General features: G+C 71.9%; 40 protein-coding genes, 2 pseudogenes and 1 riboswitch. Of the genes and pseudogenes, 21 read left to right on the forward strand and 21 right to left on the reverse strand.

Annotated elements, in window-relative coordinates; all coding sequences use genetic code 11:
- Nucleotides 1-170: 170 nt before the first annotated feature.
- From fxsT to ACFWBB_RS33955, 8 genes are all read right to left on the reverse strand, one after another.
- Nucleotides 171-3212, reverse strand: a complete 3042-nt coding sequence (fxsT, locus tag ACFWBB_RS33920; protein WP_385280302.1) for an FxSxx-COOH system tetratricopeptide repeat protein — start codon at nt 3210-3212, stop codon at nt 171-173.
- A 130-nt stretch (nt 3213-3342) separates the two neighbouring features.
- On the reverse strand, nt 3343-5148 hold the full coding sequence (locus ACFWBB_RS33925; RefSeq protein ID WP_385280305.1) for an aKG-HExxH-type peptide beta-hydroxylase: 1806 nt from the start codon (nt 5146-5148) through the stop codon (nt 3343-3345).
- A complete protein-coding gene (locus tag ACFWBB_RS33930; RefSeq protein WP_385280389.1) occupies nt 5145-6401 on the reverse strand; it encodes an FxsB family cyclophane-forming radical SAM/SPASM peptide maturase in 1257 nt (418 codons plus the stop codon). The genes ACFWBB_RS33925 and ACFWBB_RS33930 overlap by 4 nt, the downstream gene beginning before the upstream one ends.
- A gap of 313 nt (nt 6402-6714) precedes the next feature.
- Nucleotides 6715-6918: an FXSXX-COOH protein gene (locus tag ACFWBB_RS33935; protein WP_385280308.1), complete on the reverse strand. Its 204-nt coding sequence runs from the start codon at nt 6916-6918 to the stop codon at nt 6715-6717.
- Nucleotides 6919-6944: 26 nt separating this feature from the next.
- A complete protein-coding gene (locus tag ACFWBB_RS33940) occupies nt 6945-10613 on the reverse strand; it encodes an SAV_2336 N-terminal domain-related protein (protein WP_385280311.1) in 3669 nt (1222 codons plus the stop codon).
- Nucleotides 10614-10620: 7 nt separating this feature from the next.
- Nucleotides 10621-11643: an AAA family ATPase gene (locus ACFWBB_RS33945; protein ID WP_385280314.1), complete on the reverse strand. Its 1023-nt coding sequence runs from the start codon at nt 11641-11643 to the stop codon at nt 10621-10623.
- Between the two features lie 115 nt (nt 11644-11758).
- A complete protein-coding gene (locus tag ACFWBB_RS33950) occupies nt 11759-14188 on the reverse strand; it encodes a trypsin-like peptidase domain-containing protein (protein ID WP_385280317.1) in 2430 nt (809 codons plus the stop codon).
- Nucleotides 14185-14829: a CU044_2847 family protein gene (locus tag ACFWBB_RS33955; protein WP_385280320.1), complete on the reverse strand. Its 645-nt coding sequence runs from the start codon at nt 14827-14829 to the stop codon at nt 14185-14187. Before ACFWBB_RS33955 ends, ACFWBB_RS33950 begins: the two co-directional genes overlap by 4 nt.
- Before the next feature lie 237 nt (nt 14830-15066).
- Here ACFWBB_RS33955 and ACFWBB_RS33960 point away from each other — a divergent pair, with 237 nt between their 5' ends.
- The 3 genes from ACFWBB_RS33960 to ACFWBB_RS33970 all read left to right on the forward strand — a co-directional run bounded on the left by ACFWBB_RS33960 (nt 15067) and on the right by ACFWBB_RS33970 (nt 17624).
- Nucleotides 15067-15246, forward strand: coding sequence for a DUF6104 family protein (locus ACFWBB_RS33960; RefSeq protein WP_385280322.1), 180 nt, complete (start codon nt 15067-15069; stop codon nt 15244-15246).
- Nucleotides 15247-15460: 214 nt separating this feature from the next.
- Nucleotides 15461-16453 carry a DUF4097 domain-containing protein gene (locus ACFWBB_RS33965; RefSeq protein WP_385280325.1) on the forward strand — a complete coding sequence of 331 codons (993 nt, stop codon included), beginning with the start codon at nt 15461-15463 and terminating at the stop codon, nt 16451-16453.
- 1 nt (nt 16454) lies between these two features.
- Nucleotides 16455-17624, forward strand: coding sequence for a helix-turn-helix transcriptional regulator (locus tag ACFWBB_RS33970; RefSeq protein ID WP_385280328.1), 1170 nt, complete (start codon nt 16455-16457; stop codon nt 17622-17624).
- A 28-nt stretch (nt 17625-17652) separates the two neighbouring features.
- Here ACFWBB_RS33970 and ACFWBB_RS33975 read toward each other — a convergent pair whose 3' ends face one another.
- From ACFWBB_RS33975 to ACFWBB_RS33990, 4 genes are all read right to left on the reverse strand, one after another.
- Nucleotides 17653-18255 carry a Clp protease N-terminal domain-containing protein gene (locus ACFWBB_RS33975; RefSeq protein ID WP_385280330.1) on the reverse strand — a complete coding sequence of 201 codons (603 nt, stop codon included), beginning with the start codon at nt 18253-18255 and terminating at the stop codon, nt 17653-17655.
- On the reverse strand, nt 18255-18464 hold the full coding sequence (locus ACFWBB_RS33980) for a helix-turn-helix domain-containing protein (RefSeq protein WP_016437953.1): 210 nt from the start codon (nt 18462-18464) through the stop codon (nt 18255-18257). Before ACFWBB_RS33980 ends, ACFWBB_RS33975 begins: the two co-directional genes overlap by 1 nt.
- A 188-nt stretch (nt 18465-18652) precedes the next feature.
- Nucleotides 18653-19618 (reverse strand): zinc-binding dehydrogenase, encoded by a 966-nt coding sequence (locus ACFWBB_RS33985; RefSeq protein WP_385280333.1) that lies wholly within the window; start codon nt 19616-19618, stop codon nt 18653-18655.
- A gap of 488 nt (nt 19619-20106) precedes the next feature.
- Nucleotides 20107-21336: an NADP-dependent malic enzyme gene (locus tag ACFWBB_RS33990; protein ID WP_385280335.1), complete on the reverse strand. Its 1230-nt coding sequence runs from the start codon at nt 21334-21336 to the stop codon at nt 20107-20109.
- A 639-nt stretch (nt 21337-21975) separates the two neighbouring features.
- Here ACFWBB_RS33990 and ACFWBB_RS33995 point away from each other — a divergent pair.
- From ACFWBB_RS33995 to ACFWBB_RS34005, 3 genes are read left to right on the forward strand one after another with little or no spacing between them, the layout of a single operon-like run.
- A complete protein-coding gene (locus ACFWBB_RS33995; RefSeq protein WP_385280336.1) occupies nt 21976-22938 on the forward strand; it encodes an ABC transporter substrate-binding protein in 963 nt (320 codons plus the stop codon).
- A gap of 39 nt (nt 22939-22977) precedes the next feature.
- Nucleotides 22978-23949: an amino acid ABC transporter permease gene (locus ACFWBB_RS34000; RefSeq protein WP_385280339.1), complete on the forward strand. Its 972-nt coding sequence runs from the start codon at nt 22978-22980 to the stop codon at nt 23947-23949.
- Entirely contained in the window at nt 23946-24707 is a 762-nt protein-coding gene (locus ACFWBB_RS34005; protein WP_385280341.1) for an amino acid ABC transporter ATP-binding protein, read from the forward strand. Before ACFWBB_RS34000 ends, ACFWBB_RS34005 begins: the two co-directional genes overlap by 4 nt.
- 175 nt (nt 24708-24882) lie before the next feature.
- Here ACFWBB_RS34005 and ACFWBB_RS34010 read toward each other — a convergent pair whose 3' ends face one another.
- Nucleotides 24883-25710, reverse strand: a complete 828-nt coding sequence (locus ACFWBB_RS34010) for a class I SAM-dependent methyltransferase (RefSeq protein WP_385280343.1) — start codon at nt 25708-25710, stop codon at nt 24883-24885.
- Between the two features lie 100 nt (nt 25711-25810).
- Here ACFWBB_RS34010 and ACFWBB_RS34015 point away from each other — a divergent pair, with 100 nt between their 5' ends.
- Entirely contained in the window at nt 25811-26440 is a 630-nt protein-coding gene (locus tag ACFWBB_RS34015; protein ID WP_385280346.1) for a CGNR zinc finger domain-containing protein, read from the forward strand.
- On the opposite strand, the gene sodX is transcribed toward ACFWBB_RS34015, so the two are convergent.
- Nucleotides 26344-26778: a nickel-type superoxide dismutase maturation protease gene (sodX, locus tag ACFWBB_RS34020; protein WP_385280392.1), complete on the reverse strand. Its 435-nt coding sequence runs from the start codon at nt 26776-26778 to the stop codon at nt 26344-26346. The two genes, ACFWBB_RS34015 and sodX, sit on opposite strands and share 97 nt — an antisense overlap.
- A gap of 145 nt (nt 26779-26923) precedes the next feature.
- On the opposite strand from sodX, the gene sodN reads away from it, so the two are divergent.
- The 4 genes from sodN to ACFWBB_RS34040 all read left to right on the forward strand — a co-directional run bounded on the left by sodN (nt 26924) and on the right by ACFWBB_RS34040 (nt 29115).
- A complete protein-coding gene (sodN, locus tag ACFWBB_RS34025; RefSeq protein ID WP_020130742.1) occupies nt 26924-27319 on the forward strand; it encodes a superoxide dismutase, Ni in 396 nt (131 codons plus the stop codon).
- A gap of 185 nt (nt 27320-27504) precedes the next feature.
- A complete protein-coding gene (locus ACFWBB_RS34030; protein WP_385280350.1) occupies nt 27505-27906 on the forward strand; it encodes a helix-turn-helix transcriptional regulator in 402 nt (133 codons plus the stop codon).
- A gap of 10 nt (nt 27907-27916) precedes the next feature.
- A complete protein-coding gene (locus tag ACFWBB_RS34035) occupies nt 27917-28327 on the forward strand; it encodes a VOC family protein (protein ID WP_385280352.1) in 411 nt (136 codons plus the stop codon).
- Nucleotides 28327-29115: a VOC family protein gene (locus ACFWBB_RS34040; protein ID WP_385280355.1), complete on the forward strand. Its 789-nt coding sequence runs from the start codon at nt 28327-28329 to the stop codon at nt 29113-29115. The genes ACFWBB_RS34035 and ACFWBB_RS34040 overlap by 1 nt, the downstream gene beginning before the upstream one ends.
- A 162-nt stretch (nt 29116-29277) precedes the next feature.
- On the opposite strand, the gene ACFWBB_RS34045 is transcribed toward ACFWBB_RS34040, so the two are convergent.
- A complete protein-coding gene (locus ACFWBB_RS34045) occupies nt 29278-29859 on the reverse strand; it encodes a histidine phosphatase family protein (RefSeq protein ID WP_385280358.1) in 582 nt (193 codons plus the stop codon).
- 153 nt (nt 29860-30012) lie between these two features.
- Nucleotides 30013-30102: riboswitch (cobalamin riboswitch) on the forward strand.
- A gap of 60 nt (nt 30103-30162) precedes the next feature.
- Between ACFWBB_RS34045 and ACFWBB_RS34050 the strand changes: the two genes are divergently transcribed.
- Together ACFWBB_RS34050 and ACFWBB_RS34055 are read left to right on the forward strand one after the other, a co-directional pair.
- The gene (locus ACFWBB_RS34050) at nt 30163-30384 is read left to right on the forward strand and encodes a CbtB-domain containing protein (protein WP_385280361.1); all 222 of its coding nucleotides are present in this window, start codon (nt 30163-30165) and stop codon (nt 30382-30384) included.
- Nucleotides 30385-30400: 16 nt separating this feature from the next.
- On the forward strand, nt 30401-31171 hold the full coding sequence (locus ACFWBB_RS34055) for a CbtA family protein (RefSeq protein WP_385280364.1): 771 nt from the start codon (nt 30401-30403) through the stop codon (nt 31169-31171).
- A 259-nt stretch (nt 31172-31430) separates the two neighbouring features.
- Here the strand turns inward: ACFWBB_RS34055 and ACFWBB_RS34060 are convergent.
- Nucleotides 31431-31632 (reverse strand): annotated as a pseudogene (locus tag ACFWBB_RS34060) (dihydrofolate reductase); the annotation flags it as partial.
- Between ACFWBB_RS34060 and ACFWBB_RS34065 the strand changes: the two are divergent.
- Nucleotides 31631-31774, forward strand: a pseudogene (locus tag ACFWBB_RS34065) (TetR/AcrR family transcriptional regulator); the annotation flags it as partial. The pseudogenes ACFWBB_RS34060 and ACFWBB_RS34065 overlap by 2 nt on opposite strands.
- Nucleotides 31775-31976: 202 nt before the next feature.
- On the opposite strand, the gene ACFWBB_RS34070 reads toward ACFWBB_RS34065, so the two are convergent.
- Together ACFWBB_RS34070 and ACFWBB_RS34075 are read right to left on the reverse strand one after the other, a co-directional pair.
- The gene (locus ACFWBB_RS34070) at nt 31977-33035 is read right to left on the reverse strand and encodes a family 2 encapsulin nanocompartment cargo protein polyprenyl transferase (protein ID WP_385280395.1); all 1059 of its coding nucleotides are present in this window, start codon (nt 33033-33035) and stop codon (nt 31977-31979) included.
- A gap of 50 nt (nt 33036-33085) precedes the next feature.
- Entirely contained in the window at nt 33086-34492 is a 1407-nt protein-coding gene (locus tag ACFWBB_RS34075) for a family 2B encapsulin nanocompartment shell protein (RefSeq protein ID WP_385280367.1), read from the reverse strand.
- Between the two features lie 174 nt (nt 34493-34666).
- Here ACFWBB_RS34075 and ACFWBB_RS34080 point away from each other — a divergent pair, with 174 nt between their 5' ends.
- The gene (locus tag ACFWBB_RS34080) at nt 34667-35551 is read left to right on the forward strand and encodes a 1-aminocyclopropane-1-carboxylate deaminase/D-cysteine desulfhydrase (protein WP_385280369.1); all 885 of its coding nucleotides are present in this window, start codon (nt 34667-34669) and stop codon (nt 35549-35551) included.
- A 69-nt stretch (nt 35552-35620) separates the two neighbouring features.
- On the opposite strand, the gene ACFWBB_RS34085 is transcribed toward ACFWBB_RS34080, so the two are convergent.
- Nucleotides 35621-37219: a Na+/H+ antiporter gene (locus ACFWBB_RS34085; protein ID WP_385280398.1), complete on the reverse strand. Its 1599-nt coding sequence runs from the start codon at nt 37217-37219 to the stop codon at nt 35621-35623.
- A 59-nt stretch (nt 37220-37278) separates the two neighbouring features.
- Here ACFWBB_RS34085 and ACFWBB_RS34090 point away from each other — a divergent pair, with 59 nt between their 5' ends.
- From ACFWBB_RS34090 to ACFWBB_RS34100, 3 genes are all read left to right on the forward strand, one after another.
- A complete protein-coding gene (locus ACFWBB_RS34090) occupies nt 37279-37539 on the forward strand; it encodes a UBP-type zinc finger domain-containing protein (RefSeq protein WP_385280373.1) in 261 nt (86 codons plus the stop codon).
- A gap of 341 nt (nt 37540-37880) precedes the next feature.
- Nucleotides 37881-38294, forward strand: a complete 414-nt coding sequence (locus tag ACFWBB_RS34095) for an anti-sigma regulatory factor (protein WP_020130755.1) — start codon at nt 37881-37883, stop codon at nt 38292-38294.
- Between the two features lie 17 nt (nt 38295-38311).
- On the forward strand, nt 38312-39403 hold the full coding sequence (locus ACFWBB_RS34100) for an RNA polymerase sigma factor SigF (protein WP_385280377.1): 1092 nt from the start codon (nt 38312-38314) through the stop codon (nt 39401-39403).
- Between the two features lie 27 nt (nt 39404-39430).
- Here ACFWBB_RS34100 and ACFWBB_RS34105 read toward each other — a convergent pair whose 3' ends face one another.
- Nucleotides 39431-39871, reverse strand: coding sequence for a hypothetical protein (locus tag ACFWBB_RS34105; RefSeq protein ID WP_385280380.1), 441 nt, complete (start codon nt 39869-39871; stop codon nt 39431-39433).
- A gap of 147 nt (nt 39872-40018) precedes the next feature.
- Here ACFWBB_RS34105 and ACFWBB_RS34110 point away from each other — a divergent pair, with 147 nt between their 5' ends.
- Nucleotides 40019-40987: a diacylglycerol/lipid kinase family protein gene (locus ACFWBB_RS34110; protein WP_385280383.1), complete on the forward strand. Its 969-nt coding sequence runs from the start codon at nt 40019-40021 to the stop codon at nt 40985-40987.
- A gap of 319 nt (nt 40988-41306) precedes the next feature.
- Nucleotides 41307-41564 (forward strand): WhiB family transcriptional regulator, encoded by a 258-nt coding sequence (locus ACFWBB_RS34115; RefSeq protein WP_006380970.1) that lies wholly within the window; start codon nt 41307-41309, stop codon nt 41562-41564.
- 183 nt (nt 41565-41747) lie between these two features.
- Here the strand turns inward: ACFWBB_RS34115 and ACFWBB_RS34120 are convergent, their stop codons facing one another.
- The gene (locus ACFWBB_RS34120; protein ID WP_385280401.1) at nt 41748-43214 is read right to left on the reverse strand and encodes a sensor histidine kinase; all 1467 of its coding nucleotides are present in this window, start codon (nt 43212-43214) and stop codon (nt 41748-41750) included.
- 568 nt (nt 43215-43782) lie between these two features.
- On the opposite strand from ACFWBB_RS34120, the gene nagB reads away from it, so the two are divergent.
- Complete coding sequence (nagB, locus tag ACFWBB_RS34125; RefSeq protein WP_385280386.1) at nt 43783-44568, forward strand: glucosamine-6-phosphate deaminase; 786 nt, start codon at nt 43783-43785, stop codon at nt 44566-44568.
- The last annotated feature ends 55 nt before the right edge of the window (nt 44569-44623 follow it).

The following is a 44623-nucleotide window of genomic DNA, read 5'->3' on the forward strand; positions in this document are numbered from 1 at the left end:
GCCCACCACCGAGACCGACACCCCCCTGCTCGTCGGCAGCGTGATATGCGTCTCAGAGAGCGGGTGCGGTCCGGGGCGGTGCGGTCCGGGGCCGGGCGGTCCGGGGCGGGGCGGTCCGGGGCGGGCGGGGCGGTCCGGGGCGGGCGTCGGCAGCCCGCCTCGGTGAGCGGTCAGATGACCTGGGGTTCGAAGTCCCAGTAGGGGCGGTTGCGGGAGCGGGCCGAGACGGTGTGCGGGTGCTTGCTGCCGAGCGTCGAGTCGAGGTCCGAGAGGGCCTCCTGCTCGACCTTCTCCGCCTGCCGCCGGTCCCGCAGCCCGCGCAGGTCCGCAGCGTGCGCGATCCGCGCGGACAGCGTCAGCGGGTGGGTCCGGCCGAGCGACTCGACGGCCCGGGTCACCGTGTCCCGGCTGAGGTCGGCGGCGCTCTCGGTGTCACCGACGATGTTGCGCAGGGCCGACGCGTTGAGGGCGCAGCCCAGCGTCCAGGGATGGTTCTCGCCCATCGCCTCGGTCATCGCCGCGAGCGCCTGCTCCAGAAGGACGTGGCCGGCCTCCCGCTCCCCGACGTTGCGCAGGATCAGTGCCTGGTTGGCGCGGGCGCCCGAGACGAAGGGGTGCCCGTCGCCGAGCATCACCTCGTAACGCGCGGCGACGGCCTCGCTGAGCTCGCGGGCCCGGTCGATGTCGCCGTGCTCGCGGGCGTAGCAGCTCTGGGCGGTGGCGAAGATCAGGGTCAGCGGGTGCGTCTCGCCCAGCACCCGCTCGCCGCGCTCCAGCACGCTGGTGAGCAGTTCCCCGGGCTCCTCCCAGTCGGCGCCGCGGTCGCGGCCCCGGTCCCGCTCGCCCAGGCGGTACCGGCACAGCGCGAGGTTGTGCTCGGCGCTGAGCGTCTGGGGGTTGTCGCGGCCCATCACGAGCCGGCTCTCCCGCACGTTCTTCGCCTGGATGGACTCCGCCTCCGCGTAGCGGCCGAGCAGCCGCAGGTCGATGGCGTAGTAGATCTCGGAGCCGAGCGTCCACGGATGGCGGGCCCGCAGCAGCACCCGCCGGGACTCCAGGGTCTGCCGGTCGATGTCCAGGGCTTCCTGGTAGCGCCCGAGCAGCCGCAGCGAGACAGCCAGGTTGTTCAGCGAGTTGATGCTGCGCGAGTCCTGCTCACCCAGCAGGTCGCGGTATCCGACCAGGACCCACTGGGAGAGTTCCAGTGCCTCGTCGTAGCGGCCGAGGCCGCGCAGGTCGGCGGCGAGACCGGCCGCGGCCCGCAGATGCTCCAGGTCCTGGGGCCCGCGCTCCGCCTTCAGGTGCTCGGAGGCGGCGCGGCTGAGGGCCTCGGTCCCGGCGTAGTCGCCGACGGCGCGCAGCAGGTTGGTGTAGTGGTAGCTCAGCTCCCAGATCCTGGGGTGGGTGGGGCCGAGCAGCTCGCGCCAGGCCTCCATCGCCCGCTCGCCGAGCTTGATGCCGGCGTTGTACTCGCCGGAGAAGTACATGTAGCGCAGGCAGTTGAAGACCAGCCGCTGGACGGCCGGGTCCTGGGTCTGGAGCACGTCCGCGTACTTCAGATGCGGCACGATCTGGGCGTATCCCGGCCACAGGTCGGGGTCGGTGGGCCGGCGCGGGTCGGCCGCGGCGAGGGCCTGGCGGACGACGTCGATGAACTCCTTGCGGTCCGCGTCCGGCATGTCCTTGTGCACGATCTGGTGGACCATGCGGTGCAGGTACAGCGACTCCCCGGAGGCGGCCGCCTCGTCGCCGAGCGCTTCGTGGGACTCCAGTCGGACCACCGAGTACTGGCGCAGCTGGTTGATCGCCTTGTTCCACAGCAGCGGATCGTTGAGCAGTCCGGCGAGCTGTTCGGGCAGTGCTTCGCTGGACATCTCGCGCAGCAGCCGGACGGGGATGAAACCCGGTGCGAAGAACGTGCACAGCCGCAGCAGGTCGACCGACTCGGGGACGGTGTCACGGAGTTTGTTCAGCAGTATCGACCACGCGGTCTGGAAGGCGAGCGGGAAGTCCGCCGACACCTTCACCACGTCACTGTCGATGCCGCCGTCGAGCAGGGCGATGTACTGGCGCACCGAGAGGTCGGAGTCGTTCAGCCAGCCCGCCGTCTGGTCCAGCAGCAGCGGCAGGTCCTCCAGCGCCTCCGCGAGCTGGTCGGCCTCCACCTCCGTCAGCCGCGGGGCGCGGCGCCGGATGAACGCCACCGACTCGTCGCGGGCGTAGACGGGCACCTCCAGCAGCTTGCTGTTGTGCTCGGTCCATTCCGGGTTGCGGGAGGTGATGATGACGTGGCCGGGGCCGGTGGGCACCAGGTCCCAGATCTGGTCGGGTTCGTCCGCGCCGTCGAGGATCAGCAGCCAGCGGCCGTAGGGTTCGCCGCGGCGCAGCGAGTCGCGGACGGCGCGCAGCCGTTCGCCGTACTCCTGACCGGTCTGGAGTCCCAGTTTCGGGGCGAGTTCGGCCAGCAGCCGGCGGTAGGTCACGCGTTTCTCGGCGTTGACCCACCAGACGACGTCGTACTCGGAGCCGAAGCGGTAGACGTACTCGGCGGACAGCTGGGTCTTGCCCACCCCGGACATGCCGTGGAAGGTGACCACGCCCGCGCCGGGCTCCGCGTTGCGCAGCACGTGATAGGCCTCGTTGAGCAGCGACTCGCGGCCGGTGAAGCGGGTGTTGCGGCGGGGCACCCGGCCCCAGACCTCGGGCATCGCCGCCGGGAACCGGGGCCCGCGGCGCGCGGTGTCGACGGGCTCGGGCAGCGGGTCGGTCGGCAGGTCCAGCCGGTCGAGCAGCCGGCGCTCGGCCTCCTCGGCGCCCATGTTGGTCAGGTTGACCGGGGCGAGGACCGCGGTCGCCGAGGGCACGGGCGCCGAGGTGACGGAGACGGCGGCGAACCGGGACGCGTCGGGGGCGACGACCTCGCGCAGCGCCGAGTTCCACTCCTCCTGCGTGCGCGGGCCGAGTTGGAAGTACCACTCGCTGACGACGATGAGGATGCGGCCCTCGGCGAGTTCCAGGTCGCGCAGCAGGTCGACCAGGGGAACGTCCGCCGGGGAGTCCCAGCGCAGGTACACCACCCGCAGGCCGCGTCGTTCGAGCCGGTCTCCGACCCAGGCCGCCCAGGCCCGGTTGAAACCCGCGAAATGGATCGTGACCGTCTGCCTCGCGGCCCCTCTCCCGGTCGCCCCCACCGGCGTACGAGCTCCAGACATGCAGCGGCCTCCAGCGCGTAGTACCAAAATCCTAGGACCTCGACGCGTCGTGCGTAAGCCCGCCGACTTCATCGACGCGCGCCTCGATTCGCTGATCTTCGCGCACCGGGGTGCCGGTTGCAGGCCATCCTCATTCTTTCGGGCGTGGCAAGGCGGGAGCGTGACGTTGGGTCCACAGATCGCGGGCGGCCCTCACGTACGCCTGTGCCCGGGCGGTGTGGTTCCGGGGCGCCGGACGGTCGGCCATGCGTTCGTAGGTGGCGGCCATCTCGTCGACGAACCGGCGTCCCCGGACGGTCAGGTCGGGCGAGCCGACGAGGGCCGGCAGGGCCGCTCCGACCTGGGCGCGGTAGCGGGCGTGCCGGGACCACGCGTACTCGCTGTCGGGCGGTGCGGTGCGCAGCGCGCGGCGCTGGTAGTAGTCCGCGAGGGCCAGGTGCGAGTAGACCCCCTGGAGGAGACCGTCGTACGGCCGGGGGTCCGTCTTCCAGGGGGCGAAATAGCGCGGTCGCGCGTCGGCGTGATGGAGCCTCACCAGGTCGCCGAGAGCCGCCAGTTTGGCGTGATGCAGTTCGTGGACGAGGGTCTCGGCCAGGGCGAGGGCGTCCTGCGGGGTGCTGGAGAGCAGGGCGCCGAACGCCTCGTGCCGGGTCGCGCTGCAACTGTCCCGCCCCTCCGCGCCGGGCGGCCGCTCCAGCGGGACCAGACAGCGCAGCAGCGCCACCGCCTCGCTCACCCGGTGCGCGCCGCCGGTACGCAGCGCGGCCTCGGTGCCCGCCCAGGCCTGGAGCCAGCGTTTGCAGTCCCCGTCGTCGAGGGTGGCGGGTCCGCCGAGCGTCCGGTGCCGGGGACCGGGCGCGGCCCGGTAGGGATCCACGTCGTCCAGGGACATGGGTCCGGTGGACGAGGTCAGACCGGGCAGGGCGTGCACGGGGGTCCAGGCCAGGGCGCCGGACCAGGCCCCGATCGCGCTCTCCAGATGTACGACGACGTCGGGCGCGTCGGGCTGTCGCACCGTCAGGCGGCCTTCCCGGTGGCTGACGTCGACGGGGACGTCTCCCGAGGCGGCCGTGCGCAGCGAGCCGAGGGAGGGCAGGGTGAGCACGCCGGCGTGGGCGGTCAGCCGGACGGTGAACGCGATACCGGCGCGGGCCGCCGCGACGGCGGCGATGGCGCTGAAGTGCGCGAGGTCCTGCCGGAGCCGACGGGTCCGGTGCTCGTCCGGCGGGCCGCCCCGGTCGTCGAGTCCGTGCAGACAGCTCAGGGCCCAGGGCCCGGTCAACGGGTGGAAGAGACGGGCGCGGGCGGGCGAGAGCACGGCACCGGACCCGCCGTGCGACGCGACCGACGACGGGTGGACGGCCTCCGGAGGTAAGTGCGCTGCGGCCGAGGACGGGTGGACGGCCCCCGGAGGTAAGTGCGCTGCGGCCGAGGACGGGTGAGGGGCATCGGGCGGGAAACGCGGTGCCTCCGACGACCGCTGGAAGGTATCCGGCGGAGGATATGACGCCGACGCAGACGGGTGAACCGTGCCCGGCGGGAACGGCGGTGCGGCCGACGACGGGTGGGCGGTGCCCGGCGGGAGGTACGTCGTCGGGGACCGCGGGTGGGCCGTGCCCGGTGCGGGGTGGGGTGCGCCGGGAGGGGAGTGCGGCGTTCCCCGGGGGTCGGGCGGGACGGCGGCCCGGCGGTGCGCGGTGCCGGGCGGCCGCGGGCGGTCGGCCTCGGCGAGCAGCGCCCAGTCCGCGCGCAGCCGGGCCTTCTGCGCCGGGGAGCACAGCGCGGGGTCCGCCGCCTCGGCCGCGTCGAGCACGGCGCGCAGCAGGAGCAGCCGCCGGGTGTCCTGGTCCCGCACCAGCAGGGCCAGTGTCTCGCGGGTTCCCTCGGTACGGCCGAGTTCCACGAGGGCCCGGTCGGAGACCCCCGGGCGGATCACGGCAGGCCTCCTTCCCGGACGGACGGGACGGAGGCCGGGACGGACGGGACGGAGGCCGGGACGGACGGGACGGAGGCCGGGACGGACGGGACGGAGGCCGGGTCCGCGGCGAGGCGGCCCGCGACGTGGCGGATGAAGCGCTGCAGGTCAGCGCAGTACACGGACGGGTTGCGGAAGCCGTGCCCCGCCCGGTAGCGATGGGCGTAGTGGCCGCCTCCGCAGACGGTCAGCAGAGGGCAGGCCCGGCACTGGTCCGCGAGGGCCCCGGCACCGGCCTGCCGGGCCGCCACCGCGGGATGCCGCAGCGCCTCGTCGAAGGCGTGCCGGAAGACGTCCAGGCCGGTCCGCGCGGCGCCGTCGTACGCGGACTTCAGGGAGTCGACCTGTTCGATCGAGCCGTCGGTTTCCACGACGACCGCGTCGAACGGCGCGAGGCCGAGGGCCTCGGTGGCCGAGGGCAGCCCCAGCAGCAGCGCTATGCACTCCTCGAAGAGGCGGACCCGGGTCTCCCGCCGCCCGGCCCGCCACCAGCGGTCGAAGACGGCGCACAGCCACTCCCCGTGGCGACCGCCCACCCAGTGGGCCGGCGGGGCGGACCAGTTGCCGTGCGGCAGCAGGAGGTCAAGACCGGGCGGCCGCAGGGTGAGGAGGGACTCGTACGTCTCCACCGGGTCCAGCGTGACGTCGACGACGGTGAGGATGCCGGCGTAGGCCTGCGGCGCGTGCTCGGCGACCAGCAGGGCCCCGCGCGCGGCGGCGGGCCAGGAGGGGCGGCCCGCGTGGTCGACGCGGCGCGCGTTGTGCGCGGCGAGGCCGCCGTCGAGGCTGACGCCGATCCGGATGCCGGCCTCGGCCAGGACCGCGATCCGCCGCGCGGTGAGGAGGGTGGCGTTGGTCTGGACGGTGGCGTGGACCGTGCAGCCGGCCGGCGTACGGTCGCGGACCAGGGCGGTGAAGCGGGCCAGCTTGTCGGCGCCGGCCAGCAGGGGTTCGCCGCCGTGCAGGACGAGGGAGACGTCAGTGAGGGCATGGGCGCCGGCATGCTCCGCGATCCGGCTGGCGGTGCGGTCGAGGACCTCGTCGGGGGCCGCCGCGGGGCGCGAACGCCAGGTGGAGTCGGGGCCCTCGTAGAGGTAGCAGTAGGTGCAGGCGAGGTTGCAGCGGCCGTGCGTCTTCACGATGAACTGGCGGAAGGCCTGTCGAGACACTTCAGCACCCCCATGCCTGGGCCCACGAGCCGCACGGGGGCGCATTCCCGGGCGTGCACGGGTCACAAACCCCACCCGCCCGAACTTGTCCGAGTCCTGCACAGAAGAAGCCGCAATCGACGCCGAACGATCGGGGACGCGGGGCTGGGTGCGGGGGAGGCGGCAGTGGCGTCCTCGGAGCGGTGGTGCCCTCGGAGCAGTGGCGTCTAGGACCAGGGGTGCCCTCGGAACGGTGGCGTCTAGGACCAGCGGTGCCCACGGAACGGTGGCGTCTAGGACCAGCGGTGCCCACGGAACGGTGGCGTCCCGGAGCGGTGGTGCCCTCGTAACAGTCGTGCCCTCCGGAGCAGCGGCGTCCTCAGAGTGCCGAGGCGAACCCCCACAGCGGCTCGCTGGTCTGCCCCGCGCGCTCCCGCAGTTCCTCCACCAGCTCCCGCAACACGGGATGGCTGATCGTCCCCAGCTCCGTGAGACCGAGCGACAGCAGATCCGGCAGCGGATCCCCCGCACCGGTGGCCTCGGGCGCCACACTCACCCCCGCGTACCCGTCCTGTGTGTCCATGCCCACCCCTCCCGACTCGGCGACGCTCACTTCGCACGGTCCAGTTCGGCCAGCCGCCGCGCGGTCTGCTCCGCCGTCGGCTCGCCCGTGCCAAGGTGGTCGTCCGGCAGCCTCGACCACTCCGCGCGGGCCAGGCGGTAGGCCTCGCGGGCGGCACGCGGCCGGGCGGCCGCCTCATAGGACATACCCCGCCAGTGATGCGCCTGCGCGCACAACTCGACGGCCTCATGGCGCCGACGGCCGGTTTCGGCCACCCCCTCCGCCTCCCGGGCGGCCTCCGCCGCGTCCCGGAAGGCGTCGACGGCGAGGTCGAGGCGGGCCGGGCGGCGCAGGCTGCGGTACGCCTCGAACTGGACCTGGCCGAGATCCAGGCGGCAGCGCGCGGCCAGCAGCGGATCCCCCGCGTCGGCCGCCGCGAGGCCGAAGAGGTGCTCGGCCTCGCGCAGGTCGACCCGGTCCCCGCGGGCCCGGTAGCGCAGCATCAGCGCGCGGCCGAGCAGCAGCAGCCGGTGGGCGACCTGACGGCTGCCCGCCGGGGTCTCCATCCGGCAGTCCCGCAGGACCCGGATCGCCCGGGACAGCGCGTCCTGGGCCCGCGCCCCGGAGTGGAGCCCGGCCAGCCGCAGCAGGGCCTCGCCCCACTCGGCGAGGATGTCGGCGTGCGCGGGCGCGTCGCGGGACATGCGCTGGGCGGCCTGCTCGAAGCGCTCCGCGGCGGTTTCCAGTTCCGCCGGTTCGCCGGACTCGGCGTAACGGGCCACGGCGATCCGGCCGGCCCGGGCCAGCAAGGCCGCCCGCCGGCCCTGTTCGCGCACCAGGGCGAGGGCCTCGTCGACCCGGGCCTGGGCGTCGTCCAGCGGGCCGCCCGCCTGGAGCAGCGCGTCGACCAGGTCGAGCAGGATGCGCACACGCGCGCGTGCCGACTCGGCGGTGTACGGCTCCGCGCCGGTGTCCAGGGCGTTGCGCAGCGACTGCGCGCCCTGCTCGGCGTAGAGGCGGGCCTGGACGGGGTCGGTGGTGGCGCCGGAGAGGCGCAGCAGGATCCGGCCGTGTTCCAGGGGGAGTTCCGGCGGGCGCAGGCGCCGGTCCGGCCAGACGTCGGCGAAGGCCTCCAGCATGCCGACGGCGCCCTGGAGCAGCGCGCTGTCCCCGCCGAGCCGCCACTGCGCGTCCAGGGCACGCACCCGTTCCAGGGTGAGTTTCAGCGCCTGGTTCTCGTCGAGCCCGGGCGCCGCGCAGGCGACGGCGTACTCCCGGTCGGCTCGGCGCAGCAGGTCCAGGGCGCCGGTGCGGTCACCGCGCCGCCTGCGGTCGGTCGCGGCCGCGTGCAGCACCCGGGCCAGCACGGCACGTTCGTGCAGCCTGCGTGGATGCGCGGTCGCCCGTTCCGCGGCCGCCTCGGCCTCCTGGAGCAGGTCGTCGCCGCCCTGCACCTCCCACAGGCGCAGGGTGCAGGCCGCGTACTCGGCCCACAGCTCGGGGTCGGCGCCCGCCCGCTCGCGCTCGGTGGCGCCGCGCAGCAACTGCACCGCGTCGATGACGTCCTGGATCATGCCCTCGCTGTCGAAGCGTTCGATCAGCGCGCGGGCCCTGCGGACCGCCTGGTGCGGCGGCCGGTCCCCCGTGTGCCCCTGGCCGGTCCGGCCGTCGTGGCTCTCGAACTGCTCGGGCAGCGGCATGAACCGCCGTAGCACGCGGGCCGCGACCTCCGCGAAGGGCTGCGGCACGGGGGCCTCCTCACCGTTGCCGCCATTGTCCCGGTTGTCCCCGTTGTCGCTGTGGTCCCCGTGATCGCCGTGATCGCCGTGATCGCCGTGATCGCCGTGATCGCCGTGATCGCCGTGATCGCCGTGATCGCCGTGGTCCTCGCGGCCCGTGCGCTGGGTCGTGGGCGCGTACGGCCGGCCCGTGCCGCCGTCGCCGAGCTGGGCGAGGGCGAGGGCCGGGAAGTTGGGGCCGCCCTTGCCGAAGCGCTGCTCGATGTACTCCGAGCAGTGCTTGAGCACCAGCATGGCCTCGTCGCGGCCCAGCCGGGACAGCAGGGCCTCACGGACGTCCGGCTCGATGCGGTACCACTGGACGCCGCCGTCGGAGTACTCCTCCGACGCGCGTGTGACCAGGCCGCCGACCAGCACCTCGGCGAGTTCGGCCGGACCCGAGTCGGGCAGCATCGTGCGCTGGACGAGCTGCATCACCGGCAGGCACAGAGGCGCGGCGGCCAGATAGACGGCGAGCCGTCCGGCGGCCGGGGAGGCGCTGGAGCTGAACCTGCTGACCCGTTCGAACGGCGTGCGCCGCCGGTCCGGGCGTGCCGTCGGCGCGGGCGGCTGGTCCGCGCGCACCCAGCCCACGGCCCCCGGAACGGGTCCGGCGCCGGCCCCCGACAACAGCCGGGCCCAGGCGCCGAGGGCGACCGGCTCGGGTGGCAGCACCGGCACCGGCACCGCTCCGCGACGAGCCTCCGCCGGGACGCCCGCCGGGGTGCGGACGCGCAGTGCGGCGGCTCCGCCCAGTGTCTCGCCGCGGGTCAACCGGCAGAACAGCACGGGGAGCCCGGTGCGGTTCCACAGACGTTGCGGCAGCGGCTGGAGCACGGCGACCGGGCCCTGCCGGGAGAGCTGGTGCAGCAGCCGGTGGGCGTGGCCGCTGTGCCACAGGGGGCCCGCGCAGTCGCTGACGAACAGGACGATCCGGCGGCCGGTGGGGTCGCTCAGCCGGTCCGCGGAGTGCAGCGGCGCCGCGTAGGCGTCGGGGCTGCGGCTGACGGCCGGCTCACCGTCGGGACCCTGGTGCAGATGACTGACCTGGATGTCGGAGAAGGCACCCAACTGGCCGAAAACCTGCTGGAGTTCGATGAACAGCCGGTCCCACACGCGCATCGAGGACGAGGCGTCCAGGACCAGTTGCAGCCGGGCGTCGCCCCGGGTGACGGGCCGGTGGACGGGCAGGATCAGGCCGCCCGCCCGTGCGCTGCGTTCCGCCGTCGCCGTCTCGTCGAGCCGCAGACGCAGGGGCGGCGCCGGGCTCCGGTAGCGCTGCAACCGCCGTAACGCGCGCTGGAGTTCGAGCGGGGCAGGCAGGACGGGGGCAGCGGGTACGCCGACCGGCAGCGCGGCGGCCCGTCCCGCCCCACGGGCCTGCGGCGCTCCGTCCCGCGGCACCGGGTACAGGCTCACCCGCCCGTCGGCCCCCACGTCCCGCGGCGGCCGCTCCGACCGCTCGGTCCGCGCACCCTCCGCCCGCCCGCCCGCACCCCGCCCCTGCGAACCGTCGGGCCGGGGCGCGGGGCGGCCGCCGGTCCGGGCGGACGGACCCTCCGGCTCCGGGTCCTCCACCGGCCGGGTCCACCGCGCCAGCCAGATCGCGTCGCACAACTGCGGTACGTCCGGATCGAGCCCGACCGCACGCAGCCGCACGACGAGCTCGGCGAGCGGATCCCCATCGCGCCGCCCGGCCCCCGCACCCTCGCCGGGCACACCGGGATCACCCGGCCCCCCGGAACCACGCCCTCCGGCCGGTCCGGCACCGGAAGTGCCCGGGGTGTCCGGGGCATCGGCAAGCGGGCCGGCGGACGGGACGCCGCCCGGGGCGTCCCGGGCGTCGGTACGCGGGCCGCCGGCCGGGACCGGGCCCGGGGCATCGGGATGGCGGCCGTCCGGCGGTACGGGGCCGTGGCGGGCCGCTGCGTCGGGCATCAGGCCCTCACCTCGGGCGGTCGAGTCGCTGGATGAGCAGGTCGGCCAGGCGGTCACGGCTGGGCGGCGCGGCCGCGTCGGTGAGGTAGATCGCGTTCAACAGCTGGTCCGCCGCGAGCAGTTCACTGCGCGAGCGCTCCAGAAACCGCGTGATCAGGTCGTCCCCCGCGCGTGCCGCCTCGTCACCGAGATGCGCGCGTACGAAGGTGGCGAGCCGGTTGTGGTCCGGGCGCCCCAGCTCCAGATGGAGGCACCGGCGCATCAGCGGGGCCGGGAAATCGCGCTCCCCGTTGCTCGTGAGCACGACGAACGGGAAGGCACGGCAGCGCACCCGGCCGTCCCGCACCCGGACCTTCACGCCGTCGGCGGTCAGCACCTCCGCCTCGCCGTCCGGCAGCCGGTCGGCGATGCGCGCCAGCTCGGGGATCGCGAACTCGCCCTCCTCCAGCACGTTCAGCAGGTCGTTGGGCAGGTCGATGTCGCTCTTGTCCAGCTCGTCGATGAGCAGCACGCGCGGGGTGTCGGAGGGCAGCAGCGCGGTGCCGAGCGGCCCCAGCCGGATGTAGCTGCCGATGCCCTCGACCGCGCCCGGCGAGCCGGCCGCCGACCCGAACCCGCCCTGCGCGGCGATCTGCACGTCCTGGAGCCGGGCGATCGCGTCGTAGTGGTAGAGCCCGTCCTGGAGCGCGGAACGGCTGACTATCGACCAGCGCAGCACGTTGCCGAGGCCGAGTTCGTACGCCACCGAGTGGGCGAGCGTGCTCTTGCCCGCGCCGGGGCTGCCCGTGACGAGCAGGGGGCGGCGCAGATAGAGCGCCGCGTTGATCATCTCCAGCTCCTCGGCGCCCGGCCGGTGCAGCTCCGCCAGGTGCCGGTGCGCGCCGAGCCTGCGGTCCTCGGACCCGTCACCGGAGCCCGCCGCGTCCCTGCTGGTGAAGTCCCGCCAGGGGGGCGGATCGGGCAGCCGCTCGATCCCGTCGTGCGGTTCGCCGGCGCCTCGGTAGATGAGCCACTCACTGGATTCGGTCATGATCCGGTCCTCGTCACTCGTCCACCGCCGCGGCCGCGGCCGTCCGAACGTGCATCACGTTATCCATCCTGGGGGTGCCTGGTAAGAGGCCTACAGGCCCCGCGGGCGGGTGGGTTCAAGGGGCCTCCAGCAGGTCACCGGTTCCGGGGAGGGGCTGGTGGGGGTCGTCGTACAACAGGGCCACACCGTCGGCCCAGAACGACTCCGTACGGCCAGCGCGCAGCCGCATCCGGAGATCGTGCACCGCCTCCGGCAGGTACCGCGCGCTGGGTGGGTCGGCGATCCCGTCGATCATGCCGCGGTGGAACTCCCCGCAGACGGCGTCGGCCCGGCCGCGCCGTCGGCGCCACAGGGCCACGCCGTAGCCGCCGAGCACGATCCGGGCGAGCGCCTCCGCGTCGTCCTCGCAGCGGAGGTCGCCGTGACGGCAGAGCACCGGGACGGTGCCGTGCGACAGGGCCCGCAGCTGCTCCACGGTCGGTACCGGTTTGCCGAACCCCTCGTCGCAGTCCAGGACTTCGGCCCTGGCCCGGTGCGCGTGCAGCCAGCGCCAGCGGGCCCGACGCTCCCCGTCCACGTCGTCCAGGTCGTCCACGTCGTCCAGGTCGTCCACGTCGTCCAGGTCGTCCAGGTCGTCCAGGTCGTCCATTTCGCCCACGTCGTCGTGCGGGTCGTCGTCCGGGTCGTACTCGTCATCGTGGTCGTCCACGGCGTAAGCGTCGGCCGCTTCAGCCCCGTCGGCCCCGTCGGCCCCTTCAGCCTGGCGGTTCCGCCTTCCCCCGCCCGCACCGTCGTCGGGGCCGAAGCGGTCCCCGGCGTACGCGTCATACGCGCCGTACGCCTCGTCGGGCAGCCGGTCACGGTCGGCGCAGCGCACGACGACCGGACGCAGGGCGCCCAACGGCTCCTCGTCGGGAGGGAGTCGCCAGTCGTCGACCTCCAGGCCGAGCAGCGCGTGGGGCAGCGCCACCTGAAGGAGCGCGGGCCTGCCCGGCTCGTCGCAGTGGCGGAAGGCCTCCCCGAGCGGGCCGGCGAGGTGCGCGGGCAGATCGGCCAGCGGCGTGCGCTCGGCCTCGTGCAGGCGGACCACGTCCCCGCCGGGCGCGGCCACCGAGACCGACCAGTCGCAGCGGTCCGGCTCCCAGCCGCGCAGCACCAGTTCGAGCAGGGCGGAGGGACGCGCCGCACTGCCGACGGCACCGGTACGCGCGCGTGCGTGGGGTCCGCCGCGCCGGCGCGGCCTGCGCCTACCGGGACCGTCCGTCGGGTGGGCGCCGCCGGAGACCGTGTCGGGGGCGTCGAGCTCCGCCTCGTCCCGTCGGCGCAGCCGCTCGATCCGCTGCGCGGCGAGACCGTTCCGGTAGCGGGCGCTCAGCCGCTGCGCGGCCTGCCACACCCAGACCCAGAGAGCCTTCTCGGCGTCCGGGGTGCTGGGTACGACGAACGGACGCGGAGCGGACATCGCCCGCATCGCGTAGTCGAGGACGAGCTCCAGCGCCCCGTCGTCACTCGCGCTCTCGTAGAGCGCTCCGAGGCCGTCGCGCCAGCCGCGCGGCGCGGGCAGCGGGCTGAGGGTCTGGAAGTCCGGCAGGGAGTCGAGGATGTCCAGCAGTCCGCGGGTGCTCTCGGGCGGCGGGAGCTCGGCCAGTCGGCCCAGCAGCTGGATCCGCTCGTCCGGGCTGAGGGTGCGGCCCGGGCGCGCGCCCAGCCGGCCCTGTACGTCGGTCCAGGTCTGGCGCCGGGACGCCGGGTGGCGCTGCCGGTCGCGGTGGTAGCGGTCGTGACCGTGGAAGACCGCCTGGTAGAGGTCGCTGTGCTCGGCCGGCACCGCCTCCGCGGGGACCCGCAGGGTACGCAGCTGCTCGATCCCGGTCGACGTGCCGCCGGGCCGGTGGTCCGAGCGCGCCTTCAGCACCCCGATCACCTCGCCGCGCACGGGGTCGATCACCGGGCCGCCCGAGACGCCGTACGGCAGGTCGTTGTCGCCGAGCCGCATCTGCACGTCCGACGACCAGCCGCCGATGGTGCCCTGCACCGTGAGCGTGCCGTCCAGGATCTGTAAGCGGCCCTCGTTCTCCGTCCATCCGGCGTACAGCACCCGTCCCTCGCCGTAGTACGCCGCCGGGCGCTCGGAGACATACACGCACTCGTGGTCGTCGACGGGTTCGGTGAGCTGGATCAGGGCGAGGTCCGGGGCGGGCCAGTTGCCGGCGGGCAGTGCCCGCTCCGCGCGGTCGGACCGGTCGGACCGGTCCGGCAGCGTCGCCACCACCCGGCCGGGGGCGGTGGACGTGCCTCGCCCCGGTGCCGTCTCGTACACCACCGCGACCTCGCCCCCCTCCCCGCCGCAGGCCACATGTGCGCAGGTCAGAACCCAGTTCGGGGCGACGAAGAAGCCGCTCCCGAGGAACGTACCGGGCTCCTCCAGGGCATACCCGACGACCGGGCGATGAATGCGCACGGTCGCCGCCACGACGAGTCCACGCAGCGCACGACGGGCCGCATCGAAGGCGTTCGATGCGCCCGGGGCGTGCCCGCCCGTCATGCCACGCCCCCGCCCGCGCTGCCGTCGGCGCCCCCGTGCATCGACGCGCCGGGGGACGCGCCCGCGCGCCGGACCCCGTCCTCGTCGGACGATGAGCCGCCACGCGCGCGGGAGGCCGGCGGGGCAGCGGGAGCGGGAGCCGGCCGGCCCGGCGACGACGATCCACCACGCGCGTGTGCGTCGGGCCCAGATGCAGGGCCGCCACGCGCGCGTGGGTCCGTCGCGGGAGGCGGGGGCGCGTCAGGGGGCGCATGAGGGGGTGTGTCTGTGTCGGGGGGTGTGTCGAGGTCCGGCGGTCCGCCGTTCCAGGTGAGGGTGACCGTGATGCCGGCCTTGGCCTCTCCGTCGGCGAGCAGGCCCACGACCTTCCCGGCCTTGGCGGTCAGCTCGATGCCGAACTCGACGCTCACCTCGTCGGGCCGCACCGCGCGCAGCGGTTCCGCCAGCGACCGCGCGACCCCTGTGACGAGCGCGTGCAGGCTCTCCACGCTCGCCTCCACCCGCTCGGCGAACCCGGTGTCGCTGTAGGACAGCCGCCCGGACGGCGCGGACAGTTCCCCCGCCCCCGAGATGCGGGCCCAGACGGGCGTTCCGTCCGGCAGCGCGATGCGCGCAACCCGCGTCACGTCGTCACCACTCATGGCACTCCCCCGTTCTCCCCGGTCCCCCCGGACCGGCTCACTGCGGTGCGCGTTCCGGCCGCGGCGTTCCGGCCGTGCGAGTGTCCCGGCGGCCCGTGGGACGCCGTCCCCCTGCGCCTATCCTTTTCCTGTCCCCTCCCCACAGGAGAGCGGATCTCTTCCTCCCCTCGCAGGAACAAGGGTCCTTCCCCCGAGGGGGGACCCCTATCCCTGCGACAGACCCACGGAGCACGATCCATGTACTTCACCGATCGCGGAATCGAGGAACTCGAGAAGCGGCGCGGCGCGGAGGAGGTCACCTTCGAGTGGCTCGCCGAGCAGCTGCGGACGTTCGTCGACCTGAACCCGGACTTCGAGGTGCCGGTGGAGCGGCTGGCGACATGGCTGGCGCGGCTGGACGACGAGGACGAAGAGTAGGCGAACCGTAGGCAGCAAACCGTAGGCAATCAGGAGCCGGCCGCTTGCGGCGGTTCGCGTGGAGGGGCGCCCCGTGGGCGCCCCTTTCGCGTGCGCGGAGGTGAGCGCGAGCACCGGAACGGGTGTCTTGACTTTCCCCGTCCGCGATATATCGTGTTTGACGGGAGACGCGATATGGCGTGTCCTGCCCGCCGTCGTGGAGGAGGTCCGCGCCATGTCCGAATGGTCCGTCGCCGAGCCGAGGAAGCTCTCTTTCGACGATCCCGTGAGCGAACTGCACGTGCGCATCGTCGACGGCACGGTGAACGTCGTGGGCACGGACGAGGGCTCCGCCCGTCTGGAGGTCTCGCAGATCGAGGGACCTCCCCTGGTGGTGAGCCATCGCGACGGAATCCTGACGGTGGCGTACGAGGACCTGCCCTGGAAGGGCTTCCTCAAGTGGCTCGACCGCAAGGGGTGGCGGCGCAGTGCCGTGGTCTCGCTGGCGGTGCCCGCCGGCACCCGCGTCGAGGTGGGCGTGGTGAGCGCGGGAGCGGTGGTCTCCGGCATCGACGGCCACGCGGAGGTGAAGGGGGTCAACGGGGACACGACCCTGGTGGGGCTCGCCGGCCCTGTGCGCGCGAGCACCGTCTCCGGGAACGTGGAGGCCCAGGCCCTCACCGGCGACCTGCGCTTCAACTCCGTGTCCGGCGACCTGACCGTGGTCGAGGCGGGCTCCTCCGTGAAGGCCGACTCCGTGAGCGGGTCGATGATCGTCGACCTCGACCCGGCGAGCCGCCCCACGACCATCGACCTGACCTGCGTCTCGGGCGACATCGCCATCCGGCTCCCCCATCCGGCGGACGCGCGGGTGGAGGCGAACACCGCGAGCGGCTCGGTCTCCAACGCCTTCGAGGACCTCCGGGTCAGCGGCCAGTGGGGCGCCAAGCGCATCACCGGCCGGCTCGGCACGGGCAGCGGCACCCTGAAGGCGACGACGGTCTCCGGCTCGATCGCCCTGCTGCGAAGGCCCCCGACGGACGACACCTGGGACGTCACGGGGGACGACGGGCGGGACGGCACGACGGACAGCGCATGGGCCGACAGTGACGACAGGCGCGAGACGAAGGCGCCGACCGACTCGGGGGACAATGCCGATTCCGGTCCGGGCGGCGAGAGTTCCTCCGGCGACCCGGCCGACAGCACGACCGACAAGAAGGTGCTCTGACATGCCTCCCGTCTTCGCCCACGGCCGTCTCCGCCTCTACCTGCTGAAGCTGCTGGACGAGGCCCCGCGCCACGGCTACGAGGTCATCCGCCTCCTCGAAGAACGCTTCCAGGGGCTCTACGCGCCGTCGGCTGGCACGGTCTACCCCCGGCTGGCCAAGCTGGAAGCCGAGGGCCTGGTCACCCACACCACCGAGGGCGGCCGCAAGGTGTACGCCATCACCGACGCGGGCCGGGCCGAACTGGCGGACCGCAGCGGAGAACTGGTCGATCTGGAACTGGAGATCGGCGAGTCGGTCGCCGAACTGGCCGCCGAGATCCGGGCCGACGTACGCGGCGCCGCGGGCGACCTGCGGCGCGAGATGCGGGCGGCGGCCACCGAGGCCCGCCAGGGCGCGGGGCGGGTATCCGCGAAGCACAGCGCGCCCGGCGAGCACGTCGAGCACGGGGAGCACGGAGAACAAGGGGAGTACGGGGAGTACGGCGACAAGGAGTCGTGGCACGCCGCCAAGGAGGAGATGCGCCGCGTCAAGCAGGAGTGGAAGGAACAGGCGCGCCGGGCCAAGGACGAGAGCCGCCGCGCCCGCGACGAGGCGCAGCGGGCCCGCCGCCAGGCCAAGGAGGCACAGGAGCGGGCCCGCAACCAGGCCCAGGAAGAGGTGCAGCGCATCGCACGCCGGGTCCAGGAACAGGTCCAGGACCACTTCGCCCGGGGCGACTGGCCGACCGGCGTCCGGGAGGGTTTGACGGAACTCGCCAAGGAGTTCGGGGAGTTCGGCAAGGACTTCGGAAGGGAGTACGGCAAGGACTTCGGCTTCGGCCGCACCGGCACAACGGGACCGGCGACGACCGCGGGTTCCGAACACCCACGCACCCCGGACCACTCCGACACACCGGACTCCTCCCGCACCCCGGACCGCTCCTCCCACACGCCGGACTACTCCGGCACCCCCGAGGACTTCCCCGCCGAGTACGAACCGGTCTGGGCCCACGAGGACACCGGCGGCGACCCGACCCGCGACCTGGACCGCCTCCTCGACCGCTTCCGGGACGACATCCGCGACGCGGCCCGCGACCACGGCGTCACGGCGGACCAACTCCGCGAGGCGCGCCGTCACCTGTCCACGGCGGCGGCTCACATCGGAGTGATACTGCGAGCCCCCAAGGCCTGACGCTCCGGATCGACGGGGTCGGGTGGCCTCAGCCGGCCTTGGCCTCGGCCCCTGCCCCGGGCTCACCTCCCCGGCCCTGGTCGCCGTACAGCACCCGGGTCAGGGACGCGTGCGTGACGCCGTGGTCGGCGAGGATCTCCGACGGGACGCCACGGCGGGTCGTCAGGGCGAGCAGCAGGTGCTCGTCGCCGATGTGGCGTTCGCCGTGGGCGACGGCGACACGCAGGGTGCCCGTGAGCAGATCCTTGGCACCGCGGCTGAACGGCCGCCGCCCGGACCGTCCGCCGAGGAGGCCGCCCCGGCCGGCTGCGGCCAGCGCTCCTTCGCCGTGCGTCTCCTCGACCCTGGACACGATCTCCGACAGGTCGATGCCCAGCCCGGACAGGGCGTCCGCGTCGGCCCGGGAGAGTCCGCCACGGCGGCGCGTCTCGTCCAGGTCCCGCACCAGCCCCGCCCGCCCACCGGGCGGCAGACCGAGCGAGGCCAGCGCGAACGAACCGCGGCTGCCCTCGCGGTCGAGCAGGGACAGCAGTACATGCGTCTCCTCGACCCGTGTCGCACCCTCCCGCTCGGCGTACCCCACCGCGCCCTCGACCACCACACGGGCGTCCTTCGTGAACCGCTCGAACATCAATGCCTCCCGTACTTCTTGTGCACGGCCTGCCTGCTGACTCCGAGCTCCGCGGCGATCTCCTGCCACGACCAGCCCTGGTTGCGCGCACTGCGCACCTGCACCGCCTCCAACTGCTCCAGCAGTCGGCGAAGTGCGGCGACGGCGCGCAGTCCGACCCGTGGATCGCGGTCACCGGCGCGCTCGGCGAGATCCGTTGCTTCGGTCATGATGTCAACTTACGTTGACAAGCGGATTACGTCAACCACAGTTGACAAGAACGCCAAGAGAAAGGCGGGCCCGGAAACCCGGACCCGCCCGAAAACACAACAGCGCAGCCCCCGACTCGGCCGACGACGCAACCGCCGGCTCAGCCCACGACGGAACCGCCGACGCAACCGCTGACTCGGCCGACGACTCAGCTGTTGGTGAGCACGATCTTGCCGAACTGGTCGCCGGACGCGAGCCGTTCGAAGCCCTCGCGGGCCCGGTCGAGCGGCAGCACCTCGTCGATGACGGGGCGGACACCGGTGGCGGCACAGAAGGAGAGCAGGTCCTCCAGTTCGTCCTTGGTACCCATGGTGGAACCGACGACCTTCAGTTCCAGGAAGAAGATCCGGGTCAGCTCGGCGTGCGAGGGCCGGTCACCGCTGGTGGCACCGGAGATGACGAGCGTGCCGCCGGGCCGCAGGGACTTCACCGAGTGCGACCAGGTGGCCGCGCCGACGGTCTCGATGACGGCGTCCACCCGCTGCGGCAGCCGCGCACCGGGCTCCACCGCCTCGACGGCGCCGAGTTCCAGGGCCCGCTTCCGCTTGGCCTCGTCCCTGCTGGTGGCGAAGACCCGCAGCCCGGCCGCCTTGCCCAGCACGATGGCCGCCGTGGCGACACCACCGCCGGCGCCCTGCACGAGGACGGAGTCACCGGGCCGTACCCCGGCGTTGGTGAAGAGCATGCGGTACGCCGTCAGCCAGGCCGTGGGCAGGCAGGCGGCCTCCTCGAAGGAGAGCTCCCTGGGCTTGGGCAGGATGTTCCAGGTCGGCACGGCGACCTGCTCGGCGAAGGTGCCCTGGTACCGCTCGGTGAGGATGGAACGAGGCTCGTCGGGCCCGACCCCGTGCCCGGTCTGACCGATGACGGAGTGCAGGACGACCTCGTTGCCGTCCTCGTCGACCCCGGCGGCGTCGCAGCCGAGGATCATCGGCAGCCGGCCCTCCGGGAGACCGACGCCCCGAAGCGACCAGAGATCGTGATGGTTGAGGGAGGCTGCCCTGACATGGACGGTGCTCCAGCCGGGCCGGGCCTCGGGGGTCGGGCGCTCCCCCAACTCCAGGCCGGAAAGCGGCTGGTCGCGGTCGATTCGGGCGGCATAGACGGCGAACATGAATCCGACCCTAGGGTCCGAGCCCGGCAAGCGAAACCGGACGGCACTGTGACACATACCCTCTTGCACATTCCGCCCCACCCGACGGCCCCGCTCAGACACCGGCCAGGACACTCCAGTCCGCCCGCCCGCGCCGACCGGCGCACCAGTCAGCCGGTTCCAGCCCGCACGACGGCACCAATCGAGCACCGGCCAGACGATCCAACCCACCCGACCGCACCAATCGAGCACCGTTCAGGTAATTCAGCCCGTCCGGCGTTCGAGGACGAGGCCCGTTCAGGTAATTCAGCCCGTCCGACCGCGCCAATCGAGCACCGGCCAGGTAATTCAGCCCGTCCGGCGTTTGAGGACGAGGCCCGTTCAGGGCCGAAGCGGGGGTCCGGGGGCGGCAGCCCCCGTGGGCGGCGCCTCGTCATCACCCGAACGGGCGGGTGGGTGGGTAAAAAAAGATGGCCCCGCCACAACAGGCGGGACCATCCACTCACGCGTCAGCGACGAGCAACCCCTTCGGCACGAGCAGCCGCCGCAACCGCCGCGGTCACCGCAGGAGCAACCCTCTCGTCGAACGGCGACGGAATCACGTAATCCGCCGCGAGATCCTCACCGACGACCCCCGCCAGCGCCTCGGCCGCCGCGATCTTCATGCCCTCGGTGATCCGGGACGCCCGCACCTGCAGCGCACCCGCGAAGATCCCGGGGAACGCCAGCACGTTGTTGATCTGGTTCGGGAAGTCCGACCGCCCGGTGGCGACGACGGCCGCGTACTTGTGGGCGACGTCCGGGTGCACCTCGGGCGTGGGGTTGGCCATCGCGAAGACGAACGCGCCCTTCGCCATCGAGGCCACCGCCTCCTCCGGGACCGTCCCGCCGGAGACACCGATGAAGACGTCGGCTCCGGCCAGCGCGTTCTCCAGCGACCCGGTCAGCCCGGCCTTGTTGGTGAACCCGGCCACCTCCCGCTTGACGTCGGTCAGGTCCCCGCGGTCCGCCGAGACGATGCCCTTGCGGTCGGTGACAGCCACGTCCCCGATGCCGGCCTCCACCAGCATCTTGGCGATGGCGACACCGGCCGCGCCGGCGCCCGAGATGACGGCCCGCAGCTCACCGATGCCCCGCCCGCTGAGCCGCGCGGCGTTGCGCAGTGCCGCCAGCGTCACGATCGCCGTGCCGTGCTGGTCGTCGTGGAAGACCGGGATGTCGAGCGCGTCCTGGAGCCTGCGCTCGATCTCGAAGCACCGCGGCGCCGAGATGTCCTCGAGGTTCACTCCGCCGAACGAGGGCGCGAGGCGCACCACCGTCTCGATGATCTCGTCCACGTCCGTGCAGGCGAGCGCGATCGGAACCGCGTCCACCCCGCCGAACTGCTTGAACAGGATCGCCTTGCCTTCCATGACCGGAAGGGAGGCCTCGGGGCCGATGTCCCCGAGCCCGAGGACGGCCGTGCCGTCGGTCACGACGGCGACGACGGACGACTTCCAGGTGTAGTCGTTCACCAGGTCCGGCTGTTCCGCGATCGCGGTGCAAACGCGCGCGACGCCGGGGGTGTAAGCGAGGGACAGGTCGTCCTTGTCGCGAATCGGGACGGTGGCCTGCACGGCCATCTTTCCGCCGCGGTGCAGCGCGAACACCGGGTCGAACGAGTCGAGGGGCTCCGCACCGCCCTCCTGGCCCGTCTGGTCGGCGCTCTCGCTGCGAGGATTGACGATCTCCGCTGCCACTGTGTTGTACCCCTTAGGTCTGCATGGTTTGAGGGTGGCCACTCCTGATTGAGAAGTGGGCGGGCATCGCGCTGGCCCCAGAGGTGATGCGTACGGGCGCCTGCGCGTCGGGCGCGCCGCACACGCGCCCTGAGCCCCGGATGAGGGGTGTAAAAATCCTTCTTACCGGACGGAGACCACAGCCGACGAGTCCATTCCGTGCAAGGTCACACGCCTCACGCTGTGGACCTTGAACAGACGCCACCCTGAGTGACATGACTCATGCGCGAGGGCTCCGTCCGGTTCCCGGAAACCCTTGACATGGACTCAGGCCGACACGGTCGACGACCGCGGCGCACTCCGGGCGACCACATCAAGAGATCAAACCGAAGATCTTTCGGCCGGAACGGGGGATTCCCGCAGATGGTCCGGCTCCGTCCGGCCGTGATGTACCGGACTGATGGGGTTCGGGGGTCGCCCGTTATCCGATTTTGACATGACTGGCCCCCTGAATGGCGCAGTCCGAATGGCAAGATGCCGTAATCACACGGGGTCGCGACACCCGAAGGTGTGTGTTCTCGTCGACCCATCGACATGTGCCGACCCGTCGGCACGTGCCGACCCATCGGCATCTCCATCCATCCGCCGGAGGAATCCACCATGACCGCAAGCTCCACCCGACGCACGACCGCCGCGCGCACCCGCCTGGCAGCGGTCGGATCCCTCGCGGTCGCGGGCGCCTTGCTGCTCACCGCCTGCGGCGACCAGACCGACAGCGGCGGCAGCTCCTCCGAGTCGTCGAGCGGCGCCGACAAGGCTCCCCTCTTCTCGAAGCTTCCGGCCGACATCCAGAAGGCGGGTGTCATCAAGGTCGGCACCAACGCCGAGTACGCGCCGATGGAGTCCGTCGAGGGCGGCAAGATCGTGGGCGTCGACCCCGACATCGCCACCGCGCTCGGCAAGGAGCTCGGCGTCGACTTCCAGTTCACCTCGGGCGGCTTCGACACCCTGATCACCGCGGTCAACACCGGCCGCTACGACGTCGCCATGTCGTCGATCACGGACACCAAGCAGCGCCAGGAGGGCCTGGACGACAGCGGCAAGAAGCTCGGCACGGGCGTCGACTTCGTCGACTACTTCACCGCCGGCACGGCCATCTACGTCCAGAAGGGCAACCCCAAGGGCGTCAAGACCATCGACGACCTCTGTGGTCAGACGGTCGCGGTGCAGCGGGGCACCACTTACGAAGAGGCCCTCCAGGCGCAGTCCAAGACGTGCACGGGCGCCGGCAAGAAGGCCCTCAAGATCGAGTCCTTCGAGAACGACACCGAGGCCCAGACCCGCGTGAAGTCCGGCGGCGCCGTGGCCGGCGTCAACGACTACCCGGTGGCCGTGGACATGGCCCGCAAGGCGGGCAACGGCAACACCTTCGAGGTTCTCGACAAGCAGTACGAGGCCGCTCCGTTCGGCATCGTCGTGAACAAGAAGAACACGCAGCTGCGCGACGCCCTCAAGGAGGCCGTCGACGCGATCATCAAGGACGGCTCGTACCAGAAGGTGCTGGAGAAGTGGGGCGCCGAGAGCGGCGCGATCAAGGCCTCCGCGGTCAACGGCGGCAAGTGATCCACCCGCACCTTTTGCAGTCTTCGAAGGGCAGTCCCCATGACTGACAAGCTCGACAAGTCCTCCGCGGGCGGCGCACCGCCCGAGGACACCCCGCCGGTCGCCGAGGAGTCGGCGTTCTCCGGCCCGCCGGAGGCCATCAAGGCGATCCCGGTGCGCCACTACGGCCGCTGGATCAGCGCCGTGATCGTCATCGCGCTCCTGGCGCTGCTGGTCAACGCCTTCGCGAACGGCGACATCCAGTGGAACACGGTCGGCGACCAGCTGTTCAACTCGACGGTCATCGCGGGCGCCGGGCGCACGCTGCTGATCAGCGTCCTGTCCATGGTGCTGGGCGTGGTCCTCGGCGTGCTGCTGGCCGTGATGCGCCTGTCGAAGAACCCGGTGACCAGCACGGTCGCCTGGCTGTACATCTGGTTCTTCCGCGGCACCCCGGTGTACGTGCAGCTGCTGATGTGGTTCAACCTGGCGCTGATCTTCCCCGTCCTGAACCTCGGTCCGATCTACAAGGACGAGATGACGGACGTCATGACGCCGTTCATGTGCGCCCTGCTCGGACTCGGTCTGAACGAGGCCGCGTACATGGCCGAGATCTGCCGGGCCGGCCTGCTGGCCGTGGACGAGGGGCAGACGGAGGCGTCCCACGCGCTCGGCATGAGCCACGCCAAGACGCTGCGCCGGATCGTCATCCCGCAGGCGATGCGGGTGATCGTGCCGCCGACCGGCAACGAGTTCATCAACATGCTGAAGACCTCGTCGCTGGTGTACGTGGTGACGTACAACGAACTGCTCCGCTCGACCTCGGTGATCGGCTCCTCGTCGTTCGCCGTGATGGAGCTGCTGTTCGTCGCCTCCATCTGGTACCTGGTCATGACCAGCGTCTTCAGCGTCTTCCAGTACTACCTGGAGCGCTACTACGCCCGCGGTTCGAGCCGCAGCCTCCCGCCCACGGTCTTCCAGAAGATCCGGACGAACCTGCTCTCGATCGGCCGCGAAAGGAGTGCGTCATGACCGCGATGGTGAAGGCCGAGGGCGTGCACAAGTCCTTCGGCGCGGTCGAGGTCCTGAAGGGCATCGACCTGGAGGTCAAGAACGGCGAGGTGTTCTGCCTCATCGGCCCCTCCGGCTCCGGCAAGAGCACGTTCCTCAGGTGCATCAACCACCTTGAGAAGATCAACGCCGGACGGCTGTACGTCGACGGTGAGCTGGTCGGCTACCGCCAGAAGGGCGACAAGCTGTACGAGCTCAAGGACAGCGAGGTCGCGCTGAAGCGCCGGGACATCGGCATGGTGTTCCAGCGGTTCAACCTGTTCCCGCACATGACGGCGCTGGAGAACATTGTCGAGGCCCCGGTCCAGGTCAAGGGTGCGAGCCGGGCCCAGGCCAGGGAGCGCGCGGCCCAGCTCCTGGACCGCGTCGGCCTCGCCGACAAGGCGCGGAGCTACCCCTCGCAGCTCTCCGGCGGTCAGCAGCAGCGGGTCGCCATCGCCCGGGCCCTGGCCATGGACCCGAAGCTGATGCTGTTCGACGAGCCGACCTCGGCCCTCGACCCGGAGCTGGTCGGTGACGTCCTGGACGTCATGCGCGACCTGGCCGAGTCCGGCATGACGATGATCGTCGTCACCCACGAGATGGGCTTCGCCCGCGAGGTCGGCGACAGCCTGGTCTTCATGGACGGCGGTGTGGTCGTCGAGTCCGGCAACCCGCGCGACGTCCTGACCGACCCGCAGCACGAACGGACGCAGGCGTTCCTGTCCAAGGTGCTGTAGCGCGTACGACGGCGAAGGGGCGGTACGGATCTCCCGTACCGCCCCTTCGCCGTACCGCTTCTCGCCGTACCGCACCTTCCCGTACCGCTTCTCGCCGTACCGCCCGCTTCTCTCGCCGTACCGCCCGCCCCTTCGCCCGGCCACCGCTCCCGGGGACGCTCGCGTCAGCTCCGGCTCACTTCAGCGCCAGCACCAACGTGTCCGACGGCGAGCACCACACCGCCCTGGCCTCGCCGAAGCCCTGCTCCAGCAGTACGCGCGCGTGCCAGGCGGCGGAGGGCATGTCGCCGTCGGCGTGCTCGCCGTAGATCTCGAAACGGCGGGCGGTCGGCCCGGCGAGGACGGGGTCCTCGGCGGCGAGCTGCCACCACTCGGCCCAGTCGAGGACCCCGCCGGCGGCGCCGGCCCTGGCCTGATCCATGCGGGTGTGGCGCTGCGCCCGCTCCGCCGCGTTGATCCGGGGCGTCGTCTCGTCGATCATGTGGTCCGCGTTCATGAAGACACCACCGTCGCGCACGAGTTCCGCGACCCGACCGTAGAGGGCCGCGAGGGGTTCGCTGTGCAGCCAGTGCAGGGCCGTGGCGGTCAGGACGGCGTCGTACGTGTCGTACGGCAGCAGGGCAGGCCAGTCCGGGTCCTTGAGGTCGGCCGTCACGAAGGTGACGCGGTCGTCGCCCGCGAAGGTGCCCTCGGCGATGGTGAGGAGGGCCGGGTCGAGATCGACGCCCGTGCTGGTGGCGCCGGGGAGACGGGCGAGCAGCCGGGCGGTGACGGTCCCGGTCCCGCAGGCGAGGTCGAGGACGCGCGGGGCGGGCCCGGCCAGCGCCTCGACCATGTCGAGCATCACCCGGAACCGCTCCTCACGGTCGGGCATGTACCACTCCTGCTGCCGGTCCCAGCTCCGCTGCCAGGCCGCCCAGTCGGTACCGGCCGTGACACCGGTCGCTGTACCGGCCGTGGCACCAGGCGTGGCACCGGTCGTGGTCGTCTGCGCGTCCGTCATCGCAACCCTCCGTCGCGTTCGTCGCGTAATACCCTGGAAGCACGAACGGCCGTTACCCCGCCCGCACCCCGACCATAGAGCGCCCCCGTAAGGACTACAAGTGGAACTGGCCTATTACTCGGACTACGCCGTGCGCCTCGTCAACAGCGAGGAGCCGGCCCGGGGCAAGGACGCGCTGACCTCGGTCGAGGCCGTACGCGCCCTCTTCGGCGGCAACCAGTCGGCGGCCCGTCGGACCACCGAGGCGGACGTCACCCGGTTCCGCTCGGTCCGGGCCCGGTTGCGCGCCGTCTTCGAGGCGGCCGACGGCGGCGACGAGACCCTCGCCGTGGACCTGCTGAACTCGCTCCTGCTGGAGTTCCCGGTGAGCCCCCAGATCTCCGGCCACGACTTCCGGGACGACGACGGCCGCCCGCTGTGGCACATGCACCTGGCAGACCACCCGTCGAACGCGACGGCCGGCTACGCGGCCATCGCGGCCATGGGCCTGGCGTTCCACCTCACCGAGTACGGCGTCGACCGTCTGGGCCTGTGCGAGGCCGGCCCCTGCCGCAACGCCTACCTCGACACCTCGACCAACCGCTCCCGGCGCTACTGCTCCGACCGCTGCGCCACCCGCGCCAACGTGGCCGCCTACCGCGCGCGCAAGCGCCTGGAGGCGGACCGGACGGCCGGCACGGGCCTGGCCGCCGAGAGTGCCCAGCGCACCACCGCCAGCGGCGAGCGCTGATCCGGCTTCAGCGGGCGGTAGCGCAGCCGCACCTTGCCCAGGATCAGCTCGTCGGGCACCGTCCCGTAGTCGGTGCTGTCGCCGCCGGCGTAGGTGTTGTCCCCGCGGACCCACCACCCGCCCTCACGGCGCTCCGCGGCCCGTTTGACGACGAGCAGGTCCTGCTGGAAGGGATGCCGCAGCACGATGACGTCACCGGGCCGGACCCGCGCGCCGTACTGCACCACCAGCCGGTCCCCGTGGTAGAGCGTGGGCACCATGGACGGGCCGGTCACCTCGGCCAGTCCGAAGAGCGCGGCCGACTTCGCGCGCTCGGTCTCGTGCGACAGCTCCGGCATCGCCGGCACCTCCCCGGTCCGTTCCTCCACCAGTCCCAGTCTGACCCCGGACTTTTGTCCTAAGCCCATGGGGGCACCCGCGAAAAGGCTTCCCTCAGGGAGTAATGTCCCACCTGAGAAGACGATCACGAGGAAGGAACGCTCCATGCTTTCCCGCCTGTTTGCCCCCAAGGTCAAGGTCAGCGCTCACTGCGACCTGCCCTGCGGTGTGTACGACCCGGCCCAGGCCCGCATCGAGGCGGAGTCGGTGAAGGCCGTCCAGGAAAAGATGGCCGCCAACGACGACCCGCACTTCCAGGCGCGCGCCACCGTCATCAAGGAGCAGCGTGCCGAGCTCGCGAAGCACCACGTCTCCGTGCTGTGGAGCGACTACTTCAAGCCGCCGCACTTCGAGAAGTACCCCCAGCTGCACCAGCTGGTCAACGACACCCTGAAGGCCCTGTCGGCCGCCAAGGCCTCGACGGACCCGAAGACCGGCGAGAAGGCCCTGGAGCTCATCGCCGAGATCGACAAGATCTTCTGGGAGACCAAGAAGGCCTGATCTTCGATCATGCCGCTTGACCTGCGATTCCTTGAGTCGCCTGGTCGATCTGCCCGCACCCGGCCCGCAGGCCGCCGACCACGGCGTCCCTGACGGTCCGGGTGCGGTCTCCTTCCCCCGACGGTTCCTCATCCCCCGCACGGTTCTTCATCCCCCGCACGCCGTCCTCGTGCCATGCTGGGCCCGTGACCCTCGAGGACCTGGTGCGGCTGCGGCAGGCGCGCGACCGGATGGACCGTGAGTACGCCGAGCCGCTCGACGTCTCCGCGCTCGCGCGCACCGCGCTGATGTCCCCGGGCCACTTCCAGCGCAGCTTCCGCGAGGCCTACGGCGAGACGCCCTACGGCTACCTGATGACCCGCAGGGTCGAGCGCGCCAAGACCCTCCTGCGCCGCGGGGACCTCACCGTGACGGAGGTCTGCATGGCGGTCGGCTGCACCTCGCTCGGCTCGTTCAGCTCCCGTTTCACCGAGCTCGTCGGCGAGACCCCGAGTGCCTACCGGGCACGGTCGCACGAGGCCGGCGCGGTGATCCCGGCGTGCGTGGCCCGGACGTACACCCGCCCGCGGCGCGGCCGACGCGCCTAGGCTGGACCCCATGGACCTCAAACTCCACCAGTGTTTCGTCGCCGTCGACGACCACGACAAGGCCCTGCACTTCTACGTCGAGGTGCTGGGTCTCGAAGTCCGCAACGACGTCTCCTTCGAGGGGATGCGATGGGTGACCGTCGGGTCGCCGCTCCAGCCCGACGTGAACATCGTGCTGGAGCCGCCGGGCGCGAACCCGGACTTCTCCCCCGCCGACCGGGAGGCGATGGCGCGGCTGCTCGCCAAGGGTGTGCTGCGCGGGGTCATCTTCACCACCGCCGACTGCGACGCGCTGCACGCGCGTGTGCAGGAGGCCGGCGTCGAGGTGCTCCAGGAACCGACGGACCAGCCGTACGGAGTGCGCGACTGCGCCTTCCGGGACCCGGCCGGGAACATGCTGCGGTTCATGGAGCGGCCCTGATGAGCCGACCGGTCCGTTGGTCCTACGTCTTCGCCGACCGGCCCGCCCCGCACTTCGAGCGGGCGTGCGACTTCTGGACCGCCGTCACGGGGACGGCCCCGTCCGAACCCAGGGGTGAGAAGGGGGAGTTCGTCACCCTGCTGCCGCCGGGGAGCGCCGGCGCCGACCCCTGCGTGAAGGCCCAGGCGGTCACGGAGGGCGACGGCGGTGCGCATCTCGACCTCGCCGTCCAGGACGTGCCCGGTTTCGTCGCGACGGCACTGGAATCGGGAGCGGAGACGGCCGCCGCCCACGACGGCTGGGCCGTACTGCGCTCCCCCGCCGGGCAGTTGTTCTGCGTGGTGCCGTGGCACGGTGAGTCCGTGCGGCCGCCCGTGGTGGCCGGCGCCCGTCTGGACCAGATCTGCGTGGACGTCCCACCGTCGGCGTTCGCGACCGAAGTCGCCTTCTGGAGCGCCCTGTTGCCCGACTGGTCGTCCCGGCCCGGCTCCCGTCCCGAGTTTCACGTCATCGAGCAGCCGCCGGGGCTGCCGGTCCGCATCCTGCTCCAGCGGATCGAAGCGGAACGCGCCGTCCGCGCCCACCTCGACCTGGCCTGCGGCCCGGACATCGACGCCGTACGCGCCCGGCACGAGGAGCTCGGCGCGCTCGTCGTGGCCCGGCATCCCCACTGGACGGTGATGCGCGACCCGACCGGCGGCCTGTACTGCCTCACCGGCCGCGACGCGAAGACAGGCGGCCTCCCGCAACCCGTCCCCCAGCCCTCCCCACCGACCGCTGACAACTGACCACCGCCCTTTGCCTGGCCGCCGGCCGCCACCCCCGCCCAGCAACCGCATACCGGATGCGGCATGCCGGACGAGTCTCTCCGTGTGCGCCGGGGACCGTCACGCAGCGCGCGGAGTGGCGGATTGACGGATTGACGGATTGACGGGGATCTTCCCCTCCGGCTACGGAGCGTCTCCCAGCGGCGTCCCCACCTGGAGGTTCCACCGGCCCGCCCGGCCGCTCAGGTCCACGGCGGTCAGCGGGCGTACGTCCAGGCGCCAGAAGGCCGGTTCCGGCAGGCCCAGCGCGCGGACCAACAGGGCTCGTACGACGTCGGGTTCCACCACGGCGATCACTCGCCCCGGAGCGCGGGCGGTGTCCTCCAGCCATGCCCCGGCCCGGTCGCACAGCCCCCGCACCGTTTCCCCGCCGTGCGGGGCGAGCGCCGGATCCGCAAGCCAGGACGCCACGGCGTCCGGCTCGGCGGCCGTCACCTCGGCGAGGCTGCGCCCGCGCCAGCGCCCCACGTCGAGTGCGGCGAGCGCGGGCGCCTCGGGCGCGGACAGGCCCAGCGCCTCGGCGGTCCGACGGCAGCGCGTGGAGGGGGAGGCCGCCGCGCGGTCCGCGCCGGGCAGCCCCGCCGCGGCGGACCGCGCCCGGCGCACCCCGGCGGCGTCCAACTCGCCGCTGCCGTCGTCGAATCGCGCCTCGCGCAGGGCGGGCGAGAGCGCTGGTGAGATCAAGGTCACTCGGCTGTTCGGCAATCTCCACTCCCTCTCTTTCACGCGCCAACTCGGCTGCGAGGCAAGGCCGTTGGGAGGGCGTGAGTGGTCTTTGCGCATCTGCGCCGCCCCATGCGCCCTTGGCCGCGCAGCCGCCACGCGGTACGTTCTGCGCGACATTGACGACGGTACGGCGGAAGTCCGGTGGGAATCCGGCACGGTCGCGCCACTGTAAGCCGGCAGGAGCCATCCCCTCACGGGTGGTGAGCGTCGAGCAAGTCAGACCCGCACCCGTCGTCACGTGCACCACCGAGATGGGACGCGAACTCCCGAGGAGGTTCTGCCATGGCGCAGACCGTCGCCCAGCCGACCGCCGGCCCCACCGCCGTACCCGCCAAGCTGCCGATCGGGGCGATCGTCCCCTGGGCGGTCTTCTTCGGCATCCTGATGATGGTCCTGCTCTACTTCGTCGGCGCCGAACAGGGCGCCACCTCGGTGGTGTCCGGCGAGGACGTCCACGAGTGGGTCCACGACGCCCGCCACCTGCTCGGCTTCCCCTGCCACTGACGGGGAACCGGACACCGTGAATTCCGCAATCGTCAGGAATCTCCTCGTCCGCGGCATGCTCGCCGGCCTCGCCGCCGGACTGCTCGCCCTCGCCGTCGCCTACTTCGTGGGCGAACCGCGCGTCGATTCGGCGATCGCCTACGAGGACTCCCATTCCCACGCCCATGAGCACGGCGTGGAACTCGTCTCCCGCACGATGCAGTCCACCGGTGGCCTGGCCACCGGCGTTCTCGTCTACGGCGTCGCGTTCGGCGGCATCGCCGCCCTCGCCTACTGCTTCGCGCTCGGCAGGATCGGCCGCTTCGGCCCCCGGGCGAGCGCGCTGCTCCTGTCGGCCGCGGGTCTGCTCGCCGTCTATGTGGTGCCGTTCCTGAAGTACCCGGCCAACCCGCCCTCCGTCGGTGACCCCGACACCATCGGCAGGCGCACCACGCTGTACTTCCTGATGATGGTGCTCAGCGTGCTCCTGGCCGTCGCCACGGTCATCCTGGGCAAGCGGCTCGCGCCACGCCTGGGCACATGGAACGCGACGATCGCGGCGGGCGCGTTCTTCGTCCTCGCCGTCAGTCTCGCCTACGTGTTCCTGCCGGCTGTCAACGAGGTCCCGAAGGACTTCTCCGCCACGCTGCTCTGGCAGTTCCGCCTCGCGGCCCTCGCGATCCAGCTCACCCTGTGGACCGCTTTCGGGCTCGTCTTCGGGCTGCTGGCGGAGCGGGTGCTGTCACCCCGGGCGGCCACTGCCGGAAAGCGGGAAGCGGGCACGCAGGCGGCTCCCGTAGCCCACTGAGGTCAGGAGGCCGGGGCCGCGGGGGCCCCGGGTTCCCCTTCGGTCTCGGCGACGTGGTGGTGCGCGCCCGGTTCCACGTAGGCCTCGCACCGCGGGTTGTGACACGGGCCCGCCACCCAGCGCGGAACCCACGCCCCCAGCGTCTTGTAGCGCTGGACGACGGACTGTACAGGCTGCCCGCAGGAGGGACAGACGCGTTGTTCCCGGTCCATGCCCTACAGAGTAGGGCGGCCGGGCCGCGAGCGCTCCCCGCCGTACGTCACCGTTCCCTGTCGTACGTCCGTACGACCGCGCCGTTGCCGAACGAGCGCACCCCGCCGAACGTGAGGCGGGCGACGTCGAAGCCGGCTCCGAACATCGGCATGCCGGTGCCGTAGACGAATCGGGTACGTCTTGATCACGAGCTCGTCGATCTCGTCGGACAGCTCGCCCGTCAGCCGGGAGCCGCCGCACAGGTGAACCGTGGTCGTCCTGTACCGCGCGATGCTCGGGCTGATCCTGGAGCAGCACCTGACCCTGCCGGGCGTCCTGGACGGCGTCCTGCCGGGGGTGGGGGTGCCGGAGGGGCTGGTCGAGCGGATCGTGGCGACGGTGGTGCCGGCCGGGGGTGAGGAGCCCGCATGGGCCGCACGGCGGCGGGTTCCGCACACCCTGGGGATGTGCGGAACCCGTCGGGCCGGAGCCCCGTGACCGTGTGCAGTCAGGACCGCACGCCGCCGGGGATTCCGGGCCCCGGTCGGGCGCGGGGAGCCGCGCGCCCGGCCGGGAGCGGCCCGCGGTCCCCACCGGTTCCGTGGCGGAGGACTCAGTTGCTGCGACGGGTCACGAACTCCGCCAGACAGAGCAACCCGCCGGCCGACTCCGGGTCCGGGATCGCCCGGGCCAGTTCGTGCATCGCCCGCGACATACGGTCGGCCGCCTGTTCCTGCGCCCACTCACGGCCGCCGGCCCGTTCGACGGCCAGCATCGTGCGGTCCAGGTCGGCCGGTTCGTAGGGCCCCGCGTACAGCTCGGCCAGTTCGCCCGCCGCCGGGGTGCCGGAGGTCAGCGCGGCGACCACCGGCAGGGACTTCTTGCGGGCGGCGAGATCCGCACCGGCCGGCTTGCCGGTCTGCCGCGGGTCTCCCCATAGGCCGATGACGTCGTCGATGAGCTGGAAGGCGAGCCCGGCCTCCCGGCCGAACGCGTCCAGCGCGCCCACGTCCTCCTCACTCGCTCCCGCGTACAGCGCGCCCACCGCACAGGCGCAGCCGAGCAGCGCTCCCGTCTTGGCCTCGGCCATGACGAGCACCTCGTCGAGGGTGATGTCGGCGGGGCCGCGTTTCTCCATGGCCGTGTCCGCCTGCTGGCCGGCACAGAGTTCGACCACACAGGCCGCGACCCGGCCGACGGCCGCCGAGGACGCGGGATGCGGATCCGCGGCCAGCAGCCCCAGCGCGAGGGCCTGCAGGGCGTCCCCGGCGAGGATCGCGTCGGCGTCACCGAACACGGTCCAGGCGGTGGGGCGGTGCCGACGGGTGGTGTCCCGGTCCATCACGTCGTCGTGCAACAGCGTGAAGTTGTGGATCAGTTCGACCGCCGCGGCCGCCCGCAGGGCCCCCGCGCGGGCCGCCGGGCCACCGAGCGCGGTGGCCGCGGCGAGCACCAGGGCCGGGCGGATCGCCTTGCCCGCGTTGCCCGCCGCCGGGGTGCCGTCCACGTGCTCCCAGCCGAAGTGGTAGAGAGCGACCCGGCGCATCGAGCCGGGCAACGAGTCGATGGCCGCGCGCAGTTCGGGGTCGACCGACGCCCGGGAGCGCTCCAGGATGACCGCCGCCTCGTGCCCGTCGGCCGGTCCCGGACCGCTGTCGCCCTGGCTGCCGATGGACTCCCGCCTTCCGCGCGCCCCGCTCCGGTGCCGCCTGGTGGCGGAAGTCACCGCCAGCGGCCGATCTCGACGTTCTCCAGGACGCCCAGCGCGTCCGGCACGAGGACCGCGGCCGAGTAGTAGGCCGTGACCAGGTACTTGATGATGGCCTGTTCGTTGATGCCCATGAACCGCACGGACAGGCTCGGCTCGATCTCGTCCGGGATGCCCGACTGGCGCAGGCCGATGACACCCTGGTCCTGCTCACCCAGACGCAGCGCGATGATCGAGCTGGTACGGGCCGCGCTGACCGGGATCTTGTTGCACGGGTAGATCGGCACCCCGCGCCAGGTCGGGATCCGGTTGCCGCCGACGTCGATCGTCTCGGGGACGAGTCCGCGCTTGTTGAGCTCGCGGCCGATGGCGGAGATCGCGCGCGGGTGCGCGAGCAGCATCTTGGTGCCGCGCCGCCTGCTGAGCAGTTCGTCCAGGTCGTCCGGGCTGGGCACGCCGTCGTGCGGCTGGAGCCGCTGGTCGTACTCGCAGTTGTGCAGCAGCCCGAACTCGCGGTTGTTGACCAGCTCGTGCTCCTGACGCTCCTTGAGCGCCTCGACCGTCAGCCGCAGCTGCTGCTCGGTCTGGTTCATCGGCTGGTTGTAGAGGTCGGCCACGCGCGAGTGGATGCGCAGGACGGTCTGGGCGATGCTCAGTTCGTACTCACGCGGCCGGGCGTCGTAGTCCACGAACGTGTGGGGAATGTCCGGCTCGCCGGCATGGCCCGCGGCGAGGTCGACCTCCTTCTCGCCGTACTTGTTGGTGCGCTGTTCGGGGATCGCCCGCAGCTGCTGGATGTGCCCGCGCAGGGTGTCGGCGCGCTCCGCGACCTGCTCGACGTCCTGCCGGGCCAGGACCAGCACCGTGCAGGCCGTGTCGGCGCGGGCCGTGTACTCCCAGATGGCGTCCCCGTCGAGCAGCGCCTGGTCGCCGAAGTACGCGCCGTCGGCGAGGATGCCGAGGACCTGGTCGTCCCCGTAGGGACCGTTGCCGACCTTCTCGACACGGCCGTGCGCCAGCAGGTAGACCTCGTCGGCCTGACTGCCGAAGGAGGCGATCACCTCGCCCGGGCCGAACTCCCGCTGGCGGCAGCGCTGGGCGAGTTCCCCGAGCACCTCCTCGTCCTCGTAGGAGCGCAGCGCGGGCAGTTCGCCCAGCTCCGCCGGGATGACCTCGACCCGGTCGCCGGTCTTGACGAACGTGATGCGGCCGTCGCCCACCGCGTACGTCAGACGCCTGTTGACCCGGTACGTACCGCCCTGCACATCCACCCAGGGCAGATTCCGCAGCAGCCAGCGGGAGCTGATCTCCTGCATCTGCGGCGCGGACTTGGTCGTGGTGGCCAGGTTCCGCGCGGCCGCGGTGCCGAGACTCTGCTGCGGCTTGCCCGAATCCGTGCGGACCTCTTCGCCTACCGACATGAGAAATGCCCTCCCGATCCGTGCACCGGCGCCGAACTGCGCCGGTGCACTTCGTTCACGCGGCAAGCCTTCCATCACGGAGTGTGCTCGTGCTATTACCCGAAAGAGCGGGAATGGATCAACCGGGGGTTGGGAACAGGCACGTTTCACCGAACGGTGTTCGACAATGAGTGGGTGACCGACCTGCGCCCGAACCTGCCGTCTCCCCTCCGGGAAGTGTCCGACGACCGGTTCGGGCGGCACGGCGTGCGGCTGCTGCTGAAGCGGGACGACCTGATCCACCCCGAGCTGATCGGCAACAAGTGGCGCAAGCTCGCGCCCAACCTGGAGCGGGCGGCGGGGCGGACGCTCCTCACCTTCGGCGGCGCCTACTCCAACCACCTGCGGGCCACGGCCGCCGCCGGCCGGCTCCTCGGGCTGCCCACGGTGGGCGTGGTGCGCGGCGACGAACTGGCCGGCCGGCCGCTGAACCCCTCCCTGGCCCGGTGCGCGGCCGACGGCATGCGCCTGCGCTTCGTGGACCGCTCGACGTACCGCCGCAAGACCGAACCGGACGTACTCGGGACGCTCCTGGACGCGGTAGGCGCACCGGACGCGTACGTCGTCCCCGAGGGCGGCAGCAACGCGGCTGCGGTCCGCGGCTGCCGGGCGCTCGGCGAGGAGCTGCGGGGCCGCACCGACGTCGTCGCCCTCGCCTGCGGCACCGGCGGCACGCTCGCCGGCCTGGCCGCCGGGCTCGCCCCGGGCCAGCGGGCCCTGGGCATACCGGTCCTCAAGGGCGGGTTCCTGGCGGACGGGATACAGGCGCTCCAGGAGGAGGCCTTCGGTGGCCGGCGGGGCGAGTGGTGGCTCGACGAGCGCTTCCATTTCGGCGGGTACGCCCGCGTGCCCCCCGCCCTCGAGACCTTCGCGGCGGACTTCGAGCAACGCCACGGCGTGCCCGTGGAACGTCTCTATGTCGCCAAGTCGCTCTACGGCCTTGTCGTCCTCGCCGAGGAGGGCGCCTTCCCGCGTGGAACCACGGTGACGGGTGTGATCACAGGCCGCCCGTTCCCGTGAGGCCGGGGAGCACGGATGAAGGCGGGCCGTTGCCGGGCGTACACGCACGCGTGCCCGCGTACGGCAGGCCTACGCCGTCTCCCGGTAGGCCGCCGCCTCCTCCAGGTCCAGTCGGCGCAGCAGCGTGCGCAGCATCTCGTCGTCGATGTGGCGGCTGTCCCGCAGCCGGACGAACACCTCGCGCTCGGCACTGATCATCTCGCGCGACAGACGCCGGTACACGTCGTCGGCGGTCTCGCCGGTGACCGGGTTGACCTGGCCGAGGCGCTCCCAGACGGCGTTGCGGCGCCGCTCCAGGACGCTGCGGAGCCGGTCGGCGAGCGGCGGCGGCAAGGTGTTGCGTTCGTCGGACAGGAGCTCGTCCAGGCGCTCCTCGGCGACCCGGGAGGCCTGCGCCTGCGCGTTGGCCTCGGCGAGCGTCGCGGCCTGCGGGTCGGCCTCGGGGAACCGCAGGAGGCGAATCAGCGGGGGCAGGGTCAGTCCCTGCACCACCAGGGTTCCGATGACCGTGGTGAAGGTGAGGAAGAGGATCAGATTGCGGTACGGGAAGGGCGCGTCACCGTGGTCCACGGTGAGCGGGATGGAGAAGGCGATGGCGAGCGAGACCACGCCCCGCATGCCGGCCCAGGCGATGACGATCGGCCCCCGCCAGGTCGGGTTCTCCTCCCGCGCGCGGATGCGCGCCGACAGCAGCCGGGGCAGGAAGCTCGCCGGATACACCCACAGGAAGCGCGTCGCCACGACCACTACGAAGAGCGCGACGGCGTACCAGGCGGCGTCCAGTCCCTCGTAGGCGCCGAGGCCCTTCAGGACGACGGGGAGCTGGAGGCCGATCAGCGCGAAGACCGCCGACTCCAGGACGAAGGCGACCATCTTCCACACGGCCTCCTCCTGGAGGCGGGTCGCGAAGTCGACCTCCCACGCGCGGTGGCCCAGGTAGAGCGCGACGACGACCACGGCGATGACGCCGGAGGCGTGGAACTGCTCGGCGGCCGCGTACGCGACGAAGGGGATCAGCAGGGAGAGCGTGTTCTGGAGGAGGGGCTCCTTGAGGTGGGTGCGCAGCCAGTGCAGCGGGGCCATCAGGATCAGGCCGACGGCGGTCCCGCCGACCGCCGCCACCAGGAACTCCTCGACACCGCCCGCCCAGGACGCGCCCTCGCCGACCACGACCGCGAGGGCCACCTTGTAGGCGGTGATCGCGGTGGCGTCGTTCAGCAGCGACTCGCCCTGGAGGATCGTGGTGATCCGTGAGGGCAGGCCGACCCGGCGCGCCACCGCCGTGGCCGCGACCGCGTCCGGCGGCGCCACCACCGCGCCCAGCACCAGAGCCGCCGTCAGCGGCAGCCCGGGGACGATCAGGTAGGCGGCCCAGCCGACCGCGAGGGTCGCGAAGAGCACGTACCCGACCGACAGCAGGGCCACCGGCCGCATCTGGGCGCGCAGGTCGAGGTAGGAGCTGTCGGTGGCCGACGTGTACAGCAGCGGGGGCAGCAGGAGCGGCAGCACGACGTCCGGGTCCAGGGTGTAGTCGGGCACCCCGGGCAGGTAGGACACCAGCAGGCCGACCGCCACCAGCAGCAGCGGCGCGGGCACCGGCGTGCGCCGCGCCGCCGCCGCGAACGCCGCGCTGCCGGCCACCAGCAACAGCAGTGGCATCACGTCCATGTCTCGCCCGCCCTCGTTCTTCGCGCGGTCGTCCGCACGGCCGTCGTAATCTGGCAATCATGAAACAGTGCACGCACGCCGACGCGCTGCCCCACCCCGAACCCGTCCCGCTCGGCGAGACGTGTTCGGAGTGTCTGCGGGACGGCACCCACCCGGTGCAGCTTCGGCTCTGTCTGACGTGCGGCCACGTCGGCTGCTGCGACTCCTCGCCGAGCAGGCACGCGACGGAGCACCACAAGGAGTCGGGCCATCCGGTGATGCGGACCTTCGAACCCGGCGAGAACTGGCGCTGGTGTTTCGTGGACCATGTCCTCCTATGAGGAGACCATGTCACGTACGGCCGGTCCTCGTACGACCCGTTCGCTCGTGAACTTCTGAGGCGGTGCGACCGTTGAACTCATGAGACGTCCCGGCCGTCCGGCGGGTACGGTTCGACCATCTGACCCCTGGGTACGTCAACCCGGCGCGCCCTCTTCCCATTTGGGCCGACAGACCTCTAGACACGGAGCGTGTTCACAGCTTTACTGTGAGTGACGCCAGGGGGTTGGGGTCCCGGGACAGGAAACTTCAGAGCGCGATAGCGTCACCGCTGCACGACACACGCGTTACCCCGGGGGGCGACCCTCGGCCCCGAAAAGCTTGTACCACCTTGGAGGTGAGGGTGTCCCAGATCGCAGGCGAGCCCGCGACCCAGGACTTCGTCGAAGTCCGGCTGCCGGCTGCGGGTGCCTACCTGTCGGTGCTGCGGACGGCCACGGCCGGCCTCGCGGCCCGTTTGGACTTCACCCTGGACGAGATCGAGGACCTGCGCATCGCGGTGGACGAGGCCTGCGCGATCCTGCTCCAGCAGGCCGTGCCCGGCTCGGTACTCAGTTGCGTGTTCCGACTCGTCGACGACTCGCTCGAAGTCACCGTCTCCGCGCCGACCACGGACGGACACGCCCCCTCACGGGACACCTTCGCCTGGACCGTCCTGTCCGCCCTCGCGGGCAAGGTGTCCTCCGCCGTCGACGAGGACAAGACCGTGACGATCAGCCTCTACAAACAACGCGGCGCGGGACCCGGGCCGGCGTGAGGAACGGGGACGGGCCGGTGCGGGACGAAGAGCGCGGCACACGGGAGCTGCCGGCCGAGAACGCCGAGATTCCAGTCTCTCCGGACGGTTCCCGACGCATGGCGGACGGTATCGACGGCATTCCCGAGCAGGCCCGGCCGCATCCGGAGGACGACTCGGCCTCCACGCAGGCGGGCCTGCCGGAAGGTGCCGCGCAGGGCTCGCCTCGGGAGAGGCGGATCGGGGGCTCGCCCCCGGGCCGAGCAGAGGTGAGGGCTCGACAGAGGGCGACGGGCGGGACAATGAGCGAGCACGAGCGAGACGGCGAACAGAGCGTGCCGGGCGCGCGGCACGAACCACCGGCGACCCCCGCCCCGGGGGACCGCAGCGGGGCACGGGCGATGTTCGTCGAGCTGCGCAAGCTCGAGAGCAGCAGTGCCGAGTACGCGGACATGCGCAACCAGCTGGTCCGCATGCATCTGCCGCTCGTCGAGCACCTCGCACGGCGCTTCCGCAACCGCGGTGAGCCGCTGGACGACCTCACCCAGGTCGCCACCATCGGTCTGATCAAGTCGGTCGACCGCTTCGACCCGGAGCGCGGGGTGGAGTTCTCCACGTACGCGACCCCGACGGTCGTCGGCGAGATCAAGCGGCACTTCCGCGACAAGGGCTGGGCGGTGCGGGTGCCGCGCAGGCTCCAGGAGCTGCGCCTGGCACTGACCACGGCGACGGCCGAGCTGTCGCAGCAGCACGGCCGCTCCCCCACGGTCCACGAGCTCGCCGAGAAACTGGCGATCTCGGAGGAGGAGGTCCTGGAGGGCCTCGAGTCCGCCAACGCGTACTCCACGCTCTCGCTGGACGTGCCCGACACCGACGACGAGTCGCCGGCGGTCGCGGACACCCTCGGCGCGGAGGACGAGGCGCTGGAGGGCGTCGAGTACCGGGAGTCCCTCAAGCCGCTCCTGGAGGACCTCCCGCCGCGCGAGAAGCGGATCCTGCTGCTGCGGTTCTTCGGCAACATGACCCAGTCGCAGATCGCGCAGGAGGTCGGCATCTCGCAGATGCACGTCTCGCGCCTGCTGGCCCGCACGCTGGCCCAGCTGCGGGAGAAGCTGCTCGTCGAGGAATGACGGAGCGGACCGGCGCGGCAGCGGCGGCTACTCCGACGCGCGGCCGGGCCCCCGGATCCCGAGGGCCCGGGTCGTCTCCTTGTTGACCAGCAGGACCAGCGCCGCGATGGCGGTGGCCGCGAGCGCGATGCCCGCCGGGATCGCCATGCTGTCGGCCTGCAGCAGGTTGTAGGCCACCGGCAGCGCCATGATCTGGGTGATGACGGCGGGCCCCCGGCTCCAGCTGCGCAGGCCCAGCAGGCCACGGGCGGCGAGCAGCGGCAGCAGGGCGAGCACGATCAGCGTGACCCCACCGGTGACGGCCTGCTGACGGTCGTCCGGGTCGCCGCCGATCCCCAGGGCGAGCATCCACACCCCGCCGACGACCAGCGCCAGCCCTTCCAGGGCGACGAGCGCGGCGGCGTACGTCAGCCGGCGCGGGCGGGCGGCTGCGGTTTCCGGGGCGGCGGGAGTCTGGTCACTGCTCACTCCTGAAGGGTAGCCCGCACCCTCGATCAGGCCCCGGGCCGCCCACGCGCACGGGCGTGGCGCTCGTGTCGAGGCTCACTCCGTGATCTCTTACCCGATCCCCACCTGGCCTGTGCCCGGTACCACCCAGTAGGTACGCTGCAACTCATGCGTGCACTTCTCGTGGTCAATCCGGCGGCAACCACTACCAGTGCACGGACGCGCGACGTTCTCATCCACGCGCTCGCGAGCGAGATGAAGCTCGAGGCGGTCACCACCGAGTACCGGGGGCACGCGAGAGATCTGGGCCGGCAGGCCGCGGACAGCGGGAACGTCGACCTGGTGGTGGCCCTCGGCGGCGACGGCACGGTCAACGAGGTCGTCAACGGTCTGTTGCACGCCGGTCCCGACCCGGAGAAACTGCCCGGCCTCGCGGTGGTCCCCGGCGGCTCCACCAATGTCTTCGCCCGTGCCCTGGGGCTGCCCAACGACCCGGTGGAGGCCACCGGCGCACTGCTGGACGCCCTGCGTGAGGGCGGCGAGCGCACGGTCGGCCTCGGCCTGGCCGCCGGCACACCTGGCACGGAGGACGAGGCGGTGCCCTCGCGCTGGTTCACGTTCAACGCCGGGCTCGGCTTCGACGCCGGAGTGGTGGGAAGGGTGGAGCAGCAGCGCGAGCGCGGCAGGAGATCCACCCACGCTCTTTACATACGCCAGGCCGTGCGCCAGTTGTTGGGTGAGTCACAGCGCCGGCACGGGTCGATCACCCTGGAGCGGCCGGGTGCGGACCCGGTGACCGATTTGGTGCTGTCCATAGTCTGCAACACGGCTCCGTGGACCTATCTGGGCAATCGCCCGGTGTACGCGTCACCTAAGGCCTCGTTCGATACCGGGCTCGACGTACTCGGTCTCAGCCGTCTGTCCACGGCCTCGGTCGCCCGATATGGCACCCAGTTGCTCACTTCGTCCCCCGAGCGGGGCCCGCACGGCAGGCATGCGGTCTCATTGCACGATCTGGACCGGTTCACCTTGCATTCGAAGGTCCCCTTGCCCCTTCAGATGGACGGTGACCACCTGGGGCTCCGAACAAGCGTGACGTTCACAGGCGTACGCCGTGCACTGCGTGTGATTGTGTGAGCAGAAAGGGCGGAAGTCCTTTCACTCGAACGTTTAGGCCAGGATCCACCCCATGGAAGTACGGCTGTGACCTAGTCGACACCGAGGAATCAAAAAAAACTTTCCGGTAGGGGTTGTATCCGCCGCTGAGGTTTGCGAGTCTCTATCTGGCGATCGGGACAGCCCGCAACATCGGCATCCACTGATCACCGGAACCCCTCTTCAAAAAACAGGACCGCGCCGGGCAACTGGCTGGTGGGCCCTTCACTTGTTGAGGGATTCGTGAAAGCGTTCACATTCACAAGCAACTTGCACGTAATACCAAGGAGAGGTAGCAGCCATGGACTGGCGTCACAACGCCGTTTGCCGCGAGGAAGACCCCGAGCTCTTCTTCCCCATCGGCAACACCGGTCCTGCGCTGCTGCAGATCGAGGAAGCCAAGGCCGTCTGCCGTCGCTGCCCGGTTATGGAGCAGTGTCTGCAGTGGGCGCTCGAGTCCGGCCAGGACTCCGGCGTCTGGGGTGGCCTCAGCGAGGACGAGCGTCGCGCAATGAAGCGCCGCGCCGCCCGCAACCGGGCCCGTCAGGCCACCGCCTGACAACACCCGCCCCGCGAGCCTGAGCTTGGCGGCGCGTACAGCGAGTACGCATCTCCCGCCCCCGAGCCGCAGCGCGCAGTACCCCCGATGCGCAGCACACGCTGCCAACGAGCATTCGAGCCCCGGACCCCTGAACGGTCCGGGGCTTCTTGCTGTGCGCCCGCGCCGTCCGGTGCCCGCCCGCTACTTCCGCGTGCGCACCGGGATGTCCAGGATCACCTGCGTCCCGCGCTCCGGCGCCGGGACCATGTCGAAGGTGCCGCCCAACTCGCCCTCCACCAGCGTCCGTACGATCTGGAGGCCGAGGTTGCCCGAGGTGTGCGGGTCGAAGCCGTCGGGCAGGCCGACGCCGTCGTCCTGGACGGTGACCAGGAGGCGGCCCTCCTTCGTGGTGCCGCCGCGCACGGCGGAGACCTCGACCGTGCCGGTGTCGCCCTCGACGAAGCCGTGCTCCAGGGCGTTCTGGAGGATCTCGGTGAGGACCATGGACAACGGGGTGGCGACCTCGGCGTCCAGGATGCCGAAGCGGCCGCTGCGCCGGCCGGCGACCTTGCCCGGGGAGATCTCGGCGACCATCGCCAGCACGCGGTCGGCGATCTCGTCGAACTCCACCCGCTCGTCCAGGTTCTGAGACAGCGTCTCATGCACGATGGCGATCGAGCCGACCCGGCGGACCGCCTCCTCCAGTGCCTCCCGGCCGCGCGCGGACTCGATACGCCGGGCCTGCAGACGCAGCAGGGCCGCCACCGTCTGGAGGTTGTTCTTCACCCGGTGGTGGATCTCCCGGATGGTCGCGTCCTTGGTGATCAACTCGCGCTCGCGCCGGCGCAGTTCCGTGACGTCACGGAGCAGCACGAGCGCGCCGATGCGGGTGCCCTTGGGCTTGAGCGGGATCGCCCGGAACTGGATGACCCCGTCCCTGGCCTCGATCTCGAACTCGCGGGGCGCCCAGCCGCTGGCGACCTTGGCGAGCGCCTCGTCCACCGGACCCCGGGTCGGGGCGAGTTCCGCGGTGGTCAGGCCGAGGTGCTGGCCGACCAGGTCGGAGGCGAGGCCCATGCGGTGGTAGGCCGACAGCGCGTTCGGGGAGGCGTACTGGACGATGCCGTCACCGTCGACGCGGATCAGGCCGTCGCCGACACGCGGGGCCGCGTCCATGTCCATCTGCTGGTTGGGGAACGGGAAGGAGCCGGCCGCGATCATCTGCGCGAGGTCGGAGGCGCTCTGGAGGTAGGTGAGCTCCAGGCGGCTCGGAGTGCGCACGGTGAGCAGGTTGGTGTTGCGGGCGATGACCCCGAGGACGCGGCCCTCACGCCGTACGGGGATCGACTCGACCCGGACGGGGACCTCCTCGCGCCACTCCGGGTCGCCCTCGCGCACGATCCGGCCCTCGTCCAGGGCGGCGTCCAGCAGGGGACGGCGGCCGCGCGGGACGAGGTGGCCGACCATGTCGTCCTGGTACGAGGTCGGGCCCGTGTTCGGCCGCATCTGGGCGACCGAGACATAGCGGGCGCCGTCGCGAGTGGGCACCCACAGGACCAGGTCGGCGAAGGAGAGGTCGGAGAGCAGCTGCCACTCCGAGACCAGCAGGTGGAGCCACTCGAGGTCGGAGTCGTCGAGTGCGGTGTGCTGGCGTACGAGTTCGTTCATGGAGGGCACGTCTGCGAGCGTACCCGCGGGTCTGTGCATGGCCTAAACCCGTCGGCGGCGGGTGGCCGGCCGCACGGGGCCCTGGTCCGGAAACACCCGCGGGCCGCGGCGCCTGAGAGGGACCCTCAGCCCTCCCGGCACCGCAGCCCGGAGCAATATCGGCCGCGGGGTGTGCGGTCCCGTCGACCGAAAGGTGAGGAGCCGGGGCAGTCAGGGCAGAGAGCTCCGGGTCCTCGGTCCGCCTTCCTGTGCGGGGAAGACGGAAGTTCTTGGTTCTGTTCCCTTGCCATTGTGGACTAGACCACTAGGGGTGTCCATGCGTGCAAGGCTGTTTGTTGTTGTGGGCATTTGGATGCTCTGACATCCACAACGCAGCCTAGCCTGTGCGGGTTCCCGCGCGGGCCGGATGCGCGGGGCATTTTCCGCGATCCCCTCCGGCACCGTCCGTCCCAGCGCCTCCCGCACCCGAAGACGGGTGCTGCCGACTCTGTTAGATTGACCCCTAGATTGGTCTAAACCACATAGCCCTTCCGGGTCCCCCGAGCCCCTCTCAGAACGGCAGGCCAGCGTGGAAGTTGTCATCGTTGCGGACGCCCGGTCGGGCGGCGAGCTCATCGCCGAGGCCATGGCTCAGCTCCTGCGGCGCAAGCCGGACGCCCTGCTCGGCGTGGCCACCGGCTCCACCCCGCTGCCCATCTACCAGGCGCTGGCGGCCAGGGCGCGCTCCGGTGCCGTGGACACCGCGCGGGCGCGGATCGCCCAGCTCGACGAGTACGTGGGCCTGCCCGCCGACCACCCGGAGTCCTACCGTTCGGTACTGCGACGGGAGGTGCTCGAACCGCTCGGCATCGGCATGGAGGCGTTCCTCGGCCCGGACGGCACGGCCACGGACGTGCAGGCCGCGTGCGAGGAGTACGACGGCGCGCTGGCCGCGGCCGGCGGGGTGGACCTCCAGCTGCTCGGGATCGGTACCGACGGCCACATCGGGTTCAACGAGCCGTGCTCGTCGCTGCGCTCGCGGACCCGGATCAAGACGCTGACCGAGCAGACCCGGGTGGACAACGCGAGGTTCTTCGACGGCGACATCGAGCAGGTGCCCCATCACGTCATCACCCAGGGGATCGGGACGATCCTGGAGGCACGGCACCTGGTGCTGCTCGCCACCGGGGAGGGCAAGGCGGACGCCGTCGCGGCCACCGTCGAGGGACCGGTCGCGGCGGTGTGCCCGGCCTCCGCGCTCCAGCTGCACCCGCACGCGACGGTCGTCGTCGACGAGGCCGCCGCGTCCAAGCTGAAGCTCGCCGAGTACTTCCGGCACACCTTCGCCAACAAGCCGCAGTGGCAGGGCATCTGAGGCGCGCCACCCCGTACGACGACGAGGACGCCCGGCTCCTGGAGAAGAGCCGGGC

This window comes from Streptomyces sp. NPDC060000 (assembly GCF_042737375.1).
Classification (GTDB): domain Bacteria; phylum Actinomycetota; class Actinomycetes; order Streptomycetales; family Streptomycetaceae; genus Streptomyces.

Coding starts and splice junctions, on each gene's coding strand:
- ACFWBB_RS34075 (WP_385280367.1), bottom strand. CDS start 34,492: ATGTCGGTAGGCGAAGAGGTCCGCACGGATTCGGGCAAGCCGCAGCAG.
- ACFWBB_RS34050 (WP_385280361.1), top strand. CDS start 30,163: ATGGCGCAGACCGTCGCCCAGCCGACCGCCGGCCCCACCGCCGTACCC.
- ACFWBB_RS33960 (WP_385280322.1), top strand. CDS start 15,067: ATGTACTTCACCGATCGCGGAATCGAGGAACTCGAGAAGCGGCGCGGC.
- ACFWBB_RS34000 (WP_385280339.1), top strand. CDS start 22,978: ATGACTGACAAGCTCGACAAGTCCTCCGCGGGCGGCGCACCGCCCGAG.
- ACFWBB_RS33985 (WP_385280333.1), bottom strand. CDS start 19,618: ATGTTCGCCGTCTATGCCGCCCGAATCGACCGCGACCAGCCGCTTTCC.
- ACFWBB_RS33970 (WP_385280328.1), top strand. CDS start 16,455: ATGCCTCCCGTCTTCGCCCACGGCCGTCTCCGCCTCTACCTGCTGAAG.
- ACFWBB_RS33965 (WP_385280325.1), top strand. CDS start 15,461: ATGTCCGAATGGTCCGTCGCCGAGCCGAGGAAGCTCTCTTTCGACGAT.
- ACFWBB_RS33940 (WP_385280311.1), bottom strand. CDS start 10,613: ATGCCCGACGCAGCGGCCCGCCACGGCCCCGTACCGCCGGACGGCCGC.
- sodN (WP_020130742.1), top strand. CDS start 26,924: ATGCTTTCCCGCCTGTTTGCCCCCAAGGTCAAGGTCAGCGCTCACTGC.
- sodX (WP_385280392.1), bottom strand. CDS start 26,778: ATGCCGGAGCTGTCGCACGAGACCGAGCGCGCGAAGTCGGCCGCGCTC.
- ACFWBB_RS33935 (WP_385280308.1), bottom strand. CDS start 6,918: ATGGACACACAGGACGGGTACGCGGGGGTGAGTGTGGCGCCCGAGGCC.
- ACFWBB_RS33955 (WP_385280320.1), bottom strand. CDS start 14,829: ATGAGTGGTGACGACGTGACGCGGGTTGCGCGCATCGCGCTGCCGGAC.
- ACFWBB_RS33995 (WP_385280336.1), top strand. CDS start 21,976: ATGACCGCAAGCTCCACCCGACGCACGACCGCCGCGCGCACCCGCCTG.
- ACFWBB_RS33930 (WP_385280389.1), bottom strand. CDS start 6,401: ATGCGCCCCCGTGCGGCTCGTGGGCCCAGGCATGGGGGTGCTGAAGTG.
- ACFWBB_RS34035 (WP_385280352.1), top strand. CDS start 27,917: ATGGACCTCAAACTCCACCAGTGTTTCGTCGCCGTCGACGACCACGAC.
- ACFWBB_RS34040 (WP_385280355.1), top strand. CDS start 28,327: ATGAGCCGACCGGTCCGTTGGTCCTACGTCTTCGCCGACCGGCCCGCC.
- ACFWBB_RS33945 (WP_385280314.1), bottom strand. CDS start 11,643: ATGACCGAATCCAGTGAGTGGCTCATCTACCGAGGCGCCGGCGAACCG.
- ACFWBB_RS34090 (WP_385280373.1), top strand. CDS start 37,279: ATGAAACAGTGCACGCACGCCGACGCGCTGCCCCACCCCGAACCCGTC.
- ACFWBB_RS34115 (WP_006380970.1), top strand. CDS start 41,307: ATGGACTGGCGTCACAACGCCGTTTGCCGCGAGGAAGACCCCGAGCTC.
- ACFWBB_RS34085 (WP_385280398.1), bottom strand. CDS start 37,219: ATGGACGTGATGCCACTGCTGTTGCTGGTGGCCGGCAGCGCGGCGTTC.
- ACFWBB_RS34005 (WP_385280341.1), top strand. CDS start 23,946: ATGACCGCGATGGTGAAGGCCGAGGGCGTGCACAAGTCCTTCGGCGCG.
- ACFWBB_RS34010 (WP_385280343.1), bottom strand. CDS start 25,710: ATGACGGACGCGCAGACGACCACGACCGGTGCCACGCCTGGTGCCACG.
- ACFWBB_RS34110 (WP_385280383.1), top strand. CDS start 40,019: ATGCGTGCACTTCTCGTGGTCAATCCGGCGGCAACCACTACCAGTGCA.
- ACFWBB_RS33980 (WP_016437953.1), bottom strand. CDS start 18,464: ATGACCGAAGCAACGGATCTCGCCGAGCGCGCCGGTGACCGCGATCCA.
- ACFWBB_RS33950 (WP_385280317.1), bottom strand. CDS start 14,188: ATGACGGGCGGGCACGCCCCGGGCGCATCGAACGCCTTCGATGCGGCC.
- ACFWBB_RS34120 (WP_385280401.1), bottom strand. CDS start 43,214: ATGAACGAACTCGTACGCCAGCACACCGCACTCGACGACTCCGACCTC.
- ACFWBB_RS33975 (WP_385280330.1), bottom strand. CDS start 18,255: ATGTTCGAGCGGTTCACGAAGGACGCCCGTGTGGTGGTCGAGGGCGCG.
- fxsT (WP_385280302.1), bottom strand. CDS start 3,212: ATGTCTGGAGCTCGTACGCCGGTGGGGGCGACCGGGAGAGGGGCCGCG.